Here is a 54670-nt window from a genome sequence, read left to right on the forward strand (position 1 = left end):
CGGACCCGGCGCGTTCGGTGAGGTAGTGGCTGAACGCCGACTGGTAGCGGGCGGTCATCGCCACCTCGCGGTCGCGCAGCCGCGGGTGCGCGCGCACCAGGCGGTACCGGGGCAGGGTGATCTCGGGATCGCGCACGTACCCCTGGAAGACCATGCGCGCGGCCGAACGCACCGCGGTGAGCGGGTCGTCCGGGGACGCGTCGAGGTATCCCACGACCGTCGCGAAGAGCTCGTCGTGCTCGGCGAAGAGGATGTCCTCCTTCGAACCGAACCGGCGGAACAGGCTGCGGCGGCTCACCCCCGTGGCGGCCGCGATGCCGTCCATCGTCGTGCGTTCGAACCCGTACTCGGTGAAGAGGCCGACCGCCGCGAGGACGACCTCCCGTGTGCTCACCCGCGCCTGCGCCACGGCCACCTCCGTTTCCACCGACCGAGGGTAGCTGTGCCCCACCGGTGTACTTCCCCGCACCTACCTTCTATCCTGGCACTGAATGCCAGTGTTGGGCACGCGGTGCCAGACGGAGGAGAACCTGATGAGCGACTTCGATCTGTTCAGGACGACGGAGGAACACGAGGAGCTGCGCGAGGCGGTGCGCGCTGTGGCCGAGGACAAGATCGCTCCGCACGCCGCCGAGGTCGACGACAAGAGCCGCTTCCCGCAGGAGGCCCTCGAGGCGCTCGTGGCCACCGACTTCCACGCGCCCCACATCGGGGAGCAGTACGACGGTGTGGGCGCCGACGCGCTGGCCACCTGCATCGTCATCGAGGAGGTCGCCCGGGTCTGCGGTTCCTCCTCGCTCATCCCGGCCGTCAACAAGCTCGGCACCATGCCCGTGATCCTGGGCGGCTCCGAGGACATCAAGCAGCGTTACCTGCCGAAGGTCGCCAGTGGCGAGGCGATGTTCTCCTACGGCCTGTCCGAGCGCGAGGCCGGTTCCGACACCGCGGCGATGCGCACCCAGGCCGTGGCCGACGGCGACGACTGGATCCTCAACGGCCAGAAGTCGTGGATCACCAACGCCGGCGTCAGCGAGTACTACACCGTGCTGGCCGTCACCGACCCCGACGGCAAGCGCGGCAGCAACATCTCCGCGTTCGTGCTGCACGCCGACGACGCCGGCTTCACCCTGGGCGAGCCCGAGCGCAAGCTGGGCATCAAGGGCTCCCCGACCCGTGAGCTGTTCTTCGACGACGTGCGCGTGCCCGGCGACCGCATCGTCGGCGCCCCCGGCGAGGGCCTCAAGATCGCACTGCGCACCCTCGACCACACCCGCGTCACCATCGGTGCGCAGGCCGTCGGCATCGCCCAGGGCGCGCTCGACCACGCCGTGGAGTACGTCAAGGAGCGCAAGCAGTTCGGCAAGTCGATCGCCGACTTCCAGGGTGTGCAGTTCATGCTCGCCGACATGGCGATGAAGCTCGAGACCGCCCGGCAGATGGTCTACACGGCCGCCGCGAAGTCCGAGCGCTTCGACGACGACCTGCCCTTCTACGGTGCGGCCGCCAAGTGCTACGCCTCCGACGCGGCCATGGAGATCACCACCGACGCCGTGCAGCTGCTGGGCGGCGCCGGTTACGTGAAGGACTTCCCGGTCGAGCGCATGATGCGCGACGCCAAGATCACGCAGATCTACGAGGGCACCAACCAGATCCAGCGCATGGTCATGGCCCGCCAGCTGCTCAAGTAGGCCGCGGCCCCGCAGCCGCCCCGTTCTCAGGGACATACCGGAGGACCCCCGGGACATCGCCCGCCCGGGGGTCCTTCCGTGTGCTCAGGGGGTCAGGCGGTCTCCTCGCGCACGAACTTGGCGACCGGGATCGGGTCCCGGCCCAGCGCGCTGCGCACGTCCTCGGTCACCTCGGCCGCGCGTCCGGCCACGGCGGCGGAGAAGCGTTCGTTGAGGGTGTCGATGTAGCGGTCGCCCCAACCGCGGTTGCGGCCCCGGAAGTAGAACCCGGCCTCGTCGACCTTCTTGAAGCGCCACACGGGGCTGTCGGTTCCCTTGGTCATACGCACGAACTGCTTGAACGTGACGGGTTCGGGGCCGGTGAGGGTGTACTCGCGCCCGGCGTGGTCGCCGACGAGCGCGGCCACGGCGGTGTTCGCGACGTCCCGGGCGTCGACGAAGCTCACGGCGGTGTGTTTCTTGACCGGCAGTTCGAGGCGTCCGTTGCGCGAGCGCGCCAGGGCGGCGAAGGTGCCCTCGGTGAAGTCCTGGTTCAGCCAGTTGGGGCGCAGGACGGTCCACTTGTCGAAGACCTTGCGAGCGCGTTCCTCGGCCACACGCTGGTCGGAGTCGGAAGGGGCGTGCTCGCTGCCCATCGACGACATCACGACGGCCTTCTCGACGCCCCTCTCCGCGGCCTTCTCGAGGAAACCGGCGACCCGGTTGCCGAGGGAACGCCCGATGGGGGTGACCACGAAGACGCTCTCGACACCTTCGAGAAGCTGGTCCCAGTCGGAGGTGTCGGTCCAGTCCAGGCGCACCTCGGACGTACGTGAGGCGCCCGCGGCGGTGATGCCGCGCCGGCGCAGTTCGGTCAGGACGCGTCGCCCGACCATTCCCGTGGGTCCGGTGACCAAGACACTCATGGGACTCACGGTACCGACGCCGCGGCACGGCCCGGCCGTGAACCGCCCACACGGGGCCGGTTCTCAGCGCCGCAGCGCCACCGTCGCGGTGGTGAACACGGCGGCGCCGAGGGCGGCCAGGCCCAGGTTGGCCGCCACGGCGTTCTCGGCGAGCACCTCCACGTGCGGGACCAGGGCCTGCTTGGCGGACACCCGTTACCTGCTGCGCGACGCCCCAGCGGCACTCTCGCTGCGTTCTCATCAGTCAACGGCACATCCAGGCCGACTCCTTCTTCGGCCTTGCGATAGCACCACTGGATACGCCCACCCGTCGCCCGCCACCAACCCTCAACGGACGCCTTCGGCGCAGTAGTTGGTCGAAGCGACGGAAGGCGCCCACCAAACAGGCCCTGACCGGTTGAACCAGTTGAGGAACAGGCCGAGCACGGGTTGGGTCCACAGGTGGTCGACGGCGCCGCTGACGCCCGCGACGGCGAGGTAGGCGCCCAGTCCCTGGAGTACGTTGCGCATCCCCCCAGAGTCACGTCGCCACCCGGGTGTGCGCATCGGCCCCCGGGACGTCGCGCGGGCGACCTCCGGCGGTGCGCGCGGGGCTCGGGGGCGACCGAAGTAGGGAGCGTCCCGACTTCGGTATCGGGTCCGTGCGCAGGGGCTTTCCCGGGCCAGGCGCGCACCTAGACTCCGGGGCGATGGACGAGACACCCGGCCCCCGGCGGCGCAGCGTACGCGACTGGATCGTGGACGTCGCGATGGTCGTGCTCGCCTTCCTCTTCGGCCTGACCGCCCTCGTGGATCCCCCGCACGAACCGACCCCGCCGCCGAACTCGACCGTCGCGGTGACCGTGGAGCTGGCCGTGCTCGTGGCCGGGTGCGCCGCCCTCTGGTGGCGCCGCCGGTGGCCCCTGCAGGTCGCGGGTGTGCTGATGGCGGCGTCGGCGGTCTTCGTCATGGTGGGCGGGGCCATGCTGGTGGCGCTGTTCTCCCTCGCCGTGCACCGGCCGCCGCGGACCAGCCTCCCGGTCTTCGGGGTGGGCGTGCTCGCGGCCTGGGCCAACATCAGCATCCACCCGGACCAGAACGCGCCCGACCTGGTGATGTTCCTGCTGAGCGTGGCGATGATGGCCGCGCTCACCGGGTGGGGCATATCCGTCCGGCACCGGCGCGAGCTCGTCGACTCCCTGCGCGAGCGCGCCGTGCACGCCGAGGGCGAGGCCCGGTTGCGCGCCGAACGTGTCCAGCACCAGGTCAGGGAGTCCATCGCCAGGGAGATCCACGACGTGCTCGGCCACCGGCTGTCGATGCTCAGCGTGCACGCCGGGGCGCTGGAGTACCGCCCGGACGCCTCCGAGGACGAGGTGCGCCGCTCCGCCCAGGTGATCCGGGAGAGCGCACACCAGGCCCTGCAGGACCTGCGCGAGGTCATCGGCGTGCTGCGCGCCCCGGTCGGCGAGCTGCCCCAGCCCACCATGGCCGACCTGCGCCAGCTCGTCGCGGAGGCCGACCACGTCGGGGCGAGCGTGGAGCTGTCGGAGGACTACGAGGGTTCCGTGCCCGAACGCACGGGCCGCGCCGCGTACCGCATCGTGCAGGAGGCGCTGACCAACGTGCGCAAGCACGCTCCGGGCTCCGACACCAGGGTGCGGGTCTCCGGTGAGCCCGGCGGTGAGCTGCGGGTCGAAGTGGCCAACGGCCCCTCCCCCGACCCCGGCGCCGAGGAGAGCCACCCGGCCGGCTCGGGCCAGGGGCTCGTGGGACTGGCCGAACGGGTCTCCCTCGCCTCCGGCCGCCTGGAGCACGGCCCGACCGCGGACGGTGGCTGGCGCCTGCGCGCGTGGCTACCGTGGCCGACATGAGCGAGACCGAGCGCGGGGACGCGCGGATCGGCGTGATGATCGTCGACGACGACGCCCTGGTCCGGGTGGGCCTGGTGATGATGATGGGCGGCGCCCCCGACGTACGGGTGGCCGCCGAGGCCGAGGACGGCGGGCAGGTCGTTGACCTGGTGCGCGAGCACGCCCCGGACGTGGTGCTGATGGACATCCGCATGCCCGGGGTCGACGGGCTCACCGCGACCGAACGCCTGCGGGCCCTGCCGGATCCCCCGGAGGTGCTCGTGCTGACCACCTTCGACGCCGACGAGCACGTCCTGCGCGCCCTGCGTGCGGGCGCGGCCGGGTTCCTGCTCAAGGACACCCCGCCCGAGGAGATCGTGGAGTCGGTGCGCCGGGTCGCCCGCGGCATGCCGGTGCTGTCGCCCGAGGTCACTCGCCGGCTCATGGACCGGGTCGCGCACGCGGGCCACGACGAGCGCGCCGAGCGGGCCAAGCGCCGTCTGGAAGGGCTCAACGAGCGGGAGCTGGAGGTCGCCGTCGCGGTGGGCGAGGGACGTTCCAACGCCGACATCGCCGACCGGCTGTTCCTGAGCGTGCCGACGGTCAAGACGCACGTCTCGAGCATCCTCACGAAGCTGCAGCTCAACAACCGGGTGCAGGTGGCGCTGCTGGTGCACGACGCCCAGCTGCTCGACGGCGACTCCCCCTGACCCGGGGCCGGGCCTGCCCCCGGGTCAGGCCGGTTCGAACGACTCCGAGATGCGGTCGAGGAGCCGGTGGTTGACCTCGGGGTCCTCCGGGCTCACCAGGAACAGCGCGTACCCCTTCTCCGACGTGTGGAAGCCGCGGTTGATGGCGTGCCGGTCGCCGCTGTCCCCAGAGAAGGTGAACTCCCAGTCGGCGGCGCTGTCGTAGTCGTCGGTCCAATCGGCGTCGACGTCCTCGATCCCGATGAGCGAGTACCCGGGGAAGTTGCCGCTCGCGGCGGGTTCGAGGTCGCGCCAGTCGTCGCCGGCGTCGTCGTTGGGGTCGTCGGTCTGGTCGACCATGAGGTATCCGCCGTCGGGGTTCTCGAAGCGCACCATGTGGCCGTCGCGTTCGATGTCCCAGTCCTCGGGCACGTCGACGGAGAAGCCGCTCTCGTCCTCGTGGCGCTCGAGGAAGTCCCACTCCTCGTCGTCGGAGTCGTCGTCCTCGTCCTCGCGGCCCCCGTCGTCCCCGTCGGACGCCTCGTCGGGTTCGGAGGCCTCGTCCTCGGGCTCCTCCTGGGGTTCGGACGGTTCCTCGGAGGCCTCCTCCGCCACACCGGCCTGCTCGCTGTCGCCGACGAGCTGGCTGTTGTCGTCGCGGTTCATGCTCACCAGCGCCGAGGTCGTGGCGCCGGCGGCGAGCACCACGAAGGCGACCGCGGCGATGACGAGGTTGCGGGTGCGGTTGGAACGCCGTCCGCCGCCCCCGGCCGGGGCCGCGGCGTGCTGTGCGGCGGGCGCGGCCGGTGCCGGTTCCTGGGCCGCCGGGGTGGGTTCGGGGGCCGGAACCGGGGCCGGTGCCACGGCGGTCGCGGTCGTCGAGGCGGACCCGGCGCTCTCGCGGATCTCCCGCAGGCGGGCGCGCACGCGGTCGACGGACGGGCGGTCCCCGGGCTCCTTGGCGCACAGGTCGGCCAGCAGCGGCGCGAGCGCGCCGGCGCGCGTGGGCTCGGGGAGGTCCTGCGTGACGATCGCCGTGAGCGTCGACATCGGGGTGGGCCGCTCGAAGGGGAGCGTGCCCTCGACCGCCTGGTACAGGGTCACACCGAGCGCCCACACGTCGGAGGCGGCGGTGGCCGAGCGGCCGTGGGCGACCTCCGGTGCCAGGTAGCTCGGCGAACCGATGAGCAGGCCCGTACTGGTCAGGTGCGTGGAACCGTCCAGGTGGGCGATGCCGAAGTCGGTGAGCACGGCGCGGTGGTCGCCGGCGATGAGCACGTTCCCCGGCTTGATGTCGCGGTGCACGATGCCGCGACGGTGCGCCTCGGCGAGCCCGGCGGCCATCTGCTCGCCGATCTCGGCGGCCCGGAGCACGGACAGGGTTCCCTCGTCCTGAAGCAGCGTGCCGAGCGACGGGCCCTCCACCAGCTCCATGACGATCCACGGGCGGCCGTCCTCGTCGGCCACGTCGAAGACCGTGATGATCGCGGGGTGGCTGAGCTGCGCGGCGCTGCGGGCCTCCCGGATCATCCGGGTGCGCAGGACCTCCACCTCGTGGTCGGGCAGGCCCGGGGGCGTGGTGAGTTCCTTGATCGCGACGGGGCGGTCCAGGAGGGTGTCGGTCCCCCGCCAGACACGGCCCATTCCACCGGTGCCGATGACGTCGTCGAGACGGTAGCGGTTGACCAGGACACGGCCGGGGTCGGCTTCCGAACTGTTCATGCTCGCGTGAGATCCTCTGCGGGGGGAGGGGCGGGAACGGGGTCGAGGGGGCACCACTCCGGCCGGACCGGGCCCGGACGGAGAACACTCACAGACTAGGGCGCCCGCACGGGGCTCGGGGTTGCCACGAGTCGGCCGGTTTCTCGTCACACGACGGACGGATCCCGACAATCCCCCCGTGACGTGCGAGAGCCCCGCCGGGCCCGTCCTGGGGACGGACCTCGCGGCGGGGCCCCGCGTCCGGGCGTGTCACCGCCCGTCGCACACGTCAGTCCACGCGCACCGGGAGCTCCTTCACCCCGGAGACGATGATCGACGGCATCGGCTCGAGGTCGGCGTCGTCCACCGCGATCCGGATCTTCGGGAAACGCTCGAAGAGGCGGGGCACGAGCTCGTTGACCTCCATGCGCGCCAGGTTCGCGCCGATGCAGTAGTGGCGCCCGTGGGAGAAGCTCAGGTGCGAGGAGTCCTCCCGCTTGATGTCGAAGACCGTCGCGTCCGGGCCGTGGCGGTCCTCGTCGTGGCCGCTGGACCCGTAACCCATGAGCAGCGCCTCGCCCTTGGGGATCGACACCCCCGCCAGCTCCATGTCCTCGGTGGTGTAACGCATCGGGACGTACTCCGCCGGCGGGTCCCAGCGCAGCACCTCCTCGGTGGCCTTGCCCCACTCGACCTCGCCGTCCAGCAGCAGCTGCAGCTGGTCCGGGTGCTGGATGAGCGCGCGCACCACGTTGGGGATGAGGTTCATCGTGGTCTCGTAACCGGCGCTGATGAAGAGCACCAGGGTCCAGATCAGCTCGCTCTCGGTGAGCCGGTCCTGGTCGTCGCGGGAGGCGATGAGGTCGCTGGTGAGGTCGTCGCCGGGGTTCTCGCGCTTCTCGGCGACCAGCTCGGTCAGGACCTCCCACAGGCGGCTGAAGGAGTTCATCGCCTGCTCGGGGCTGGTCGACTGGTCGAAGAACATGCTGACGAGGTCGTGCATCTCGCCGCGCAGCTCGGGCTTGAGGCCGAACAGCTCGCTGATCACGGTCAGCGGCAGCGGCATCGCGACGAGCTCCTTGAAGTCGACGACCCCGTCCTTGCTCTTCGCGGCCTCGCTCTGGAGCTCGTTCAGGAGGCGGTCGACGATGGCGACGATGTCCCCGCGCATGTGCTCCACACGCCGGGGGGTGAACGCCTTGGAGATCAGCTTGCGCAGCCGGGTGTGGGTGTCGCCGTCCTGCGAGAGCATGTTCTCGTTGACGATCCACGACATCATCGGCCAGTCCGCCGGGATCTCACCGGCGTTGAAGGCCCGCCAGTGCTTGCGGTTCTTCTGGATCCGGGTGTCGCCGATGGCCTCGGTGACACCCGCGTGCGTGGTCACGACCCACGCAGCAACTTCCCCAGGAAGGACGACAGGGACGACAGGGGCGATCTCCCGGAGGTGGGCCGATTGGGCTCGGAGGTTTCCCGGGGCGATGCGGACGGGCTCCAATGGTTTCCTTCCACTGTTGCGCGGGGCAGCGGGTTCTGTGGGGTGAACGACGTGGGGAGGGCGACCGGAACCCAGGACAGACCGGTCAGGTTCCACCGCAGCTCCTCCTGGGGGACGGCGAGCCGAAGGTCGGAGAGCCGGCTGAGCACGGCCCGGACCGCCGCGGTGGTGATGGTGACGGCCTGGTCGCGGGCGGGGCAGCGGTGCGGGCCGGCACCCCAGGCGACGTGGGCACGGTTGGCGGACTCGGCGATGCGGTCCGCGTTCTCCCGGGCGAAGAAGTGGTTGGCGGCGGCGAAACCGAGCAGCACGGGCGTACCGGCCTCGATCGTGCGGCCTCCGCCGACGGGGATGTCCACCCGGGGGTACATGGCGGGGTAGTTGGTGATCGGCGGGTCCTGCCACAGCACGCGGTCGACGAGCTGGCCGAGCTCGGCGTCGGTGCGGTAGAGGTCCGGTCCGTGTCCCTCCTCGGAGAGGGCGGCCCGCAGCGTGGAGTTGATGAGGTTCGCGGTGGGTTCGTTGGCCGCGGTGACCATGAGGAGCATCTGGTGGATGACCTCCTCGTCGGTCAGGGCCGCCCGGTGCTGCACGAGCCGGGTGGTGACGTCGTCCCCCGGGTTGCGGTGCTTCTCGCTCACCGTCTCGGACAGTGCGCGTTCGGCCTCGGCGTTGGCCCGTTCGGCGTCAACGCCCGTCCACAGGTCGCGGCTGGCCTTGGCGAAGGCGAGGGCGCGCTGCTCGTCCATGCCGAAGACGACGTTCATGACCAGCAGCGGCAGCAGGCGCGCGAACTCGTTGAGGAGATCGGCCTGGCCCCGCTCGCAGAAGGTGTCGATGAGGGAGTCGGCGACCTCGCGGGTGACCGACGCCAGGCGCTGCTCGCTCACCGTCCCGAAACTGTCCACGATCGCCCGGCGGTAGCGCTGGTGCTCGGCCCCGTCGTTGAAGAGCGCGTTGGGACGCGGCGCCATCATGGGGACCACGGCCGCCGATTCGTCGATCAGGCCCCGCGTGTAGTCCTTCCACAGATGGGGGTCGTGGCTGAACGTGTTCGTGTCACGGCACCAGCTCAGGAACGTGCTGTAGTCGGTGATGAGCCAGCCCCGGACCCCCGGCTCGATCTCCACGGGGACGACGGGCCCGTGCTCCGCGCGCATCTTGTCGTAGAGCGCGTACGGATCGGGGTGCGGCTCGTCCTGGTACAGCTTCGCGTACGGGCATCCAGATGACACGGGCGCCTTAAAGGGGTGGGGGGCAGAGGTCGGTCGCGGGTCCGTCCGTCGCCGGGCGGGGTGTGATCCGCGAATACCCTAGCGGTCCTCCGCATCGCCGCAACAGCAAGGGTTCCGCCTTCTTGCGTCGGCGCAGCTCATGCCCGCGTACACATGTGCGCCCGGGTGCGCGTGAGGCACACCCGGGCGCGTTCGGCCGGTCGGCGGGGCCGGTCGGGCGCCGCAGACCGGGCGGGTCAGGCGGTGTCGTCGGCCATCGGGCGGAACCGGCGCAGCCGCTGGCTGTTGGTCACCACGAACACGCTCGAGAGCGCCATCGCCGCACCGGCGAGCATCGGGTTGAGCAGGCCGGCGGCGGCGAGCGGGATCGCCGAGGTGTTGTAGGCGAAGGCCCAGAACAGGTTGCCCTTGATCGTGGACAGCGTCCGGCGCGAGAGCCGCACGGCGTCGGCGGCGGCGCGCAGGTCGCCGCGGACCAGGGTCAGGTCACTGGCCTCGATCGCCACGTCCGTTCCGGTGCCCATGGACAGCCCGAGGTCGGCCTGGGCGAGGGCGGCGGCGTCGTTGACCCCGTCGCCGACCATGGCCACGGCGCGGCCCTCGTCCTGCAGGCGGCGGACCACGTCGACCTTGTCCTTGGGCAGGACCTCGGCGATCACCTCCTCGATCCCGACCTCGGCGGCGACGGTGCGGGCGACCGTCGTGTTGTCGCCGGTGAGCAGGATCGGGGTGAGGCCGAGCTCGCGGAACCGGCGCACGGCCTCGGCGCTGGTCGGCTTGACCGCGTCGGCGACCACGAGCACCCCGCGGGCCCGGCCGTCCCAACCGACGGCCACGGCGGTGCGGCCCTCGTTCTCGGCCCGGGCCATCGCGGACTCGAGCTCGGGCGGCAGCGGCTGCGACCACTCCTCCAGCAGCGCGCGGCGCCCGACGAGGACCGCGCGGCCCTCGACGGTCCCCTGCACACCGAGGCCCTCGACGTTGGCGAAGCCCTCCGGGGTGGGCAGGTCGCCGGTGCGTACCAGGGCGCCGGAGGCGATGGCGCGGGCGATGGGGTGCTCGGAGGCGTTCTCCAGGGCACCGGCCAGGCGCAGGAGCTCCTCCTCGTCGGTGCCCTCGGCCGCGACGACCCCGTCCAGGGCCATCTTGCCGGTGGTGACGGTGCCGGTCTTGTCGAGCACGACGGTGTCCACGCGCCGGGTGGACTCCAGCACCTCGGGGCCCTTGATGAGGATGCCGAGCTGGGCGCCGCGGCCGGTCCCGATCATGAGCGCCATCGGGGTGGCCAGCCCGAGCGCGCAGGGGCAGGCGATGATGAGCACGGCGACGGCGGCGGTGAACGCGGCGGTCACGGGGTCGCCGGTGCCGAGCCAGAAACCGAGCGCGCCGACGGCGACCATGATCGCCACGGGCACGAAGACCCCGGAGATGCGGTCGGCGAGGCGCTGCACGGCGGCCTTGCCGTTCTGGGCCTCCTCGACCAGGCGGGCCATCTGCGCGAGCTGGGTGTCCGAACCGACGCGGGTGGCGCGCACGACCAGGCGTCCGCCGGCGTTGACGGTCGCACCGACCACGGCGCTGCCGGGTTCGACCTCGACCGGCGCCGACTCGCCGGTGAGCATGCTCATGTCGACGGCGGAGCTGCCCTCCTCGACGGTGCCGTCGGTGGCGACCTTCTCGCCGGGCCGGACCACGAACAGGTCGCCGGCGGCGAGCTCGCCCACGGGGACGAGGACCTCGCGGCCGTCGCGCAGGGCGGTGACCTCCTTGGCGCCGAGTTCCATGAGGGAACGCAGCGCCGCCCCGGCCTGCCGCTTGGAGCGCGCCTCGAAGAACTTGCCGAGGAGGATGAACGCGGTGACACCCGCGGCCACCTCCAGGTAGATGTTGGCGCTGCCGTCGGAGCGGGCGATGGTGAGCTCGAAGGGGTGCGTCATCCCCGGTTCCCCGGCGGTGCCGAGGAAGAGGGCGTAGAGCGACCACAGGAACGCCGCGCTCACGCCGAGCGAGACGAGCGTGTCCATGGTCGCGGTGCCGAGCTTGAGGTTCTTCCACGCGGCGACGTGGAAGGGCAGCGCCCCCCACACCACCACGGGTGCGGTGAGCGTGAGCGAGGCCCACTGCCAGTAGGTGAACTGCAGGGCCGGGACCATCGCCATGGCGATGACGGGCGCGGCGAGCAGGAGGGAGACGACCGCACGGGTGCGCAGCGCGCGCACGGGGTCGTCGGCCGCGGGTGCCTCCGCGGTGTCCTCGGGTTCGGGCGCGGGCGGGGCGGCGGAGTAACCGGCCTTCTCGATCTGGGCGACGAGGTCCTCGACGGCGGCGGCCCCGTCCTCGACGGACACCCGTGCCTTCTCGGTCGCGAAGTTGACGGTGGCGGTGACGCCGTCCATCTTGTTGAGCCGCTTCTCGACACGGTTGGCGCACGCGGCGCAGGTCATCCCGCCGATGTCGAGTTCGACGGACGCGGGGGCGCCGTGCAGGGGCTGGGTGCTCACCGTGTCCCCCCTTCGTGGCCGTCGCCGTCGGTGTCGTCGTGGCCCGTGTCGGCCGGGTCGTCGTGGCCCTGTTCCACCGAGTGCTCCGGAGCGTTCTCCGGGAGCACGGGGCCGACCAGTGAGCCGACCCCGAACATCGCACCGAACACGGCCACGAGGCCCAGGGCGTAGAGCCCGAGCTTCGTGGTCACACGCATGTCAGTCCCGTACCTCGTATCCGGCCTCGTCGATGGCGGCGCGCACGGCGGCGTCGTCGACGGTGCCCTCGCTGGTGACCGTGACCTTCTTGGCCTCCAGGTCGACGGCGACGTCGGTGACCCCGGCGACCTCGGTGACCTCCTCGGTCACGGAGTTGACGCAGTGCCCGCAGCTCATCCCGTCGACGGTGTAGACAGCGGTGGTCGTGGTGGCCATGTCGCCTCCTGTGGGTGGTGTGCGAAGGGTTTCCTCCAACACCCGGAACTATACCCCCCTAGGGTATCTACGAGTCAAGCCCCCGCACCCCGTGTTCGAACGCCGACGGCCACGTCAGACTACCCCAGGGGGGTAAAGAAGCCCCACACCGCACCCCATGCGCAGGCCATACGCACGCGGGCCCCGCAGCCAGGCCCCGGACACACGAACGGGGTCGCGGACCGCTCGATGCGGCCCGCGACCCCTTCCGACAGATACCCTCCCCCCGTTCCCACGAGGGGTGTGGGTCCAGGCCACCCGGCGACGCCGGCCCCGGCTCCCCGGGACCGACTCGCGTGTCAGCCCTCCTTGAGCTCCAGCCTGGCCACCGTGCGCTCGCTCGCGTGGTGCTGGGCCAGGCTGAAGCCGGCGCGGCGGAACATCTCCACCGTGCCCGTGTAGACCTCGGCACTGGGCGCCCGCCCGCCCGCGGTGTCGACGGGATAGGCCTCCAGGACCCGGGCGCCCTCGGCCCGCGCGTACTCGATGGCCCCGTCCAGCAGTCGGGTTCCGGCACCCCGGCGCCGGCGGCGAGGCGGCAGCCAGAAGCACACGAGCGACCACACCCCGGGTTCGGCCGGGTCGGCCGGGCGCAGGGAACGCGAGCGCGACAGCCGGATGTAGTCCTCGCGCGGGGCGACCGACACCCAGCCGCAGGGGCCCTCCTCGTCGTAGGCGAGCAGCCCGGGCACCCGGCCCTCGAGGGTGAGCCGGCGCAACTCGGCCTTGTTGTCCACCCCGCGCACCGACCGGTCGCAGTTGGTACTGGCCGTGTGGTCCTTGGCCCGCCTCCGGAAGAACGTGCACCAGCAGTGCCCGTAGGCTCCGGTCGGTCCGAACAGGTCCTCGAGGTCCTGCCACCGCTCGGCGGTGGCGGGCTCGATCGAGACGATGGACATCTGGCTCCTCACCGAGACGCACGACTGGCCGCCACAACTGTGACCCAGAACACTAGCGCTGTTCAGTCGTGACCGAAAGAACACGCATGCCCGAAACATGACCTCGCGTTGGCCTTTTTCGCTTTTGGGGTCAGAGTGATCCGGTGAAAATGCCGCCCGAACGCCGTGGGGCCGGCCCCGAACGGGACCGGCCCCACGTGTGCGAGCTGTACGGATCGGGTCAGGCCGACGACCGCTCGCTCTCGCTCCGGCTGGGTTCCTTCGGCTCCCAGCACTCGATCCCGCGCACGTCGGGCAGGCGGTCCCGCGTGAAGACCGGGTCGAGCCCCTGACGCCGCTGGTCGTTGTAGTCCTTGAGCAGACGGCAGGCGATCACCGTCAGTGGTGTGATCGCGATGAGGTTGACCAGCGCCATCATGCCCATCGTCGTGTCGGCCAGGGACCAGATCAGCGCGATCTCGCCCAGCGATCCGAGGAAGGTCGCCGCGAGGAACACGCACTTGTACACGAACAGCACACGCTCGTTCGTGGACAGGTACTCGATGTTGGACTCGCCGTAGTAGTAGTTGCCCAACACCGAGGTGAAGGCCACCAGGGCGATGATGAACGTCATCAGGTGCAGCGCCCACGGGCCCAGCTGCGCGGTGAGCGCGAACTGTGTCAGGTCGCCCTGCAGCTCGCCGTCCCCGATGGCGTCGCGCTGGCCGAGCAGGATGATGAAGGCCGTGATCGAGCAGATGACCAGGGTGTCCAGGTAGACGCCCAGGGTCTGCACCAGGCCCTGCTTTGCGGGGTGCGTCACCGAGGCGCTCGCGGCGGCGTTGGGCGCCGAACCCAGGCCGGCCTCGTTGGAGAACATGCCGCGGCGCACACCCTGGATGATGACCACACCGAGCGCGGCACCGGCGAACTCCTGGAACCCGAAGGCGTGCTCGATGATGAGGGCGAACATGCCCGGCACCTCGCGCCAGTTCATCACCATCAGCAGCAGGCCGATGACCACGTACAGGCCGGCGAAGAACGGGATGAGCGCCTGGGCCGTGTGCGCGATCCGGCGCACACCGCCGAAGATCACCAGGCCCGTGAGAATCACGAGCCCCACACCCACCACGGCCGCGAAGACCGTGTTGCCGCTCGCGTCGAGGCCCGCGTGGTCGGCTGAGTTGGCGATGGCGCCGCTGATGGTGTTGCTCTGCACCGCGTTGAAGACCATCGGGAACGTGATGATCAGGATGACCGCGAAGACCACCGCCAACCAGCGCTGCCCGAGCCCCTTCTCGATGTAGTACGCGGGACCGCCCCGGTAACCCATGGGATGGCGGACCTTGTAGAGCTGGGCCAGCGTGGACTCAACGAAACTGGCGCCGCACACCACGACGGCCATGACCCACATCCAGAAGACGGCGCCCGGCCCGCCCAGGGAGATCGCGATCGAGACACCGATGATGTTTCCGGTGCCGATCCGCGCGGCCGCCGAGATCATGAACGCCTGCAGCGAGGAGACGGCCTTCTTGCCGTCCGGCGCGATCTCGGGCTTGCTCTTCAGGACGCGGAACATCTCCGGGATCATCCGGAACTGCACGCCGCCCGTGCGGATCGTGATGTAGAGGCTGACGACCGCCAGAAGGGGGATGATCAGCCACAGCCAGAAGTAGTCGTCGTTGAAGACACCGACGGCCTCGGTCAGGCTGTCGACGGTGGCTTCCTCTGCCAGTAGCACTTGTGGCGCTCCTCGGTTCTGATGGACAACCGCCACCCCTTACCCGCGGGGAGGCGCAAAACACACCCGAGGGGTGAACGTGCCCCGACCCGTGTGCACCTCGCGCCCGAACCGTTACCTCCGCCCCACCTGCGACGACCCAACGCAACGGCCCGGGCGCCGACGGTGCTCCGCCGGGGCCCGGGCCTTGTGCCGCAGCAGGGATCAGTTCCGGTGCACGAGGTCGGCGTAGCCGGGGTTGCGTTCGAGGAAGGCCTGCGCGAAGGGGCAGATCGGAACGACCTTCAACCCGCGCCTCCGGATGTCGTCCAGGGACTCGCGCATGAGCGCGGAGGCCACCCCCTGCCCCTCGAAGGCGGGGTCGACCTCCACGTGCGGCAGCGCAAGGACCCCGTCCTCGATCAGGTGGTAGGCGGAGAACCCCACGGTCTTGCCGTCCGCACTGACCTCGTACCTCGAACGCTCCGGCGCGTCCTCGACCGTCAGATCCATGTCTCTCCCAGTCACTGGTGTGCGCGGGGCGGGTCCTGGACACCGCCTGCCGACACACACCAGTATCCCCGTTCCGGGCACGGCCCCCAAGGGGTCCCCGTCAGCTCACCGGCCGGCCTTGTAGGGGTCGGTGACACCGCCCGGGCAGGCCAGGCCGTCGATGTCCCACCCGGCGAGCCCGGCCCCGGCCACGTAGGCGCTCTCGAAGAAGTCCAGGACCGTGGCGCGCGGGTCCGAGGCGCGGCGGGCGTCGGCGTAGCGCAGCAATGCCAGGTGCCCGTGCCCACTGGCCGCCCACTCGGCGGAGGACGGCGTGAGCGGGCGTTCGGCGAGCCCGTCCGGTTCCGGGGCCGCGTACGCGTAGAAGCAGGGTTCGGGAACGTTGTCGTCGCCGAACCAGAAACCGAAGCTCACCACCTCCCGCGAGTACGCCTCGCGCACCAGCTCGCCCGCCTCGCGCGGCTGGGCGACCGGGTGCGGGGAGAACCGGGTGACGGCGATGTCGAACGTGTGCCAGAAGTGGTGCACGGGGCTGGTCTTGCCGGAGAACCCCGCCGCGAACTCCTCCAGCACCAGGTTGACCTGGCTCAGCACCTGCCAGTAGCGGTTGGCGTGCTCCGGGACGTAGGTGGCGTGCTCGTGGTCGTCGACGAACGGGCGGTCGGCGTCGGGCAGGTCGAACGGGGTCGCGTGGGGGATGCTGCCGTCCACGCCGAGGCTGTCCAGCGCCGACTGGAAACGCAGGTAGAACGAGCCCACGCTGTGCCCCTGCAGCGGGAAGGACACCTCCTCCCCCTCCAGGTTGGAGGCCACCAGCCGGTGGCGCACGAAGTCGAAGTCGACGCTGAAGACCGGGTTGCCGTCCACGATGCCCATCGGCCGGGTCGTGATGCCGGTGCCCGTCAGGTGGAAGGGCACGTTCCACCAGTGGTTGCGGCGCGGGCTGTGGTGCAGGCGGACCTTGCCGACGATCTGCTCGAACCGGTGGATCGTCTGTTTGGTGTCGGCCCAGCTCTTCAGCGGAAAGTCCGGGAACAGCTCCATCGGGGTCTACTCCTTGTTCGGCGGGACGGTACGCGCGGCCGGTGCCGGCTCACCAGCCCCGGCGGGTGGTGCGTTCGGCGTGCCCGGCACCGGCGGGGTGCGGGTCACGGGAGCGGTAGACGATGTAGGGACGCACGAGGTACCCGAGCGGCGCGCTGAACGCGTGCACGAGCCGGGTGAACGGGAACAGCGCGAACAGCGCCAGCCCCATCAGTGCGTGCAGTTTGTAGGGGCCCTCGGCCGCGGCCATGGCCGACACGTCGGGGTTGAGGATCCAGATCGACCGGAACCACGGCGAGACGGTGTGCCGGTAGTCCTGTGTCTCGCCCCCGACCACTTCGGTGCCCGCGAAGTAGGCGGTCATGCCCAGACCGGTGACCAGGGCCAGCACCAGGACCGCGTACATGAGCTTGTCGTTCTTGGTCGTGGCGCTGAAGACCGGGCCCTTGGTGCGGCGCCGCCAGATCAGCAGGACGATCCCGGCGAGCGTGCACACACCCGCGACCAGCCCGAGTGACAGGGCGGTCACGTGGTAGATCGAGTCGGAGACGCCGAGCGCGCGCGTCCAGCTCTCCGGGATCAGCAGGCCCACGACGTGGCCGGCGATGACGAAGAGCAGTCCGACGTGGAAGAGCGGGCTGCCGATGCGCAGCAGCCGCGACTCGTAGAGCTCGGACGAGCGGGTGGTCCACCCGAACCGGTCGTAGCGGTGGCGCCAGACCAGGCCTCCCACGAACACCACGAGCACCGCGTAGGGCAGCACGCCCCACAGCAGGAGGTCGACGGGGCCGAACCCGTTCATCGTGCACCCCCGCCGTGCTCCACACCGGAGCCGCGCGGCGGCGGGACGCGGCCCTCGTTCACACCGACCACCGGCAGCGCCGTGCGTCCGCCGTAGGCCTCCAGCCCGACGTTCTCGGCGGGCGGGCCCTGCGCGGCCAGGCGCTGGACGGCCTCGCGGTCGGCGGTGCTCTGGACCGGAAGGGTCTGTGCGACGGCGTCCACGACCTGCGTGTACGGGGTTCCATGGTCCCGGAGGGCCTCCGCGAGCAACTCCAAACCCGGCCGGAACCGCAGCAAAAGGTCCTGCCCGGAGTCGTTGTCGCCGCGGGCCGCGAACTCGAGGATCACCGCGAGGTGGTCGGGCAGCTCGCGCGTGGAGACCTCCCAGCCCGCCTCGGCGTAGACCCGCTTGACCTCGGCCAGGGCGTGGCCGCGGCGCCGGGTGTCGCCGTCGGTGTAGTAGGTCATGTGCAGGGCGCGGCGCCGGCGCATGTCGAAGACCTCGACGTAGTGCCGGCACAGCTCGAGCTCGGGCGTGCTCGCGGCGTGGTCGCAGAACTCCATGAGCGCCGCGCGCACGGTCCCCCGCGGGAGTTCGGCGACGGCCCGGGTGACCAGCGGAAGCCGCTCGAAGAAACCCTCGTCCGGGTATCCGAGCAGGACCGACGCGGCCTGGTGGGTGACCGCCCTGCGGTGGGCACGGCGGGCGGCCCGGCCGGCGCCGAGCCAGCCGGGCCGTCCCCCGGAGTCGGTGGTGGTACTCACGTGGAACCCCCCTCACGCGGTGTGCGGGGCTGGTCCCCGCCACCGTGGTCCTCGGTGCTCCCGCTCTGGTTCGGCGGGAAGAGTCCGTCTGGGCGGCCGTTGCCGTCCCAGTTGAGCAGGTTGACGCGGCCTTCACCGGTCGGAACCTGGGCGTCGGAGGTCTGTCGTCCCTGCAGGGCGTGGAAGTTCTCCACCGTGGCCGCCTGCGGTTGCCCCGAGGCCTCGCCGAAGGGCACCTGGCCCGCACCGCCCATGCCGGGGCCGCCCTCGAAGTCGAGGTCGCAGCCGATCTCCTCGATCGCGCCCCGGTCGGCCTCGTCGACCCCGTAGGCGGTGGGGATGACGTACCGGTCGTCGTACTTGGCCAGCGCCAGGAGCCTGTACATCTCCTCGATCTGGTCACCGGTCATGCCGACGTCGGAGGCGATGGACTCGTCGCGTTCCCGCCCCAGGTTGATCTCGCGCATGTAGGAGCGCATCGCCGCCAGGCGGCGCAGAACCCTGCGGACCGGTCCGGTGTCGCCCGCTGTGAACAGCTCCGCCAGGTACTCGATCGGGATCCGCAGGGTGTCGATGGCGCCGAACAGGTTCGGTGCGCTCTCCCCGTCGTGACCGGTGCTGGTGAGCGTGTCCACGACCGGCGACAGCGGCGGGATGTACCAGACCATCGGCATCGTGCGGTACTCCGGGTGCAACGGCAGAGCGACCCGGAACCGCTTGGCGAGGGTGTAGATCGGCGAACGGGCAGCCGAGTCCACCCAGCGGTCCGGGATGCCGTCGCGGCGGGCGGCGGCGCGCACGGCCGGGTCGCTCGGGTCGAGGAACACGTCGAGCTGGGACTCGTACAGGTCGTGCTCGTCCTCGACGGAGGCCGCCTCCTCCACCCGGTCGGCGTCGTAGAGGATGACGCCCAGGTAGCGCAGGCGGCCCACGCAGGTCTCCGAGCAGATGGTGGGCATGCCCACCTCGACCCTCGGATAACAGAGCGTGCACTTCTCGGCCTTGCCCGTCTTGTGGTTGAAGTAGATCTTCTTGTACGGGCAGCCGGTGACACACATGCGCCAGCCCCGGCAGCGGTCCTGGTCGACGAGGACGATGCCGTCCTCGCTGCGCTTGTACAGGGCGCCGCTGGGGCAGGTGGCCACACACGCGGGGTTGAGGCAGTGCTCGCAGATCCGCGGCAGGTAGAACATGAAGGTCTCCTCGAAGGAGAACCTCACCTGGTCGCCGAGGGTCTGCACGATCGGGTCCTGGCGGGCCAGCTCGGGGCCGCCGCCCAGGTCGTCGTCCCAGTTGGCGCTCCACTCCACCTTCATCGGTTCGCCGGTCAGGGCCGAACGCGGCGTCGCCACCGGGATGTCGTCACCCAGCGGCGCGTTGATGAGGGTGTCGTAGTCGTAGGTCCAGGGTTCGTAGTAGTCCTGCAGCGAGGGCATGACCGGGTTCGCGAAGATCGTCGCGAGCCGCTTGAGGCGCCCTCCCGCGCGCGGCACGAGCTTACCGTTGGGCTTGCGTACCCAGCCGCCCTTCCACTTCTCCTGGTCCTGATAGGTGCGCGGGTACCCCTGGCCGGGCCGGGTCTCGACGTTGTTGAACCACGCGTACTCGACACCCGGACGGTTGGTCCAGGCCTGCTTGCAGGTGACCGAGCAGGTATGGCACCCGATGCATTTGTCGAGGTTCATGACCATGGCGACCTGCGCCATGACCCTGCCGATGGGGCGTCCTCCGGCGTCGGCGGTCTGTTCTGACATCAGTAGCGCACCTCCGTCGTCCGCTTGCGCACGACCGTGACCTCGTCGCGCTGGTTGCCGGTGGGGCCGAGGTAGTTGAAGGCGTAGGTGAACTGCGCGTATCCGCCGATGAGGTGGGTGGGTTTGACCAGGAGCCGGGTCAGGGAGTTGTGGATTCCGCCCCGGGTGCCCGTCGTCTCCGTCTTCGGGACGTCGATCGTGCGTTCCTGCGCGTGGTACATGTACACGGTCCCGGTGGGCATGCGGTGCGAGACGACGAGGCGGGCGGCGACCACACCGTTGCGGTTGACGGCCTCCACCCAGTCGTTGTCTGCGGCCCCGATGGAACGGGCGTCGTCCACGCTCATCCAGATCGTCGGGCCACCGCGCGAGAGCGTCTGCATCAGGAGGTTGTCCTGGTACTCGGAGTGGATCGACCACTTCGAGTGCGGGGTCAGGTACCGGACGACGACCTCGCGCTGCCCCTTCGGCCCGATGCGTGGCTCACCGAACAGGCGGTTGATGTCCAGCGGGGGCCGGTAGACCGGCAGCGCCTCACCGAACTCGTGCATCCAGTCGTGGTCGAGGTAGAAGTGCTGGCGCCCGGTGAGGGTGTGCCAGGGTTTGTCGTGCTCGAGGTTGATGGTGAAGGGCGAGTAGCGGCGGTCCGGTGCCTCCTTGCCCGACCACTCGGGGCTGGTGCCCACCGGGGTGGGCCCGCGCCGGGCGTTGTCGAAGACGACCCGGCGCTCCTCCGACTGCACGGCGAGCACCTCCATGTCGGTGCCGGTGCGCTCGGCCAGGCGGCGGAAGCCCTGCGCGGCGAGGCGGCCGTTGCTGGTGCCCGACAGCGCCAGGATCGTCTCGCAGGCCTTGATGTCGGTGTCCAGCGACGGCCGCCCGTCCGCCACACCCCCGCGCACGGTGCCGTTGGCCTTGCGCAGCCACTCGATCTCCTCGTCGGGGGTGAAGGACACACCTTTGACCGCCAGCCCCTTGGACTCCACGAGCGGGCCCAGCGCCGCCATCTTCTGCGCGATCGCGGAGTAGTTGCGGCGCACGGCGACGATGCCCGGCATGTTCTGGCCCGGCACCGGACGGGTGCCGTCGGCCTTCCAGTCCGAGGGCACCCCGTGCGGCTGCGCGAGCTCGCCCGGGGTGTCGTGCTGGTGCGGAACGGCGACCAGGTCGGTGACCTCGCCAAGGTGGTCGGCGGCCATCTCGCTGAAGGCCCGGGCCAGCCCCTGGAAGATGTCGAAGTCGGTGCGCGACTCCCACGGCGGGTCGATCGCCGGGTTGAAGGCGTGCACGAAGGGGTGCATGTCCGTCGTGGACAGGTCGTGCTTCTCGTACCAGGTCGCGGCCGGCAGCACGAGGTCCGACAGCAGCGTGGAGCTGGTCATCCGGAAGTCCAGCGACATGAGCAGGTCGAGCTTGCCCTCGGGCACGTTCTCCCGCCACTCGACCTCGCCGGGGCGGTCCTCCGGCCCGGCCGGTTCCGACTGCAGGTTCGAGCGGGTGCCGAGCAGGTGGCGCAGGAAGTACTCGTTGCCCTTGGCCGAGGAACCGAACAGGTTCGACCGCCACAGGGTGAGCGTGCGCGGCCAGTTGGCCGGGTCGTCGGGGTCCTCGACCGCGAACCGCAGCGAACCGGAGGCCAGCTGGTCGGCGACGTAGTTGGCCGGGTCCACACCGCGTTCCTCCGCCTCCCGGCCCAGCGCGACCGGGTTCCGGTTGAAGGTCGGGAACGACGGCATCCACCCCATGCGCGCCGAGGCGGCGACCAGGTCGGCGGTGTGTTTGCCGCGCACCTTGCCCGGGCCCAGCGGTGAGGCCAGGGCGTCGGCCCGGTAGGTGTCGTACCGCCACTGGTCGGTGTGCGTGTACCAGTAGGAGGTCCCGGCCATGAAACGCGGCGGCCTCGACCAGTCGGCCGCCGACGCGTAGGCCGCCCACCCGGAGCTGGTGCGGCACTTCTCCTGGCCGACGTAGTGCGCCCACCCGCCGCCGTTGACGCCCTGGCAGCCGGTGAGCAGCAGCAGCGACAGGAACGCACGGTAGTGGTTCTCGCCGTGGAACCACTGGTTGGTGCCGGCGCCGAGCACGATCATGGCCCGGCCGCCGCTCTCGTCCGCGGTCGCCGCGAACTCCCGCGCGATCCGGACCGCCTTGTCCGCCGAGACCCCCGTCAGCTCCGCCTGCCAGGCCGGCGTGCACGCGCCGTCCGGGTCGTCGTACCCGGACGGCCACTCCCCCGGGAGCCCGTCGCGCCCCACCCCGTACTGGGCGAGCAGCAGGTCGAAGACGGTCGTGACCAGGCGCCCGCCCACGCGGCGCACCGGAACCCCGCGGGTCTGGACCTCGCCCTCGCCGCCGGGGTTGTCGAACCGGGTCAGGGCGACCTCGGCGGCCTCCCCGCCCTCCTCGTAGAAGGTCAGCTCCGGGGTACGGCCCTCCAGGTCGAGGTTCCAGCGGCCGCCCTCCTCACCCCACCGGTGGCCGACGGAGCCGTTCGGGGCGACCGGGGCCGACTCCCCCTGCGGCCAGAACACCGGCTTCCACTCGGCGTTCGCGGTGTCGGCGCCCTCCGCCAGGTCCTCGGCGGTGACGAACTTGCCCGGGACCAGGCGGCCGTCGCGCTCCTCCAACCCCACCAGGAACGGCAGGTCGGTGTAGGAGCGCACGTAGGAGTCGAACGAGGCCGTGGAGCGCTCGACGAAGTACTCCTTGAGGATCACGTGCCCCATCGCCATCGCCAGGGCCCCGTCGGTGCCGGGCTGGGCGGCCAACCACTCGTCGGCGAACTTCGTGGCGTCGTTGTAGTCCGGGGAGACCACGACGACCTTCTGTCCCCGGTAACGGGCCTCGGCCATCCAGTGCGCGTCGGGGGTACGGGTCACCGGGACGTTGGAGCCCCACAGCATCAGATAGGCGGCGTCCCACCAGTCACCGGACTCCGGGACGTCGGTCTGGTCGCCGAACACCTGCGGGGAGGCCACCGGGAGGTCGGCGTACCAGTCGTAGAAGGACAGCATCGAGCCGCCCAGCAGATTCACGAAACGGGCCCCGACACCGTGGGAGACCATCGACATCGCCGGGATCGGGGAGAATCCGGCGATGCGGTCGGGGCCGTACTTCTTGATGGTGAGCACGTGAGCGGCGGCGGCGATCTCGAGCGCCTCCTGCCACGACACCCGCACCAGGCCGCCCTTGCCGCGGGCGCTCTGGTACCGGCTGCGTTTGTCGGCGTCGGTGGTGATCTCCTCCCACGCCAGCACCGGATCGCCCAGCCGCCGCCGCGCCTCGCGGTACATCTCGATCAGCACACCGCGCGCGTACGGATAACGCACGCGCGCGGGAGAATAGGTGTACCAGGAAAAGGCGGCGCCGCGCGGGCACCCGCGCGGTTCGTACTCGGGGCGGTCGGGGCCCACCGAGGGATAATCGGTCGCCTGTGTTTCCCAGGTAATGATTCCGTCTTTGACGTAGACGTCCCAGGAACAAGAACCTGTGCAGTTCACCCCGTGGGTGGAACGCACCACCCGGTCATGGCTCCAGCGGTCGCGGTAGAACACATCACCTTCACGGCCACCGCTCCTGACCTGGGCACGGGTTCCGTCCAAGGGTTCCGATCGGGTCAGGTGGTTCCCCACCCTGAGCAGTGCGTCGGCGGCCCCGCCGCGTTTACCCCGATCCGCCATGACGAATACACCCCGTTTGTTCGCGCATTGCCCGTGCAGTACCGGCCAAAGTTCATCAGTGGCCACATTCCGTTAATGAATATGCCTTGTGCGGAGCAGAAGTCACGTACCCCACACCGCATTCGGGCACAATCGGCGCAGATCGTCGAATGGAAGGGGGCGCCATGCGATCGGAAACCGCCGAACGCGGGAGCCGGACCACCGGAACGGCCGGGGCCAACCTCGCACTGGCGACAGCGGCCTTCGCGCTCACCTTTTGGGCGTGGAACCTCATCGGGCCGTTGTCCCGGACCTACTCCGAGAACCTGAACCTCACCCCGACACAGACGTCGATCCTCGTGGCGTTCCCCGTGCTGGTGGGCTCGCTCGGCCGGATCCCCATCGGTGTGCTCACCGACCGCTACGGCGGCCGGCTCATGTTCACGATCGTGTGTTTCGTGAGCATCGTCCCGACCTTCCTGGTCGGCATCTCCGAGCACTCCTACACGATGCTGCTGGTGTGGGGCTTCTTCCTCGGTATCGCCGGTACCTCGTTCGCGATCGGGATCCCGTTCGTCAACGCCTGGTACTCGGCCGGGCGGCGCGGGTTCGCGACCGGTGTGTTCGGCGCGGGCATGGGCGGTACGGCGCTGTCGGCGTTCCTGACACCCCGCATGGTCGAGGCCATGGGGGTGTTCGTCTCCCACTTGATCATGTGCGTGGTGCTGGCCGTCATGGGCGTGGTCATGTGGCTGTTCGCACGCAACGCCCCGTCGTGGAGCCCCCAGACCGAACCGGCGCTGCCGCGCATGCGCGAGGCCATGGGGCTCAAGGCGACCTGGCAGGCGTCGGCGCTGTACGCGCTCGTCTTCGGCGGTTTCGTCGCGTTCTCGACCTACCTGCCGACCCTGCTGACCTCGGTGTACCAGTTCGCGCAGACCGACGCGGGCCTGCGTACGGCCGGCTTCGCCGTCGCCGCGGTGGCCGCGCGCCCGGTCGGCGGGATCCTGTCGGACCGGATCGGTCCGGTGAAGGTCTGCCTGATCTCGTTCTTCGGCACGACGGTGATGGCCGTCGTGCTGGCGCTGCACCCGCCGGCGGAGTTCCCGGCGGGTGTGGCGTTCGTGTTCATGGCGATCGTGCTCGGCCTGGGAACCGGCGGTGTGTTCGCGCTGGTGGCCGAGGTGGTCGAACCCAAGCGGGTCGGTACGGTGACCGGTCTCGTCGGCGCGGCCGGTGGCCTCGGCGGGTACTTCCCGCCGCTGGTCATGGGCGTGATCTACCAGGCGACCGGGGCGTACACGATCGGGTTCGTGCTGTTGGCGGCGGTCGCGCTGGCGGTGGCGGTCTACACCGCGAGGGCGTTCCGCAAGACGTCCTGACGCGCGGGTGGCCAGAGCCGGTGGCGGGGCCGCCGGGCACAAGGGGTCGGTGGGACAGCCGGCCCCTCACGTGTGTCCCGGTGCTTCAGGGGGCGACGTCGCGGGCGCGCACGAGGGCGCCCGCTCGGGTCCCGACCTTGACGCGTTCCAGGGCGCGCACACCCTCGGGCAGGGCGATGCGGCGGGTCTTGGCGGTGATGACCACGACCGCGTGGCGGGGCAGGACCCCGCCCAGGGAACGCAGCATCGCGCCCACACGGTCCTCCTCGGGGGCGGATCCTCCCCAGGAGGTCATCTCCCCGTACGGGATGTCGGTGACCACGACGTCGGCGTCGACCGGGTCGGTCAGGGTGAACACGTCGGCGGTGCGGACCTCGTGGGGCAGGTCGCCGCCCTGCGAGGCCAGGCCGGCGGCGAGGTCCCGGGCGGCCTCGGCGCGTTCCACGAACTCCACGCGTCCGAAGTCGCGGGCGGAGCGGCGCAGCTCCTCCTCCCGCGCGGCCAGGCCGTCGGCGGTGAGGAGTTCGAGGTTGCGGGCGGCCAGGGCCACGGCGTCCTCGTCGATGTCGGAGACGCGCACGTGGGCGAGGCGGTCGCGGTGAAGCAGGCCCAGCACGGTCGCGAGGTAGCCGCTGCCGCCGCAGGGGTCCCAGAGCCGGACCGGGCTCTCACCCTGGTCGGTGGTGTGTGCGAGCGCGCGTTGGAGGAGTTCGCTGGCGAGCCGGACCGGGAAACCCGGGAACCCTGGCGCCGAACGCAGCACTTGTCCGCTCGCCAGTGCAGAGTGGTCGGTCCGCTCGGTGGCGTACCGGTATGCCACGACCAGTCCCCTCGTCCGATCCCCAGGAAAAGCCGAAGGCCCGGTGCCTCTCGCGGACACCGGGCCTTCGCTGTGCGGTCCTGACGGGATTTGAACCCGCGGCCTCCACCTTGACAGGGTGGCGAGCACTCCTAACTGCTCCACAGGACCTCGCTTGCTGCGGTTACTACTCTAGCGCGACTTCGGAGTACTTCGTACCGCCGCCGACCTAGAGTGGGGTCCGAGGCACCGAAACACGAGGAGGACGCGGGCGTGAGCGAGTCCCAGCCGGCCCTGCCGAGCGGCCCCGACAGCACCCGGATCGACCGTTGGCTGTGGGCCGTGCGCCTCACCAAGACACGCTCCGACGCCGCTCAGGCCTGCCGTGGCGGGCATGTGCGCGTCAACGGGCGTCCCGCGAAACCGGCCACCGGGGTCAAGGCCGGCGACGAGGTGAGGGTGCGGCTGCACGGACGGACCCGGCTCGTCGATGTGAGTCACGTCATCGTGAAAAGGGTCGGGGCTCCCGTCGCGACGCGGTGCTACGTGGACCGCAGCCCCACGCCGCCCGCACCGGAGGCGCGGGGTCCGGTGCTCAAGCGCGACCGCGGCGCGGGACGTCCGACCAAGAAGGACCGCCGCCAGCTGGAGAAGCTGCGTTCGGAGCTGCCAACGGAGCTGTGACCCCGGGGCCCGCTCGGCGTCGGCCGGGTGTCAGGCCCCGATCGGGTGGCGGGCGAGGAAGTCCAGCACGGCCTCGGTCGCCTTCGGGGCCCCCTCGTGCACGTACCCGTGGCGCAGCCCCGGGAGCACGAGCAGCTCGGCGCCGGGGATCCGCACGGCCAGGAGCTCCGCGTTGCCGACCGGCGTGAGCGCGTCGTCCTCGCCGTGCACGACGAGGGTGGGCGACACGATCTCCGGGAGCAGGTCCCAGCCGTCGTAGGACGTGCTGGCGGCGAAGTGCAGGCGCAGGGCGCGCATGGGGCCACGCGGCAGGATGCGGTCCACCGTGTCGGGGTGGTCGGCCGCCCAACCGGGTGTGTAGAAGAGCTCCGCGATGAGGCCGCGGCCCTCCTCGGTGGCGGCCTTGCGCAGGGCGACCGTCGACGAGTGCGCACGCGGGACCTCGTTCTGCCCGCCCGGGGCGGTCGCACCCAGGACGAGCGCGCCGACACGCTCCGGTGCGGCGTGCGCGAGCGCCTGCGCGACCTTCCCGCCCATCGAGAACCCGTGCACGTGCGCGCGTTCGATGCCGAGGTCGTCCAGGACCGCGAGGGCGTCGCGGGCGAACAGGTCGAGGGAGTAGGGCTCGTCGAGCGGGGCGTCGCTGCCGCCGGTCCCCCGGAAGTCCATGCGCACGACGCGGTGTGAGCGGGCGAGCTCCTCGCGTACGCCGTCCCACATCTCGAGGTCGAGGGCCTGCCCGTTGAGCAGCAGCAGGGGTTCGCCCTCACCGAGGACGTCGTAGTGGATCCGGGTGCCGTCGGCGGCGGTCGCTTGGTTCACGGGTCCGGACAATACCGGAGCAACCTCGCACGCGCCGTGGTGTGCTGCACACTGCGGGGACGCGGGGTCCGGGTCAGTCCCACGCGCCGGGGTGGTCCTGGTTCATGGACTCCGCCTTCAACCCGGCCGCCGCGAGGAGCACCACGCCGGCCATCGCGCACCAGGGCCCCGGCCCGGCCTCCATGTGGGTCTCCACGTCGGTCTGGGCCGCCGCCCAACCGAACATCCACAGCAGGGGGAACGCCGCGGCCGTGCCCAGAACCGCGCGGAAGGCCCAGATGCGCTGGGCCACGAGGGCGGTGACCACCGCCCCGCACAGAGCGAGCACCGCCAGGCCCGCGGGGAGGGTGCCGACGACCTTGTCGGTGAAGAGCGTCTCCCACCCGGAGAGGTCACGGCTGTCGGTCCACACGAGGTACAGGGACATGAACAGCACGGCGCCGCCCGCGGCCAGGCCGGCCGTGACCGCCCGTGCCGCGCGTCCGGCCTCGTGGTCGAGGGCGATGCGCGCTTCGATCCGGTTGATGCGCTTGCGGATGCGGTCGAGGTCGTGGATCGGTTCGGGGGTGCCGGGCACGGCTGGGCTCCAAGGGTCGGGGCAGGGGGAGGAGGCGGGGACGGGTTGTTCAGGCCGGGTGGGCGGGGACGTCGGCCCCGGCGCTCACGGGCTCTTCTTACGAGCGGGGTGGGGCTCCGAGTCCGCCTTCGGGAACTTCGCCACCCGTGCGGCGGAGACCGGGGCCGCGATGGCCGAAGCGAAGGCCACGAGCACACCCGCGGAGACGTGGTCCTCGAAGGGCACGAAGAATGACTGCAGGAGGAGCGCCCCCGACGCGAGGGCGATCAGCACAGCGAACCCCGTCAGCGTTGCAGAGGCCCCGGGCCGCGACAGGAACGGCAGGGCCACGCAGCCGGCGACGAGCATCGCGCAGGTTGCTGCAGCCGTGATGGCCGCGAACGACTCCTCCTCATCTGTTTCCGAGAGGATCGACAGCAGATACACGCCGGTCTCCTCCGTCCAAGGCAGGAACAGCGAGATCAACAGGCCACCGAGAGCGAGCAACAGGCCGGACAGGGCCCGGCGGCGCTCCTGGAACCTGATGTCGAGGACGTGGGCCTCCATGGCCTCGGCGTGAGCCTCGACCCGCGCGAGGCGGGTCCGCAGGTCCTCGGTCTCGGTCGTGGGCTCGGGGTCGGTGCTCATGGACGCTCCGGGGTCGGGGGAAGGGCGCGGGTTCCGCCGGGGGAGACGCGTCCGGGGCGCCGAAGGTTCGCCGGGAACCGAAAGTGCCGCGGCTGTCGGGGCTGCGCGGTACCGTGCCAACGAGAGTCCGACCCCCGGACGATCCGTCCGGGGCCCCAGGTCGGAGCGGCCGAGCAGAAAGAACCGCATGAGCGCCTCCTGGTACACCCGTCCCCTCGCCGCCTTCGATGTCGAGACCACCGGCCTGGACGTCACGTCCGACCGCATCGTCACCGCCGCACTGTGGCGCATCGACCCCACGAGCGGCACCAAGGAGCCACTGACCTGGATCATCGACCCGGGCGTCCCGGTCCCGCCCGAGGCGGCGGCGATCCACGGCTACACCGACGAGCGGGTACGCGCCGAGGGCACCCCCGCGGCCGAGGCGGTGCCCGCGATCGGCGCTGCGCTGGAGAAGGTCGCGGCGGACGGGCTTCCGCTGGTCGTCTACAACGCCCCCTACGACCTCGGCATCCTGCACCACGAGCTCGTACGGAACACGGTCCGCCCCGAGCCGCTGTCCACGCTGCACGTGGTCGACCCGCTGGTGCTGGACAAACAGATGGACCCCTACCGCAAGGGCGGGCGCAAGCTCACGGACGTGTGCGCGCACCACGGGGTCCCGCTGGCCGCCGACGAGGCGCACGGGGCGGCCGCCGACGCGCTCGCGGCCGGACGCCTGGCCTGGCGTCTGGGGTCGAGCCACCCCGAGCTCGGGGCCCTCTCCCCCGCCGAACTGCACGACTCTCAGGTGCGGTGGAAGGCCGACCAGGCGGCCTCGTTCCAGGCCTACCTGCGCCGGTCCCGCGACCCCGAGGCGGTCATCGACGGCACCTGGCCCTACGTGGGCGCCTGACCCGGGCCGGCCGGCGGCCGTGGCCGCCCACGACCGTCCAGGGACACAAAAAGGCCCCGGCGCCTGTTCCCAGGTGTCGGGGCTTCTTCTGTGGCTGGGGGCGGGGTCGAACCGCCGACCTTCCGCTTTTCAGGCGGACGCTCGTACCAACTGAGCTACCCAGCCGGGCAACCGGTATCCGGTGCCTGCGCGGTCCTGACGGGATTTGAACCCGCGGCCTCCACCTTGACAGGGTGGCGAGCACTCCTAACTGCTCCACAGGACCTTGTTCACTTGTTGGCCCGGACCTTCGGCCCGGTGCCTTGCTGCGGTTCCCATTCTGCCAGATCCCCGGCAGTGGTCTGACCGCTTCGTACCCCCGACGGGATTCGAACCCGCGCTACCGCCTTGAAAGGGCGGCGTCCTAGGCCGCTAGACGACAGGGGCCCGCTCAGACAGACCAAGCATAGGGGAGATACGCACCGATCGCCAAAGCGATTCCGGAAGACGCCGCGCACCGGCCTGACCTGCACCCTCGCGGGGCACCCCGGGGTCAGCCCGGAGAGCCCTCCTCCGTGGGGTCGTCGGTGGCGTCGTCGTCGGGCTCGCCGACGGGGGCGTCGGGGTCCGCCTCGATGTGCCGCTCGACCTGCGCGGACGTCAGTCCGATACCGCCCAGGTCGATGTCGTCGCGGGCCTGGAGGCGGCCGGTCTCGCGATCGAAGTAGAGCACGGACGCCTGGTACGGGATCGGGCGGTCGGAGTCGTGATCCAGCCCACTCAGACCGGCGCCCCCGGTCGAACCCTGCACGAGGAACCGGGTTCCGAGTTCGGTGAGTTCGGTGTCGCGCAGGTGTTCGTCGCCGTTGAGCACGAGCGGGACCACACCGTCGAAGGCCTCGGCCTGGGTGCGGGTGTGCATGACCGCCACGTCGACCTCCTCGGCCCCGTCGGCGACCCGCTCCGCCTCGGCCTCGCCCTGGGCCGCGAGCTCCTCCTCGTCCGGGTCCACGCGGGTCTCGTCCGGCGTGAAACGGGGGTCGCCCGAACCGTAGAAGGTCAGCCCCTCGACCTCGGTGGTCTCACCGTCGAGCACGACCGCGTTGGACTGGGACTCCACCGCGCGCTGGGTCCCCATCGAGTCGTGCTGCCCCTTCACCCACACGTAGGGCACGTCGAGGCCGGCGATCTCGTCGGCGAAGGTGTCCTCGGCGGCGCTGCCCCGGTCGGTGAGGTCGCCGGAGTCCACGACCGCGTCCACCCCGTACTGGTCCTGGAGGCTGGAGATGATGCTCCACGAGGCGGGGTTGAGTTGGATGTCGGACACGTGCAGCACCCGCACGACCGACTCGTCGTCCTCGTACACCGGCAGTTCGGAGGTCGCCTCGTAGATCATCGAGACGTTGCCGACCAGCCCGGCGAGCTGCTCCTGGTACTCGCTGAACCGGCCCACGACCTCCTCGGCGCTGCCCACGACCTGCGGGGCGCCCGCGATGAGCCCGGTGTAGCGCGGTTCGGCGATGGCGCTGGGGTTGAAGGAGGCGGCGGCGACCGCGCCGGAGACGACGAGGGCGCCCAGGGAGACGGCGCCCCCGGCCAGGGCGCGGCGCAGGTTCCGGAACAGCAGCAGGGCCATGAGGAAGGCCCCGAGGGTCGCTGTCACCAGCGACCGGACCACCAGGGCGATGACGCCGTCGCGCAGGTCGTCGCCGATGCCGGCGGCCATGCGGTCGATCGCCTCGGGGTCGGTGAACATCTCCTGAGCGGCGGAGAGCCGGATGTCGGTGATGGCCGCCTCCACACGCAGGGGCGCCGCGTGGGTCTCGAAGGCGAGCTGGCCGAGCGGGGCGACGTCGACGACGGTCTCGCCGTTGAGCTGGGGACTCAGGGAGAAGGTGACGTCCGCGGGGCCGATGGGGGTGACGACCTGCCCGGCCAGGGCCAGGCCCAGCCAACCGCCGAGCAGCCCGGCGACCACGACACAGGCCCACCTCCACGCGCGCCCCTCACGGACGCGGGCGAAGGCGGCACGCGCGCGGTCGAGGGTCTCGCGGTGATCGTGGCGTCGGATCGCTTCCCATGAGAACACTCCCCCATCATGCCGCCGCCCGGACGTGTGCCCAATGCTTTACGCCCGCTCCCGAGTGTTATGTCTCTCTTCCCACACCGTGCGCGGCCCACGGGGCGGAGAAGGTCCGCCGTTCCCCTCCCGCGGAGCCCCGGAAGACGACACAATGGCGGGCGTGGTGGAACTGACACGCCGTGAATTCGAGGAACTGGTCGCCGACGCCCTGGACACGATCCCCGAACACCTGGCCCAGCTGATGGACAACGTGGTGATCACCGTCGAGGAGGAGTCCCCCGACGGTCTTCTGGGTGTGTACGAGGGGGTGCCGCTCACCGAACGCGGGGACACGTACTTCGGCGTCCTGCCGGACGTGATCCACATCTACAAGCGCAACATCTGCGCGATCTGCGAGACGCAGGAGCAGGTGGTCGAGGAGGTCGGCATCACCGTCGTGCACGAGATCGCGCACCACTTCGGGATCGACGACGACCGCCTCATCGAGCTCGGCTGGGGCTGAGCCCGCGGACGAACCGCGTCACACCGGACAACCGCCGCCTCGCGGACGTTTGCTGCCTACTACCCACAGCAACGAATCAGCCACGAAATCTCCCGAACCGCTTGCGGGCCCTACCGCACTCCGGAACCGTTGGTCATTGGGACACGACACAGCGTGATTACAACCCAGTAACAGACAAGGGAGTGCCGGGTGAGCAATCCGCGCCTCGACAACGAAGCAGACGACGAGGGCCACGAACCCTCCGACACCCGGGACCACGCACAGGGCACCACCTGGAAGAGCGGCTACCGCGACGCGATGCGGATCCGGGAGTTCCGGTTCCTCTGGTTCGCCCACGCCCTGTCCATCGTCGGGACCAACCTCCTCAACATCGCCGTGAGCGTGCTCGTCTACCGGGCGACCGACTCGGCCTTCGCCGCCGGCATCACGCTCGCGGTCACGTTCCTTCCCCCCATCATCGCCGGCCCCCTGCTCTCCGGGCTCGCTGACGTCTTCCCCCGCAAGCAGGCGCTCATCGTCTGCGACCTGGCACGCGCGGTCTTCATCCTGGCCGTGGGGATCCCCGGCATCCCCGTGTGGGCGATCTGGACCCTGCTGTTCCTCTCGGTCGTGCCCGCCGTGCCCTTCACCGCCGCACGGGCCGCGCTCCTCGCCGAGATCGTCCAGGGCGAGCGCTACGTCGCCGGGACCGCGATCATCCACCTGACCACGCAGCTGGCCATGCTCATCGGGCTCATCGCCGGAGGTGTGGTGGTCTCGGTGATCGGCCCCAACACCGCGGTCATGGTCAACGCCGCGATCTTCGTGCTGTCGGCCCTGCTGGTGACGGCGGGGGTGCGCGCCCGGCCGGCCCCGAACGCGGACGCCGACGGCAACCGCTCCCGGCCCGGGCTCGGTGCCCTGATCACCCGCGGCACCCGCCTGGTGCTCACCGACCCGCGCCTGCGCACGCTGGCCCTCATGGCCTGGGTGGCGGGGCTGTACATGATCCCCTACGGGATCGCCAACCCCATGGCCGACGAACTGGGGGCGGGCGCCGGAGCGGCGGGCATCATCATGGCCGGGCCCTCGATCGGCGCGCTCATCGGCGGGTTCCTGCTCACCCGCTTCGTCCCGCCGCCCACACGCATGCGCTGGCTGGGACCGCTGACGGTGCTCGCGTCGGTGCCGCTGCTGCTGTGGGTCCTGCCCCTGCCACTGTGGCTCATGGTCGGGTTGCTCGCGATCAGCGGCGCGGCCGCCTCGTACCAGATCGTCGCCAACGCCACCTTCGTGCTGTGCACACCGGAGGACGGGCGCGGTCTGGCGTTCGGGCTGGTCGCGGCCGGCCTGCAGGCCTCACAGGGCATCGGGATCCTGCTCGGATCGCTCCTGGTGGAACTGTTCGGCACCGCGGCGGTCATCACCGGGGCAGGGGCCGTCGGGGTGGTGCTGGGGGTCGCGCTCGCAGCGACGTGGTCGCGCATGGCCGAACCCACGATCGAGAAGATGAACGAGGCGGAACAGCCCGCCTGAGCACCGCTGAAAAGGCGGAAGGCCCGGGCCGCCGACAGGGATGTCAGGCGGGCCGGGCCTCGGCCGCGGTGTCGGAGGAGGGCTCCCGTGCCTCCTCCGACTCGTGGTCCTCCCCGAGTGTGCGGAGCTCGCGCCGCTGCCACCCGGGGTGGGCTCGAAGGGTCCACTGCATGGTCACTCGCTCGACTTTCCTTGGAAGTTGCGGATGATCTGCTCCAGCAGGGAACGCCGCTCACCCGCGGCCGGCATGATCAGCCAGGCCAGGATGTAGACGAAGATCCCGCTGAAACCCAGGACCGTGAGCACGATGAAGACGATGCGCACGATCGTGGGTTCCCAGCCGAAGTACTCGGCGATGCCGCCGCACACACCGGCCAGGAGCCGCTTGTCACTGCTGCGTTGGAAGCGCTTGTTGCTCATGACTACAGATTGCCCGCTCACGGAGACGATTCCCATCGGGGAGGCCCCTGGCCCTTCCCTGACATCTCCCCCGGGGGCTTCCGGGAGTGTGCGGGGCGGGCCCTGTGGCCTCCTACGACACCTCCGACGCAGGGGTGGCCGGGGACGTTCCCGAGAAATGGGACACAGGTCCGTGCGGGCCTGTGTCAGGGGCGCGGCGCGAATGTGTGGCCGAGGCGGTCGAACGCGTCGCGCATGTGCGTGCGGATCTCCTCGACGGTCTCCTCGGACCGTGCGGCCCCGGCCTCGCCCAGGACGTGGCGGACCACCGCGGCTGCCACACCCGCGATGAGTTTCGGGCTCTGGTCGCCGCCGTCGGCCCCCGTGCGTCCGGCCACTGCCTCGGCGATCTGCACCTCGACGTCGTGCATGCGGGCGAGCATCCCCGACATGAGTTGGGGTTCGCGTTCGGTGAGCTCCCAGTTGATGCGCGCCTCCTCACGCCAGGAGGCCAGGTCCTCACCCTGGTCGAGGGAGTCGGTGAGCAGGTGGACCAGGTCGTCGGTGAAGTCACCGGAGGGACCGCCCGCCACGAACACGGACACACACTCGTCGTCCGGGCCGAACGGCAGATCGCCCAGGAGCGCGTCCTCCTTGCTCCCGAAGTAGTTGAAGAAGGTCCGGGTGGAGACCTCGCCCGCGGCCGCGATCTCGTCCACGGTCACGTTCTCCAGGCCGTGCTCCAGCACCAGGCGCACGGCGGCGTCCTTGAGCGCGCGGCGCGTGGCCAGCTTCTTGCGTTCCCGAAGCCCCATCGGTCCTCTCCGTCACTGCGTGGGCGGCCCGCCTCCGGGTGTCGGGCCCGGGAGGGCGGTGCAGGACCGCCGTGGTCGGCGGCCGTGCACCCGTACATGATCCCGCCCGGTCAGCGTCCGACGAACCGGTCGGGCCGCACGTACACGATGACGCGTGTCTCGTCGGGGCTGTGCCACGGGTAGTCGGTGCCGAGGTACTTCTGGGCCATGGCGTCGATGAAGGCCTTGTCGGTGTCCTCCTCGACGCGGTCGACCTCGCCCCTGACCTCGACGTACATGTAGGGGTCGTCGGGGTCGGTGGCCGAGACGGAGATCCGGTTGTCGCGTTCGAGGTTCTTGAGCTTCTGGCGCGTGCTGGTCTGGCTGAACTTGAGGAATTCGCCGTCCCAGTCGATCCACACGGGGCTGTTGTGGGGCGCGCCGTCGGGGCCGAGGGTGGCGATGTGTCCGAAGGCGGGCTTGCGGAGGACGTTCTGCTGCTTCTCGGAGAAGGCCATCATGCTCCTTGGTGTGTCGGTTGCCCCCGAGTACACCAACTCCGCGGGTGCGGTTCCGACACGGCGCGCCCGGGAGCGGGGTGTGGCGGCGGTGTGCGGCCCGGCGTTCCCCGGCGGATCCGTGGCGCGGTGGTAGCTTCCGGCACGTCCGGGACACGGAACCACGCGGGAGGGGACCACGGTGGACGGGCACGAACGGGACGGCGGGGACACGGACGCGGGCGACGGGCGGCCGAGCGGTGAGCACCGCTCGCAGGCGTCCGGACCCACGCGCGGGTACGGGGGCCGGAGCCGGGCCGAGCTGGAGGCGGCTCGGGACCGGACCCTGCCGCACCTGATGGCCGACGGGCTCGGCGTGGTCTTCTGCGGCATGAACCCGGGGCTGACCACGGCGCTGGTCGGGCACCACTTCGCGTCCCCGGGGAACCGGTTCTGGCCCGCGCTGGCCCACGCCGGGTTCACGCCCGAGACCTTCACACCCGACCGGGAGCGCGAGCTGCTGCCGCTGGGCATGGGCCTGACCAACCTCGTGGAACGCGCGACCCGCGACATCTCCGAGCTCTCCCGCGAGGACCTCGAGGCCGGCGGCGAACGCCTGCGCGCGGAGATGGAGCGGTACCGGCCCGCGTGGCTGGCGTTCCTGGGCCTCACCGGGTTCCGGACGGCCTTCGGCGTGAAGGGGGCGTCGGTCGGGCCGCGGGCGGAGCGTATCGGGCCGACCCGGGTGTGGCTCCTGCCCAACCCCAGCGGACGCAACGCGCACTGGAAACCCCCGGAGCTCGCCCAGGAGTACGCGCGCCTGCGCGAGGCGGCCGGGCTGCCCGACCGTTCGGCCTGACCGGCGCCCGCACCCGGACACCCGGGTCTCAGATGGTGCAGACGCAGGGCGGTGAACCGGCGACGGTGAGCACGGCCGCGCCCAGCACCGCCGCGGGTGGCACGGCCAGCAGGATCGCGGCCGACAGCGCGGTGACCGCACGGGTGGAGCGCCCGTTCCCGGCGCTCTGCCCCGGGAGCAGGCGGCGGGCGCGTTCCACGGGGCAGGCACCGGACGCGGCCAGGGACCGCCCCGACGGGTCCGGTTCCGGCGGCGCCACCATCACCCCGATGGCGTGCAGCAGGGGCGCGTGGCCCACCGTCCGCGCCGCGTGGTCGTCGGCGGCCCACTCGACCAGGACCGGCACCTCGGTGACTGCGGCCCGCAGGAGCGGCACACCGGGGAAAGCGGTGTCGAGCAGGCGGGAGGCGGCCACGAGCACGTGGTGGTGTCCGCGCAGGTGGGCGTCCTCGTGGGCGAGCACGGCCCGCAGTTCCTTGGGCGACAGGACGTCGAGGGCGCCCTGGGTGAGCACGACCCCGGACCGGCGGCCGGGAACGCAGTAGGCGTGGGGGCGCCGGGCCTGCAGCAGCCACACGTCGTGCCCGTCGAGGCAACGCTGCCGTGCCCCTGCGGTGAGTTCGCGGTGGTGCTCGCGCCGCCAACGCACCGATCCGGCGTACCGGCGCGCGAGCACCCAGCAGAGTCGGCCGGCGGCGAGCGCGGCGACCGGGGCGAGCACGGCCACCACCGTTCCCGCTCCGCTGCTGCTCACCGCTTGGAACAGAGTGATGCAGGCGGTCACGAACCCTTTCAGCCCGGGGCCCATGACCTCGGCGACCACGGTGAACACCAGGGTCGCCCAGCTGACGGCCCAGGCCAGGAGCGCGACCGTCCACAGAGCGAGCAGGTGCCGCGGCGGCAGGTCGCCCGCGCGGGCGCACCACCGCACGAAGGCGGGTCCGGCGAGGCTGAGCAGGGCGGCCGAACCGGCGGCGATCGCGATCAGGGTCACGGTTCCTCCTCGCGCGGCACGTCCGAGAGCAGGTCGCGCAGGACCTCGACCTGGTCGGGCGGCATGTCGTCGACGAACCGCAGGAGCGTGGCCCGGGCGTCGCCGCTCTCGGCCAGAACCCCGGACATGCGCTGCGCGGCGTAGGTGGGGCGGTCGCGCACGGGGCGGTAGAACCACAGCCGGCCCACCCGGTCCCGTTCCACCCAGCCCTTGCGGCGCAGGTTCTCCAGGACCGTGGAGATGGTGGTGTAGGCGGGCGTGCGGCCCGGGAGGGAGTCCACGACCGTGCGGACGCTCATCGGTTCCCCGGCTCCCCACAGGAGGTCGAGGACGGCCGATTCCAGCGGTCCCAGCCCCGGCAGAGGTTCGTCCATCGTCCCCACGCTCTCGTCCACTCCGTTCGCCTCCACATTATTGGCGTTGGCCCTCCAGTTCGGTGGTCGGGCCTGCCACCCGTTCATGAACTGGGGCCGAAGGCGGCGAAGGCGTCACCGAGCCCGTCCGACCCGACCGGGACCAGGGCCGTGCCGTCCTCGGCCGCGGCCACGGGGACGGCCCAGGGACCTTCCTCCGTGGCCGCGCCCGATGCGAGGTCCACGAGCCGTGTGGCGTCGCCGTCGGTCAGGTACGCATGGTCACCGACGACCGCATCGAGCTTCGGGCCGTCCGGGAGGCGGGTGCGCCACAGCTGCTCGGCCGGGTCGCTGTGCAGGCCGACGAGGAGCTGTCCGCCGTCCGGGTGGGGGCCGCCGACCACGGTCAGGCCGTCCTTGTCCCCGACGACGCGCGGCTCCTCCGGGCCGGGGAACGAGGCGAGCCGCTCCCCCGTGCGCAGGTCGTGTGCGGTGTGGGCGGCCGGTTCCCCGTCGGCGCCGGCCCAGGACAGCACCACGGCGGCCGCCTGGCCGTTCTCGGGGGCCGGGCCCGGTCCGGGGGCGGCCGTGTCCGGGTCGGTCCCCGCGTGCTCGGGCAGGTCGAGGTCGTCGGCGGCCCAGAGCGGGTCGCCGCTGCCGGCCTCCGCGGCCCTCAGCTCGCCGCCGTCCCTCACGAGCAGGGTGCCCTGGTACTCGTGCAGGAGCTCCGTGCCGTCCTCCGCCTCGTCGGCCGCGACCGTGCCGGTCCCCGGGTCCAGCGCCACCTTCGGCCCGGTGGAGTTACTCATGACCGAGCCCTCGATCGCACCGAGCAGCAGGCCGGGGCCGACCAGCGTCCCCGGGACCTCGGTGGGACCCCAGACCAGCGACCCGTCGACGGGGTCGAGCGCGGCGGCCGTGGTCGTGGTCGCGAGCACGCCGCCCGAGGGGTCGGCGTCGCTGTCCAGGAGCACCAGGAGGTCTTCGCCGTCGGCGCCCTCGGTCACCGCGAACGCCGTGCAACTCGGGTTGCGTTCCGTGGACCACCGGGTCGCCCCCTCGGCGTCGACCCCGAGGAAGGTGAGGTCGCCCCCGCCGCGCTCGGGCATGGCCATACCGACGAACCCGTCCGCGGCCGCCTGCGGGGGCGACGAGTACGGCGCCGCCCACGACGGAGCGCCCTCCAGGACGGGCGGCGGTTCGTCCTCCGGCGCGGCCGTGGCCGGCGCGGGGGGATCGTCGCGGGGTTCGGCGTCCTCGGGTGCCGAGACCTCGCGGGAGGAGCAGGCCGCCAGGATCAGGACGAGGGCGGTGCCGGCGGCGAGCGCCGGGAGGGGACGGGGGCGCGCGTGCGGGGTCACGGGGCCCGGTCCCCCTCGTGTTCGGCCGGCGCTGCCTCGTCGGCGGCCCGGCCCTTGCGCAGGCGGTACAGGCCCACGCCCAGGAGCACCAGCGCCGCCGCGGCGACGAGCAGCAGGTCGGCCGCCCCGCCGAGCCGGGAGAGCTGCAGCTGGAGCTGGTGCGCGACCTCCTCACCGGAACCGACGAGGGTGGGCAGGGTCGCGGTCCCGTCGTAGAGCAGGAACAGCACGCCGATGCCGACGAACAGCACCCCGGAGATCAGCGACGTCGTGTGCAGGTTCAGCGGGCCCACGGTGAACGCACGCCCGCGCAGCCAGGGGCGCCGTCCCAGGTCGAAGCGGTCCCACAGCAGGGCGAGGAAGAACAGCGGGAGCGCCATGCCCAGGGCGTAGAAGGCCAGCAGGAGCCCGCCGCGCACGGTTCCGCCCGTCGCGGCGACGGTCAGGACGGCCCCCAGGATCGGGCCGGAACAGAACCCGGCGAGCCCGTAGACCGCGCCGAGGCCGAACACGGGCAGGGCCCCGGTGCGTCCGGCCAGGTGCCCCTGGATCCGGGCGAGGGGCCCGGTGTTCACACCCAGGCCGAGGATGAGCGCGATGCCGAAGGCGATCACGAGCCACCCCGCGACCGCGATGAGCACGTCCCGGTTGCCGTGGAAGAAGCCGCTCACCATCGCCGACCCGGCGCCCAGGGGCACGAGGGTCGCGCACATGCCCGCGTAGAACACGGCGGTGCGGGCGAGGAGTCCGGCGGTGTCGCGGAAGGCGTAGGCGAAGAAGGAGGGGAGCAGGAGCGCGCTGCAGGGGCTCAACAGGGCGAGCAGGCCGCCGAGCAGGGCGGCCACGTAACCGACGTCCACGGGTCAGGCCTCCATTTCCAGGGCGGTGTCGATCGCGTCGGTGAAGACGTCGAGGGGCTGGGCGCCGAAGACGGGGGTGCCGTTGATGATGAAGGCCGGGGTTCCGCTGACGCCGACCTGCTGTCCCTCGGCGAAGTCCCCGTCGACGGCCGAGATCAGGTCGTCGTCGGTCAGGTCCTCGGCGAAACGTTCGGGGTCCAGGCCCTGCTCCTCGGCGACCTCGGTCAGCTGTTCGGTGAGGGTGTCGGGGTCCTGGTCCTTGAAGGTCTCCTGGTCGCCGTAGACCGCGTCGTGGTAGTCCCAGTAGGCGCCCTGTTCCCCGGCGGCGTGGGCACCGACGGAGAGCAGGTGGGAGCTCTCGCCCATGTAGGGGAACTCGCGCCACTCGATGCGCAGGTCGCCGCTCTCGACGTAGCGTTCGACCAGTTCGGGCTGGACGTCCTGGACCCATGTCGCGCAGTAGGGGCACTGGTAGTCGGAGTAGCCGATGAGCACCACGGGGGCGTCCTCCTCGCCGAGCGCGGCCGGGTCCTCGCCGTCGCGCCGGGCGATCATCTCGCCGAAGTTCCGGGCCTCCTCGTAGGCCTGGTCGTCCTGCTGGGCGCCGGTCGGAGGGGCGGCCGAACCGTCGCCGGTGGTGGTGTCCCGGTCGGCCGCCCACGCGGCCAGGCCGATGACCACGACCACGACGAGGACGGCGCTCGCCAACAGGGGCCACAGGGCTCCGGAGCTCTGTGCCGTGCCCTGCTTCTTCTGCTGGGCCATGCGTCGGACCTTCCGTGACGGGACTGGGCATCCTTCTTCTATCCTCGATAGAACTTCCTCTATGCTACATAGAAGAACGGGGCCCCGGGCACCGGGACACACAGGTGTCCGGGTCGGGCGAAACGAGGAGAGGACCGGGCGACGATGCGGATGTGGACGGTGCGGCAGTGGACGGCCGCTGCGCTGGGGACGGCGGGCGCCCTACTCCTGCTGGGGATCCCGTCGGTGCTGCTGCCCAACGAACTGTTCGTCCGGGAGATCGAGGCGGCCTGGTGGACCTACCCGGTGTGGGTGGCCACCGCCGTCCTCTGCGGCCTGCTCCTGGCCACCTACACGCGCCCCGGCGGCGGCCGGGACGAAGGCGGCACGGAGGCGGACGAGGACCGCTCGACACCGCGGCGGAGCCTGGCCGGGGGCCTGCTCACCTGGTTCGCGATCGGCTGCCCCACCTGCAACACGCTCGTACTGATGGCCCTGGGGACCTCCGGGGCGCTGAGCTGGTTCGCGCCCGTGCAGCCCGTGCTCGCGGTGGCCGGCCTCGCGTTCCTGGCGTTCGCACTGCGCGCCCGCCTGCGGGCAGCCGCCGTGTGTCGCGCCGACACCGCCCCCGCGGCCTGACGGCGCCCCCGCGCGTGCCCCCGGGATGCGCGCGTGGCGCCGCTGCGTTGGCACGGGGGACGGGCCGAGCGGACGGAGGAGAGCACATGGGCACCGGGGGGCGCGGGGCGGTCACCGACGTCGACGTGGCGGTCGTGGGCGGCGGACAGGCGGGGATCGCCACGGGGTACTTCCTGCGGCGGGCCGGCGCCGACTTCGTGGTCCTCGACGACCGTGCCACCCCCGGCGGGGCCTGGACCGAGTACTGGGACTCCCTGCGCCTGTTCTCCCCCGCCGGGCACAGCATGCTCCCGGGGTGGTGGATGCCGCCCGAGGAGGGACACGAGTACCCGAGCGCGCACCACGTCGTGTGGTACCTGACCGAGTACGAGCGCCGGTACCGGCTCCCGGTGCACCGGCCGGTCACCGTGGAACGCGTCGAGCGGGAGAACGGGCACGACCTCCCCGGAGGACGCCTGCGGGTGGTCACCGACCGGGGCACCTGGCGGGCGCGGCACGTGATCAGCGCGACCGGCAACTGGTCCGCACCGCACCTGCCGAGCATCCCCGGGCGGGAGGTCTTCGCCGGGCGGGAGCTGCACACGGTCGACTACCGGGGCCCGGACGACTTCGCGGGACAGAGGGTGGTGGTCGTCGGCGGCGGCAACTCCGCCGCGCAGATCATCGCCGAGCTCTCCCTGGTCGCCGACACCACCTGGGTCGCCGCCCGCCCGCCGCGTTTCATGCCCGACGACGTGGACGCCCGCGCCCTGTTCGACCTGGCGACCCGGCGCGGCCGCGGCGAGGAGGGCCCCGGTGTGGGCGACCTCGGCGACATCGTCGTGGTGCCGAGCGTGCGGGAGGCGCGCGAGCGGGGAGCGCTCAAGGCCGAGCCGATGATCGAACGCCTCACCCCCGGCGGGGTGGCGTGGCCCGACGGGAGCACCCTGGAGGCCGACGCCGTTCTGTGGTGCACCGGGTTCCGTCCCGCGCTCGGCCACCTCGTCCCGCTCGGGGTCGACGACGGACACGGGCGGGTCCGGGTCGGCGCGGACAACCGTGCAGTGGCCGAACCGCGACTGTCCATGGTCGGCTACGGGGACTGGACCGGCTTCGCCTCCGCCACGATCATCGGCGCCGGACGCACCGCCAAGAGCACCGTCGCCGCCGTCACCGAGGCGCTCGAACGGGAGGGCCGGGTGTGAAGGCAGGGAGCGCCCCGCTGTTCCCGGTCGGCGGCTCAGCAGACGGTGTGGCGCTGGGGTAGAGTTGTCCCGGCTGACACACGACGGCCCGGTTCGTCGTGCGCCTGCAGCACGGGGCCTTAGCTCAATTGGCAGAGCAGCGGACTTTTAATCCGCGGGTTCGGGGTTCGATCCCCCGGGGCCCTACCACCATCCACCTGGCGTTTCTCCCACGGGAGGGGCGCCAGTGCGTGTTTCGGACACCTCTTGACCGGTTGCGGTCAGGCGCGGCCACACCCGGCCAGGCCCCCTGTACTCCGGGGTCCCCTCGCTTAACGTCACCGTTGGACCGCTGGGGCCGGCGACGGGGGGAAACATGGCTCAGTACGCTCCGTATCCACACCAACCACAGCCATCCGTCCGACCGCGCCGCGCCTGGTACTGGGTGGGTGCGGCCCTCATCGCGCTCGGGGTGCTCGGCGGGGCCGGCAGTTGCGGCGTGGGCATGATGAGCGCGCTCGGCCTGCCCGAGTTCACCGAGGAGTTCTCCGCGGGCGAGCGGGTCGAGTGGGAGGTTCCGGAGGTCGACGACGAGGACCGCGCCTGGGTCGTCTACGTCGACCGGGAACAGGTTCCCGCGTCCGCCGTCGACTGCGAGGTCGAGGGCCCGGGCAGCTCCCCCGCGCTGGGGCAGTCCACCTTCGAGCACTACTACGGGGTCGGCGACGTGTACTGGGAGCGCCACGGCGTGGTCCGCACGAGCGAACCCGGCACGTACGCCATCACCTGCGACAGCGACCCCGATCTCACGTTCGCGCTCGCCCACGGCGACAGCGACGCGGGCGCGACCAAGGGGCTGCTGGGGATGATGGGCACCACCTTCGCGGTCTTCGCCGTCGGGGTCCTCGGCGGGATGGTCGTCCTGATCGTGACGCTCGTGCGCCGGAGGCAGGCGCTGAGCAGGTTCCAGCCGCCGGCCGGGCCGCCACCCGGGCCGCCCGGGGCACCTCCCGGACCACCGCCCGGTGGAACTTCCGGCCCGCCGCCCTGGGGCCCGCCAGGACCGCCGCCCGGGCCGCCACCCGGGGGTCCGCCGCGCTGAGTTCCCGGTGGCCGCACGCTCGCAGACACGGCACGAAGCACGCACTCCCGGCGTGTCGCTCTTCTCCGGAGCGTCCGGAACAGAGCGAACAAACCAGGCGACCACCCGGCTCCGACCTCCTACGATGCTGCATGGCCGTGTCTTGCGCGGCCGACCGTCCCCGGCCGGGGGCGGGGCACCCCTGCGAGGAGGAACCCATGGTCCCGGACGAGGTCACCACCGCGATCGGCGAGCACTACGAGCTGCAGGGGCTGGAGCTCACCCCCATCGACGGCGGCGCGGACCTGGCGGCCTCCCTGTGGAAAGCGGTGGACGCCCGGGGCCGGCGGTTCGCGGTCAAGTGGAGCAGCAGCGGCTCCCCCGCGGGGATGGTGCTGCCCGCCGCCCTCGACGCGATCCGGGCCGGCAGTGCCCCCGCGCCCGTGCCCACCCGCGGCCGGTCGCTGTGGGTCGACGTCGGCGACGCACGCCTGTCGGTCACACGCTGGGTCGACGGCGGCAGCGGCTGGGACACACCCCTGGGACGCCCGGGGTGGTACGCGTTCGGGCAGCTGCTGTCGGCGCTGCACTCGCTTCCCGTTGTGGGCCAGGTGAGCAAGCAGGTACCGCGGGAGGACTTCGACCCGAGCCGCTGGGCCGACTACTTCGAGAAGATCGACGCCGAACTCGACGGGGCCCCCGACTCGGGCATCACCGCGCGCCTGGCCGAACAGTGGCACGCCCGCCGCCCCGCGCTCCGTGAGGTGCACCGGCGCACGCTCGACCTCGGCGCCCGGCTGCGCACCCGAGCCGACCTGCCCCGTTCCGTGCCGTGCCACGCGGACCCGCACCTCGGCAACATCGTGGTGTCCGAGGACGGTCGCCCGGTGCTGCTGGACTTCGACGACGCCGTGCTCGCGCCGGCCGAGCGCGACCTCATGTTCGTGCTCGGCGGCGGGGTGCTGGCGGACGTGCCCGTGACCGGGCGGCAGCAAGCCTGGTTCCTGGAGGGATACGGGGCGTACTCGATCGGCCCGGACCTCCTGACCTACTACCGGGGTCTGCGGGTCCTGGAGGACGCCTCGGAGCTGGCCGGGGTGGTGCTCGACCCGGCGCTCTCGGACCGCGAGCGGCGTGAGGCGCTGGGGCACGTCGAGGGGCTGTTCTCCGAGACCGGGCTGTTGGCGCAGGCCCGGTCGGGCGGGCGCGGACACCGACCATGATGTGATGCAGGCCACATCAAGCCCGTCTTGAGTGTGCCGTAACGGCACGGTCTTTCCTGGTTCCCGAGACACCGAAGCGGACCAGGAAAGGACGGCCATGGCACTCCCACCACTGCTCCCCGTCGAGGAGATCTACGGCTCACCCGAACGGGCCGGCGCCTCCATCTCCCCCGACGGCACCCGGATCGCCTTCCTGGCACCGTGGAAGAACCGGCTCAACGTCTGGGTCGAGAACCTCGACGGCCCCGCCGACACCCGGTGCGTGACCGCGGACGAGACCCGCAGCGTCACGCTCTTCGAATGGACCGACGATCCGCGCCGGCTGCTCTACCTGCAGGACGACGGCGGCGACGAGAACTGGCACCTGTTCCGGGTCGACCTGGACGACCCCGGGTCCGAGCCGGTCGACCTCACCCCGTTCCCCGGCGCCCGCGTCCTCGGCCTCGACCAGCCGGGGCGGCGCCCGGGAACGGCGCTCCTGCACCTCAACGCCCGCGACGCCGCCGAGTTCGACCTCCACGAGCTCGACCTGGCCACCGGAGAGCTCACCCTCCTGGCCCGCAACCCCGGCGACAGCACGTGCGGCTTCCTCCTCGGCGCGGACGGTGTGTACACGAACACCACCACCCGCGAGGGCGTCATCGAGCTGTCGCGCCTGGACCCGTCCACGGGCCGCCGGACGCCGATCACCACCATCGACGGGGCCGACCACCCCGTGGGTGTGCACCCGTTCGAGAGCACCCCGGACGGCACCGGCGCCCTGATCGGCTCCCACCACGGCAGCGACCGCCTCCGACTGGCCCGCGTCGACCTGGCCACCGGCGAGGAGACCGAGGTCGACAGCCACCCGACCCTCGACCTCGACTCCAGGTCCCTGGTCTTCCCCTCCCTGCCCCCGACCCTGATCCGGGACCGGAACAAGAAGCTGCTCGGGGTGCGCTACCTGGGCGAACGCCAGGTGATCCACGCCCTCGACCCGCACTTCGCCGAGGTCCTGGGACGCCTCGAAGGGCTGTCCGACGGTGACCTCGCCTCGGTCTCGACCGACAGCCACGGCAGGCGCTGGGTGGTCTCCTTCACCCACGACCGCGACCCGGGTGCCACGTGGTTCTACGACCACTCGACCGGCGAGAGCCGCCTGCTGTTCCGGCCCTACCCGCACCTGGACCCCGACGCGCTGGCCCCGATGCGGCCGGTCACCATCACCGCGCGCGACGGGCTGAAGCTGCCGTCGTACCTGACCCTGCCGGTGGGCATCGAGCCCTCGGACCTGCCGCTGGTGCTGACGGTGCACGGCGGACCCTGGACCCGGGACTCCTGGGGCTTCAACAAGAACGCACAGTTGATGGCCAACCGCGGTTACGCCGTGCTGCAGGTCAACTTCCGCGGGTCCACCGGCTTCGGCAAGGCCCACATGAAGGCCGCGATCGGGGAGTACGCCGGGGCGATGCACGACGACCTGATCGACGCCGTCGACTGGGCCGTGTCCCGGGGGTACGCCGATCCGGACCGGGTGGCGATCGTCGGCGGTTCCTACGGGGGTTACGCCGCGCTGGTCGGCGCGGCCTTCACCCCGGACCGCTTCGCCGCCGCGGTCGACGTCGTCGGCATCTCCGACCTGGCCCGTTACATGCGGGAACAACCGTCCTTCGTGCGGCCGGGGCTGGCCAACAACTGGTTCCGCTACGTCGGCGACCCGGACGACCCCGCGCAGGAGGCCGACATCCGCGCCCGGTCCCCGATCCACCGCATCGACCGGATCCGCACCCCTCTGCTGGTGGTGCAGGGCGCCAACGACTCCCGCGTCCCCCGAGCCGAGTCCGACCGGATCGTCCAGGGCCTGCGGGACCGCGGCGTCACCACCGAGTACCTGGTCTTCGACGACGAGGGCCACGACATCGTCAACCCCGAGAACCTGCTCGCCACCTTCGGGGCCACCGAACGGTTCCTCGCCGAACACCTGGGAGGACGCAGTGACAACCACTGAGCGCCGACACCCGGATCACCTCACCGCGCACGACCCCCAGGAGGAGAACATGACCGTGCAGGACCGTGCAGAGACCCCGGATCACGACGGCCCCCGGACCGAGGAGCCAGTCGACCTCAAGCAGGCCATGATCGACGGCGCCGGCGGCCCGCGCGGGATGGTGTACTCCACGATCCCCGTCGTGGGCTTCGCGGCCGCCGTGCCCTTCGTCGCCCTGTCGGTGGCGATCGGTGTCGCGATCGCGGCCGCCCTGGCGCTGGGGGTCTTCCGCATGTGGCGCGGGGAGCAGTTCATGTCCGCGATGGGAGGCGTGTTCGGTGTCGCTGTCGCCGGGGGCGTCTCGGCGTGGACCGGATCGGCCAACGACTTCTTCCTCATCGGGATCTGGGCCTCGTTCGTCGGCGCCGTCGTCACGCTGGTGTCGCTGGTCGTGCGCAGGCCGCTGACCGGGATGATCTGGAACTCGGTGCACGGCGGCAACCGTCCCTGGCGCGAGGACCGGCCTTCTCTGACCGGGCACGACCTCGCCACGTTCGCCCTCCTGGTGATGTTCGCCGGCAGGTTCGTCGTGCGGCAGTGGCTGTACCTGGCCGACTCCACCACCGGACTGGCGATCGCCGACACCGTGACCGGTTTCCCGCTGACGGCGCTGGCCGCGGTCGTGGTGGTCTGGGCGTTCCGGCGCTCCACCAAGCGCCTGATCAAGGACCCCGGGGCCCCGCAGGAAGGGGCCTGATCCCCGGTGGGGTTTACTCCGGTACGGGACGGGCACCGCTCGACGGATCGAGCCGAGGAGGAGCGCACATGGGCTGGAGCACGCGGCAGCTGGCCGAGCTGGCGGGGACGAGCCTCAGAACGGTGCGGCACTACCACGACGTGGGGCTGCTCGCCGAACCCGAGCGCCGTCCGAACGGCTACAAGGACTACGGCGTGGACCACCTGGTCCGGGTGATGCGGATCAAGCGCCTGTCCGGCCTCGGTTTCTCCCTCGCGCAGATCGCGGAGATGGGTGAGGCGGAGGAGTACCCCGAGAACGAGCTGCGTGCCCTGGACGCCGAGCTCGCCGCGACCATCGAGCGCCTCCAGCACGTACGCACGGAGTTGGCACTGGTCATGCGCAAGGCCCCCACCACCGAGCTTCCCCCGGACATGGCCCTGGCCGCGGCCGACACCGATCTGTCAGAGGCCGACCGGGGGCTCATGGTGGTCTGGAGCCGGCTGAGCGGGGAGGAAGGGCAGGCCTCGTTCGCCGAGGCGCTGCAGGGCTACCGGACCGGCGAGGCCGACCGCGAGTTCGACCGGCTCCCGGCCGACGCCGGGGAGGAGGAGCGGCAGGGCCTGGCCGAGCGGTTGCTCCCCGGGACCCGGGAGTTCTTGACCGCCAACCCCCGGCTGAACGATCCGCGGACGCTGGCGCCCGGCGGGGCGGGCCGTGCCTCCGGCGCCCTCGAATCCGCGCTCCGGGACCTGTACAACCCGGCCCAGCTCGACGTGTTGCGACGGATCGGGCAGCTGCTGGAGGCCGCCCCCGGGGACGGCGGACCCACCTGACCCGGGCCGAGGCGGTGTGCCCGTGAACGTGCCCGGCCCGGGTGGTGTCCGCCCGTAGAGCGCGGGGCCCACTGCGAGACTGAACGGCATGAACGCACACCTCCACTCCGTGGTCCTCGACTGCCCCGACCCCGACGCCCTCGCGCGGTTCTACGCCGGCCTGCTCGGCAAGGAGATCTCCCACCGTTCCGACGACTGGGTGTACGTGCTCCTGGGCGAGGGCTGGGGCCTGGCCTTCCAACGCGCGCCGGACCACCGGCCCCCGGAGTGGCTCGACCCGGAACGCCCGCAGCAGATCCACCTCGACGTGGAGGTCGACGACATCGAGGAGGCCGAGCGCAAGGCGCTGGAGCTGGGCGCGCACCCGCTGCGCAAGGTCGAGGAGGACGCCGACAACCGGTTCCGTGTGTACACCGACCCGGCCGGTCACCCGTTCTGCCTGGAGTACTGAGCGCGATGGACCTGACCTACGACGCCGAGGCCGACGCCGCGTACATGACCCTTGGCGGGCCGATCGCGCCGGGACAGGCCGCACAGCAGATCCACTCGCTCGCGACCCCGGGCAACCGGGGCGAGGTCACCCTCGACTTCGACGCCGAGGGGCGCCTGCTTGGGGTCGAGGTCCTCAACGCCTCCGCCGTGCTCGCGCCGGATCTGCTCGACGGCGCCGGGCCGCCCGGTCCGGGGTGAGGCCACCGGAGTGTGTCAGGCGGGCAGGGCCGTGACGGTGAAGAGCGCGGAGACCCCGAGACCGCCGGCGACCGCCATCATGGTGAGCGCGGTCGCGCCCGGCCGGGGCTCGACCGCCCGCAGGAGCTGCGCGTAGGCGCGCGTGACCAGCACCGCCCCGCTCGCCCCGTACGGGTGGCCGAGGGCGAGCGCTCCCCCGTCGGCGTTGGTGTGCGCGGGGTCGATGCCGAGCTCGTCCAGGCACGCCAGGGTCTGCGAAGCGAAGGCCTCGTTGAACTCGACCACGTCCGCGGCGGCCGGGTCCAGGTCCGGGTTCCGGCGCCGGAGCCTGCGCGTGGAGGCCACCGCGCCCACACCCAGGAGGTTAGGGTCCACGCCCGCGGCGGCCGCGTCGGTGAAGGCGAGCGCGTGCCGGTACCCGAGGGCGCGGGCGCGGGCGGCGGTCGTGACCAGGAGCATGCTCGCGCCGTCGTTGAGGGGGCAGGAGTTGCCCGCGGTGACGGTGCCGCCCTCGACGAAGGCGGGGCGCAGGCGGGCGAAGCGTTGCGCGGAGGCACGCGGGCGCGGGCACTCGTCGCGGTCGGTGTCGGGGCCGAACCGTCCGAGCCGGGCGATCTCGTCGCCGAACGCGCCCCGTTCGCGGGCGGCGACGGCACGCTGGTGGCTGCGGGCGGCGAAGGCGTCCTGGCGTTCCCGGGTGATGCCGTGGGCGCGCGCGACGTTCTCGGCGGCCACACCCATCTCGGGGTCGCCCACGCTGTCGGGGGAGAAACGGGCGCGGTCGTGGAAGACGGGCGCGGACACCCGGTCGGCGGGGCGGGCGACCCGCCACGGTGCGGTGCTGACGCTCTCCACTCCCCCGGCGAGCACGGCGTCGGCGGCCCCGGAGGCGATCATCCGGCAGGCCTGGACGACGGCTTCGAGGCCCGCGCCGCACTGGCGGTCCACGGTCACGCCGGGCACGTGGAAGGGGAGCCCGGCGGTGAGCGCGCCGAGGCGGGCGGGGTTGCCGCCGGGGCCCGCGGCGTTGCCGGCCACGACCTCGTCCACGTCGTCGGCGGGGAGGCCGCTCTCGTCGAGGACGGCGGTGATGGTTCCGGCGAGGAGGGACTCGGCGGGGGTCTCGCGGAAGACCCCGCCTGCACGGCCGATCGCGGTGCGGCGGGCGGCCACGATCACCGGGGTGCGGGGACCGGGGTCAGGCGAGGCGGCGGACGCTGCCATCGTCGGCCTCCATCCGGTCGAGGATCTGCTTGGCGTCGACCTTGCCGCTGGTGGTGAGCGGCCAGTCCGCGACGGTACGGAACCCGCGCGGGAGCCGGTGGGGCGGCAGCCGGTCGGCCAGGTGCGCGCGCAGGTCAGCGGCGGTGAGCCCGGCGGCCTCGGTGCGGTGCACGAACGCGACCGGGCGGGAACCCAGGCGCGGGTCGGGCAGGCCGAGCACGTGCGCGGCGGTCAGGGCGGGGTGTTCGAGGAGCGCACTCTCGACCTCGGCGGGGTGGATGTTGTGGCCGCCGCTGACGATCATGTCGCCCTCGCGTCCGAGGAGGTGGAGCGTGCCGTCGCGGAGGAAGCCCTGGTCGCCGACGGTGAACCAGGCCCCGTCGCCGCGCAGCCCGGTTCCGTCGGTGGGACGCAGGTATCCGGCGCAGACGAGGGGGCTGCGCAGGTGCACGGTCCCGGGTTCGCCCTCGGCCGCCTCCTTCCCGTCGGGGCGCCGGACGCTGAGCTCCACCCCGGGGAAGGGGCGGCCGACGGGGGTGGCTGCGCCGGTGCGTGGCTCGAGCGGGGCGCACAGGTCGGTCTCGGCGAGGGTCACGAAGCTGAGTTCGGAGGCGCCGTAGTACTCGGCCACACGCGCGTCCGGGCAGGAAGCCGCGAGGGTGTCGAGCACGGCGTGGTCGAGGCGGGCGCCGCTGCTGACGAGGGTGCGCAGGGACTTGAGCGTTCCGGGCTCGGCGGTGGTGGCGAGCGAGCGGAGCATGGTCGGAACGCCGATGAACCGGGTGGCGCCGCGTTCGGCGACGGTCTCGGCGCACGCACGCGGCTGGAACCCGGGCGCGGAGACGAAGGTGCCGCCGGCGTACAGGGACTCGGTGAGGCCGTAGAGGCTGAGTCCGTGGGAGAGCGGACCGGGGGCGACCGTGGTCTCTCCGGGCTCCAGCCGCAGGAGTCGGGCGCTCGTGGGCAGGCTCACACGCCACGAGCGGCGGGTGCGCACGAAGGCCTTGGGGGCGCTGGTGGTGCCGGAGGTGAAGCCGATGAGGAAGAGCTGGTCGTCGTGGCGGTTGCCGAGCACGGAGGCTGCGGTGGCCTCCCGGGGCCCCGGAACCGGCGCGGTCCACCCCGCGAGCGGTTCGTACTCCGTGTCGAGGGCGGGGCCGGTGACCAGCACCGCGCCACAGCCGCGGGCCTCGGCCAGACGGGCCACGTGCGGGGAGTCCGTCACCAGCACCGCCGGCCGCAGCTGCGCGAGTGCGTCCGCGGCACGGCGCTCCGGCCACGTGGGGTCCAGCACCGCCGTGGCCAGGGGCGACGCCGTCGCGCCCGCGTAGGCGCGCACGAAGTCCGCCGAGTTGTGCACCGACAGCGCCACCACGTGCTGCGGCCCGTACCCCGGAACCAGGGCCCGCCCTCCCCCGGCGAACGCACCGAGCCGGTGCGCGAACGCCAGGGCAGCGTCGGCCAGCTCGGCGTAGGTCGGCGACTCCCCCGCGCACACGAACGCGGTGCGCCCCGGGTGGGCGGAGGCGTGGTCGGCGAGGGCCTCGGTGATCGGCACGGCGTCCCCGGTCAGGGCTTCCGGGCGACGATCACGTCCCGCATGATCGCCTGGTCCACGCGGTGTTCGAAGTCGAGGTAGGGCCCCGAGTCGCAGACCTCCAGGCCGGCGCCGGCAAGCGCCTCGGCCAGCTCGTCCCGCCCCGCGACGAGGTTGTTCCAGGAGACCCCGACGGCGCCGCCGGACCGCAGCAGCCCGGTCCACACGGGCGCGGCGGTGCGGATCAGCTCCTGGGGCCCGCGCTTGAGCCCCTCCTTGTCGGTGCGGCTCCCGTGCTGCACCCCGTAGGGCGCGTCGGCGACCACGAGGTCGAAGCTCCCCGGCGCGTAGACGGCCCGCGCGTCGGTGGTGTCCACGTTGGCGTACTCCAGGTGCTGGGCGCGCCCGGCCTTGAAGTCCTCCTTCGTCGGCGCGAGCGTCGCCTCCAGCCGTTTGCCGAGCACCCTCTTGTTGCGGCGCACCTGCGTGACGTCGGCCTGGTGCTTGAGGCGCTTGCGCTTGAGGTAGGTGCGCACGAACCCGGAGTAGGCCTCGAAGTCGCGCTTGTCGATGTCGACCCCGGTGGCGTCGTACCCGTACATGAGCGCCTGGTTGAGCGTAGTGCCGCGCCCGCACAGGGGGTCGAGGACGTGGAAGCGCCGGTCGAGCATCTCGGCGCCGCGCGCGGAGCTCCACAGGGTGACGTTGAGCAGGAGCTTGGTGAACTGCTCGTTGGTCTTGCCCTGGTACTTCTGGATCGTCAGGAGGTCGTCGTCGTAGCGGTCGAGCCGGTGGAGTTCGACCGGCGCGAGCAGGTCCCCCTCGATCCGGAAGAGGCCGTAGATCGAGGAGAGGTTGGCGACCAGCCCCGTCTCGGCCTCCGTGAGCGGGTCGGACTCGAAGGTCAGGTAAGGGATCCCGCCGATCGTGGTCTGCGTGAGCCCGCTGATGCGGCCACCGAGGACGGTCCGGTCGAGCACCCCCAGTTCCGCCGTCATCAGGCGGGCGGCGGCGTCGGTGTAGACCCGGTTCGCCGCGGGGTGCAGGAGGATCGCGTAGGTGGTCATCGAAGCCCTTCGGTGTGCTCGGGGAGACCTCCCATGATCACCGACCGGGGAGACCGGAGCGAACAGGGGCCGGTCGCCGGAACCGGCCGCGGACCCCGGGGTCAGCGTGCTCGGTCGGCGAAGGTCCGCAGCACCCCGCCGACCCGGTGGAGCCAGTCGGCGATGGTCTCCAGCTCCGCCTCGCTGTAACGCTCGTGCAGGTCCATCATGGGCTCCCGGAACCCGGGCAGGATCCCCGGACCGCCCGGACCCTCGGGACCGTCGGCGTCCCCGTCCCCGGCCGGCGGGTCGACCGGCCGCACCACGACCCGCCTCCGGTCGTCCGGGTGCCGGTCGCGCTGTACCAGCCCCTGGCGTTCGAGCCGGTCGACGACGCTGGTGACGGTCCCGGTGGCGAGCTTGAGCCGGGCGGCGATCTCCCCCGGGCTGAGGGGCTCGCCCAACCGCAGCAGCACCAGGCACTGGAAATCGGTGGGGTTCAGGTGCGAGGTCTCGGCCGCCGCGTGCAGCAACTGGATGAGGGACGCGGCGAGCTCCTGCCCGTCGTCGCGGATGGCGTCGTAGAGTTCGGCCCGCCTCCCGCCGTGCCCGTGCCGGGCGGTGCCCTCCGCGTCGTCCATGGGTCCCGATGGTATCGGCGCGGCCCCGTGGCTCACCCGCCCGGGTTGAGCTGCCACATGGCGAAGGTGAGCGCCGACGCGAACGCCACCCACACCCAGTACGGCAGCAGGAGAGCGGCGGCCGTGCGGGACACACGCGCGAAGGCGGGGATCATCGCGGTGATCACGGCGAGCAGCAGGACGATGTCGACGAGCGCGGCCAACCGCATCTCCGCGCCGAAGAACAGCGGTGTCCAGGCGGCGTTGAGCACGAGCTGCACCGCGAACAGCGTCAGGGCCCCGCGCGCACCGCGCCATCCGGCCCGCCGCCACACGAGCCACCCGGCCACCGCGATGAGCACGTACAGCGCGATCCACACGGGGCTGAACAGCCAGGACGGCGGCGCCCACGCGGGCTGGGCCAGGCGTGCGTAGACCCCGCCGGCGTCGGCCGAGGCCAGGCCGCCGACGACCGCGACGGCCGCGACCGCGAGCACGAAACCGGCCAGGCCGAGGAGCTGACTGCCGTCGGTGCGTGGTTCCTGTTGGGTGCCGGGCATGGTTCCCCCGAGAGCTCGGTCGTGTACTGAACGATGACGAGTATCTTGATTTCCGAAATATTGACCGCTAATCATCAGCGTGGAGGGTGTTCAGATGCGTCGGCTGTTGGCCTGGACCGCCGGGGTGCTCGCGGTGCTGCTGGCGCTGGGGGCGGTGGCGTTCGTGGTGTGGGCCGGCAACCCCTACGAGGCGGCTCCGGGTTCGTTGGAACGCGCCGAGCGGTCGGCCGACGTGGCCGTGGACGAGGACGGCGTCGTGATCACACCCCGCGACGGCGGCGTGGACACCGCCGTCGTCTTCTACCCCGGAGCCCGCGTGGAACCCGAGGCCTACGCGGCCTCCTGGGCCCCGGTCGTCGCCGAGACCGGGGTGAGCGTGGTGATGCCCCGCATGCCGTTCAACCTGGCGGTCCTGGCCCCGGGGCGGGCCGAGGCGGCGATGGAGCGGATCGACGCCGACACCTGGTACCTGGGCGGGCATTCGATGGGCGGGGCCATGGCGGCGTTCGCGGCCGAGGGCGACGCGCTCGCCGACCGTACGGAGGGCCTGGTGCTGTGGGGTTCCTACGTCGCCGGCACCGATCTGGCCGGACGCGAGGACCTGCGCGTGCTGTCGGTCACGGCCTCCGAGGACCTCCTGGCCGACCCCGACACCGTGCGCGAGCGCAGCGGCAACCTTCCCGAGGACACCGTCTCCGTGGAGATCGACGGCATGAACCACGCGCAGTTCGGCGACTACGGCCCCCAGACCGCCGACGGCACACCCCGGATCGGCGACGACGAGGCCCACGCGGAACTGGCCGACACGACCGCGGGGTTCCTGGGGAACGGGTGAGCCCGCGATACGCCCGTGACGCCTGTGCCACCCCCGAGGGCGTGTCTTCTCTGCAGGCGCTCAGTGCATTACTACACTTTGGTGTGTGGATGATGTGGAACTGACAAGCGGAACTTCTCTCCTGACCCACTCCGAACGAGAGGAGGTGGAGAAGCTCGGCCACGTGACCC

The 54670-nt window shown here is 71.7% G+C and carries 57 protein-coding genes and 5 tRNA genes (2 of these 62 running past the window's edge); 21 read left to right on the forward strand and 41 right to left on the reverse strand.

The features are described from left to right. On the reverse strand, positions 1-427 hold the 5' portion of the coding sequence (locus IDM40_RS04715) for a TetR/AcrR family transcriptional regulator (RefSeq protein ID WP_328806938.1). Its footprint begins 278 nt before the window's first position; 427 of the gene's 705 nt are visible here — the first part of the coding sequence; the start codon lies at positions 425-427; the stop codon falls past the left edge of the window. Positions 428-533: 106 nt separating this feature from the next. On the opposite strand from IDM40_RS04715, the gene IDM40_RS04720 reads away from it, so the two are divergent. Continuing rightward, complete coding sequence (locus IDM40_RS04720; protein ID WP_193120649.1) at positions 534-1688, forward strand: acyl-CoA dehydrogenase family protein; 1155 nt, start codon at positions 534-536, stop codon at positions 1686-1688. Positions 1689-1780: 92 nt separating this feature from the next. On the opposite strand, the gene IDM40_RS04725 is transcribed toward IDM40_RS04720, so the two are convergent. The 3 genes from IDM40_RS04725 to IDM40_RS04730 form a co-directional block, all read right to left on the reverse strand. Then, entirely contained in the window at positions 1781-2593 is an 813-nt protein-coding gene (locus IDM40_RS04725; protein ID WP_193120650.1) for an NAD(P)H-binding protein, read from the reverse strand. Positions 2594-2656: 63 nt separating this feature from the next. Further along, the gene (locus tag IDM40_RS28565; protein WP_268959301.1) at positions 2657-2785 is read right to left on the reverse strand and encodes a hypothetical protein; all 129 of its coding nucleotides are present in this window, start codon (positions 2783-2785) and stop codon (positions 2657-2659) included. A 135-nt stretch (positions 2786-2920) separates the two neighbouring features. Next, positions 2921-3103: a hypothetical protein gene (locus tag IDM40_RS04730; protein ID WP_193120750.1), complete on the reverse strand. Its 183-nt coding sequence runs from the start codon at positions 3101-3103 to the stop codon at positions 2921-2923. Between the two features lie 179 nt (positions 3104-3282). Between IDM40_RS04730 and IDM40_RS04735 the strand changes: the two genes are divergently transcribed. Together IDM40_RS04735 and IDM40_RS04740 are read left to right on the forward strand one after the other, a co-directional pair. Further along, positions 3283-4446 carry a sensor histidine kinase gene (locus IDM40_RS04735; protein ID WP_193120651.1) on the forward strand — a complete coding sequence of 388 codons (1164 nt, stop codon included), beginning with the start codon at positions 3283-3285 and terminating at the stop codon, positions 4444-4446. Further along, a complete protein-coding gene (locus IDM40_RS04740) occupies positions 4443-5135 on the forward strand; it encodes a response regulator transcription factor (protein WP_193120652.1) in 693 nt (230 codons plus the stop codon). The genes IDM40_RS04735 and IDM40_RS04740 overlap by 4 nt, the downstream gene beginning before the upstream one ends. 24 nt (positions 5136-5159) lie before the next feature. On the opposite strand, the gene IDM40_RS04745 is transcribed toward IDM40_RS04740, so the two are convergent. From IDM40_RS04745 to IDM40_RS04810, 14 genes are all read right to left on the reverse strand, one after another. Then, complete coding sequence (locus IDM40_RS04745; protein WP_193120653.1) at positions 5160-6836, reverse strand: serine/threonine-protein kinase; 1677 nt, start codon at positions 6834-6836, stop codon at positions 5160-5162. A 268-nt stretch (positions 6837-7104) separates the two neighbouring features. Next, the gene (locus tag IDM40_RS04750) at positions 7105-8202 is read right to left on the reverse strand and encodes a cytochrome P450 family protein (protein WP_193120654.1); all 1098 of its coding nucleotides are present in this window, start codon (positions 8200-8202) and stop codon (positions 7105-7107) included. Continuing rightward, positions 8199-9473, reverse strand: coding sequence for a cytochrome P450 (locus IDM40_RS04755; protein ID WP_193120741.1), 1275 nt, complete (start codon positions 9471-9473; stop codon positions 8199-8201). Before IDM40_RS04755 ends, IDM40_RS04750 begins: the two co-directional genes overlap by 4 nt. Before the next feature lie 311 nt (positions 9474-9784). After that, positions 9785-12049: a heavy metal translocating P-type ATPase gene (locus IDM40_RS04760; RefSeq protein ID WP_328806939.1), complete on the reverse strand. Its 2265-nt coding sequence runs from the start codon at positions 12047-12049 to the stop codon at positions 9785-9787. Further along, on the reverse strand, positions 12046-12246 hold the full coding sequence (locus IDM40_RS04765) for a hypothetical protein (protein WP_193120655.1): 201 nt from the start codon (positions 12244-12246) through the stop codon (positions 12046-12048). Before IDM40_RS04765 ends, IDM40_RS04760 begins: the two co-directional genes overlap by 4 nt. 1 nt (position 12247) lies before the next feature. Further along, entirely contained in the window at positions 12248-12463 is a 216-nt protein-coding gene (locus IDM40_RS04770) for a heavy-metal-associated domain-containing protein (RefSeq protein WP_193120656.1), read from the reverse strand. A 338-nt stretch (positions 12464-12801) separates the two neighbouring features. Next, positions 12802-13401: a GNAT family N-acetyltransferase gene (locus IDM40_RS04775; RefSeq protein WP_193120657.1), complete on the reverse strand. Its 600-nt coding sequence runs from the start codon at positions 13399-13401 to the stop codon at positions 12802-12804. Positions 13402-13621: 220 nt separating this feature from the next. Then, positions 13622-15121 (reverse strand): alanine/glycine:cation symporter family protein, encoded by a 1500-nt coding sequence (locus tag IDM40_RS04780; protein WP_193120658.1) that lies wholly within the window; start codon positions 15119-15121, stop codon positions 13622-13624. Between the two features lie 204 nt (positions 15122-15325). After that, complete coding sequence (locus tag IDM40_RS04785) at positions 15326-15613, reverse strand: GNAT family N-acetyltransferase (protein WP_193120659.1); 288 nt, start codon at positions 15611-15613, stop codon at positions 15326-15328. 105 nt (positions 15614-15718) lie between these two features. Then, entirely contained in the window at positions 15719-16657 is a 939-nt protein-coding gene (locus IDM40_RS04790; protein WP_193120660.1) for a DUF5996 family protein, read from the reverse strand. Positions 16658-16706: 49 nt separating this feature from the next. After that, the gene (narI, locus tag IDM40_RS04795) at positions 16707-17459 is read right to left on the reverse strand and encodes a respiratory nitrate reductase subunit gamma (RefSeq protein WP_193120661.1); all 753 of its coding nucleotides are present in this window, start codon (positions 17457-17459) and stop codon (positions 16707-16709) included. Beyond that, the gene (narJ, locus tag IDM40_RS04800; RefSeq protein WP_193120662.1) at positions 17456-18205 is read right to left on the reverse strand and encodes a nitrate reductase molybdenum cofactor assembly chaperone; all 750 of its coding nucleotides are present in this window, start codon (positions 18203-18205) and stop codon (positions 17456-17458) included. Before narJ ends, narI begins: the two co-directional genes overlap by 4 nt. Beyond that, on the reverse strand, positions 18202-19959 hold the full coding sequence (narH, locus tag IDM40_RS04805; RefSeq protein WP_235997303.1) for a nitrate reductase subunit beta: 1758 nt from the start codon (positions 19957-19959) through the stop codon (positions 18202-18204). The genes narJ and narH overlap by 4 nt, the downstream gene beginning before the upstream one ends. After that, positions 19959-23639, reverse strand: coding sequence for a nitrate reductase subunit alpha (locus tag IDM40_RS04810; protein WP_193120663.1), 3681 nt, complete (start codon positions 23637-23639; stop codon positions 19959-19961). Before IDM40_RS04810 ends, narH begins: the two co-directional genes overlap by 1 nt. Before the next feature lie 164 nt (positions 23640-23803). On the opposite strand from IDM40_RS04810, the gene IDM40_RS04815 reads away from it, so the two are divergent. Continuing rightward, positions 23804-25000: an MFS transporter gene (locus tag IDM40_RS04815; RefSeq protein WP_193120664.1), complete on the forward strand. Its 1197-nt coding sequence runs from the start codon at positions 23804-23806 to the stop codon at positions 24998-25000. A gap of 85 nt (positions 25001-25085) precedes the next feature. On the opposite strand, the gene IDM40_RS04820 is transcribed toward IDM40_RS04815, so the two are convergent. Together IDM40_RS04820 and IDM40_RS04825 are read right to left on the reverse strand one after the other, a co-directional pair. Next, positions 25086-25820 carry an rRNA methyltransferase gene (locus IDM40_RS04820; protein WP_193120665.1) on the reverse strand — a complete coding sequence of 245 codons (735 nt, stop codon included), beginning with the start codon at positions 25818-25820 and terminating at the stop codon, positions 25086-25088. 75 nt (positions 25821-25895) lie between these two features. Continuing rightward, positions 25896-25970: transfer RNA gene (locus tag IDM40_RS04825), tRNA-Asp, on the reverse strand. 102 nt (positions 25971-26072) lie between these two features. Here IDM40_RS04825 and IDM40_RS04830 point away from each other — a divergent pair. Continuing rightward, on the forward strand, positions 26073-26483 hold the full coding sequence (locus IDM40_RS04830; protein WP_193120666.1) for an RNA-binding S4 domain-containing protein: 411 nt from the start codon (positions 26073-26075) through the stop codon (positions 26481-26483). Positions 26484-26513: 30 nt separating this feature from the next. Here the strand turns inward: IDM40_RS04830 and IDM40_RS04835 are convergent, their stop codons facing one another. From IDM40_RS04835 to IDM40_RS04845, 3 genes are all read right to left on the reverse strand, one after another. Beyond that, positions 26514-27305, reverse strand: coding sequence for an alpha/beta fold hydrolase (locus IDM40_RS04835; RefSeq protein ID WP_193120667.1), 792 nt, complete (start codon positions 27303-27305; stop codon positions 26514-26516). Positions 27306-27378: 73 nt separating this feature from the next. Continuing rightward, the gene (locus IDM40_RS04840) at positions 27379-27882 is read right to left on the reverse strand and encodes a hypothetical protein (protein WP_193120668.1); all 504 of its coding nucleotides are present in this window, start codon (positions 27880-27882) and stop codon (positions 27379-27381) included. Positions 27883-27966: 84 nt separating this feature from the next. After that, complete coding sequence (locus IDM40_RS04845) at positions 27967-28509, reverse strand: hypothetical protein (RefSeq protein ID WP_193120669.1); 543 nt, start codon at positions 28507-28509, stop codon at positions 27967-27969. 187 nt (positions 28510-28696) lie between these two features. Between IDM40_RS04845 and IDM40_RS04850 the strand changes: the two genes are divergently transcribed. Then, positions 28697-29404, forward strand: coding sequence for an exonuclease domain-containing protein (locus IDM40_RS04850; RefSeq protein ID WP_193120670.1), 708 nt, complete (start codon positions 28697-28699; stop codon positions 29402-29404). A gap of 91 nt (positions 29405-29495) precedes the next feature. Here IDM40_RS04850 and IDM40_RS04855 read toward each other — a convergent pair. The 4 genes from IDM40_RS04855 to IDM40_RS04870 all read right to left on the reverse strand — a co-directional run bounded on the left by IDM40_RS04855 (position 29496) and on the right by IDM40_RS04870 (position 31472). After that, a tRNA-Phe gene (locus IDM40_RS04855) sits at positions 29496-29569 on the reverse strand. 25 nt (positions 29570-29594) lie between these two features. Further along, positions 29595-29669 (reverse strand) — tRNA-Asp (locus IDM40_RS04860). A gap of 88 nt (positions 29670-29757) precedes the next feature. Continuing rightward, a tRNA-Glu gene (locus IDM40_RS04865) sits at positions 29758-29830 on the reverse strand. A gap of 106 nt (positions 29831-29936) precedes the next feature. Beyond that, positions 29937-31472, reverse strand: coding sequence for a metallophosphoesterase (locus IDM40_RS04870; protein ID WP_193120671.1), 1536 nt, complete (start codon positions 31470-31472; stop codon positions 29937-29939). Between the two features lie 145 nt (positions 31473-31617). Between IDM40_RS04870 and IDM40_RS04875 the strand changes: the two genes are divergently transcribed. Further along, positions 31618-31968 carry a metallopeptidase family protein gene (locus IDM40_RS04875; RefSeq protein WP_193120672.1) on the forward strand — a complete coding sequence of 117 codons (351 nt, stop codon included), beginning with the start codon at positions 31618-31620 and terminating at the stop codon, positions 31966-31968. Positions 31969-32157: 189 nt separating this feature from the next. Beyond that, positions 32158-33483: an MFS transporter gene (locus IDM40_RS04880; RefSeq protein WP_193120673.1), complete on the forward strand. Its 1326-nt coding sequence runs from the start codon at positions 32158-32160 to the stop codon at positions 33481-33483. Positions 33484-33526: 43 nt separating this feature from the next. Here the strand turns inward: IDM40_RS04880 and IDM40_RS28570 are convergent, their stop codons facing one another. From IDM40_RS28570 to IDM40_RS04895, 4 genes are all read right to left on the reverse strand, one after another. Then, positions 33527-33661, reverse strand: coding sequence for a hypothetical protein (locus IDM40_RS28570; protein ID WP_268959308.1), 135 nt, complete (start codon positions 33659-33661; stop codon positions 33527-33529). Then, positions 33658-33903 carry a PspC domain-containing protein gene (locus IDM40_RS04885; RefSeq protein ID WP_193120674.1) on the reverse strand — a complete coding sequence of 82 codons (246 nt, stop codon included), beginning with the start codon at positions 33901-33903 and terminating at the stop codon, positions 33658-33660. The genes IDM40_RS28570 and IDM40_RS04885 overlap by 4 nt, the downstream gene beginning before the upstream one ends. Positions 33904-34088: 185 nt before the next feature. Beyond that, a complete protein-coding gene (locus tag IDM40_RS04890) occupies positions 34089-34697 on the reverse strand; it encodes a TetR/AcrR family transcriptional regulator (protein WP_193120675.1) in 609 nt (202 codons plus the stop codon). Positions 34698-34807: 110 nt separating this feature from the next. Beyond that, the gene (locus tag IDM40_RS04895) at positions 34808-35194 is read right to left on the reverse strand and encodes a PPOX class F420-dependent oxidoreductase (RefSeq protein WP_193120676.1); all 387 of its coding nucleotides are present in this window, start codon (positions 35192-35194) and stop codon (positions 34808-34810) included. Between the two features lie 181 nt (positions 35195-35375). On the opposite strand from IDM40_RS04895, the gene mug reads away from it, so the two are divergent. Further along, positions 35376-36032 carry a G/U mismatch-specific DNA glycosylase gene (mug, locus tag IDM40_RS04900; protein ID WP_328806940.1) on the forward strand — a complete coding sequence of 219 codons (657 nt, stop codon included), beginning with the start codon at positions 35376-35378 and terminating at the stop codon, positions 36030-36032. Positions 36033-36060: 28 nt separating this feature from the next. Here mug and IDM40_RS04905 read toward each other — a convergent pair whose 3' ends face one another. The 5 genes from IDM40_RS04905 to IDM40_RS04925 form a co-directional block, all read right to left on the reverse strand. Beyond that, complete coding sequence (locus IDM40_RS04905; protein ID WP_193120677.1) at positions 36061-37026, reverse strand: M56 family metallopeptidase; 966 nt, start codon at positions 37024-37026, stop codon at positions 36061-36063. Then, on the reverse strand, positions 37023-37400 hold the full coding sequence (locus IDM40_RS04910) for a BlaI/MecI/CopY family transcriptional regulator (protein ID WP_193120678.1): 378 nt from the start codon (positions 37398-37400) through the stop codon (positions 37023-37025). The genes IDM40_RS04905 and IDM40_RS04910 overlap by 4 nt, the downstream gene beginning before the upstream one ends. 83 nt (positions 37401-37483) lie before the next feature. Further along, positions 37484-38740, reverse strand: a complete 1257-nt coding sequence (locus tag IDM40_RS04915) for a hypothetical protein (protein ID WP_193120679.1) — start codon at positions 38738-38740, stop codon at positions 37484-37486. Then, on the reverse strand, positions 38737-39600 hold the full coding sequence (locus IDM40_RS04920) for a cytochrome c biogenesis CcdA family protein (protein ID WP_193120680.1): 864 nt from the start codon (positions 39598-39600) through the stop codon (positions 38737-38739). The genes IDM40_RS04915 and IDM40_RS04920 overlap by 4 nt, the downstream gene beginning before the upstream one ends. Positions 39601-39603: 3 nt before the next feature. Continuing rightward, on the reverse strand, positions 39604-40365 hold the full coding sequence (locus IDM40_RS04925; protein WP_193120681.1) for a DsbA family protein: 762 nt from the start codon (positions 40363-40365) through the stop codon (positions 39604-39606). A 144-nt stretch (positions 40366-40509) separates the two neighbouring features. Between IDM40_RS04925 and IDM40_RS04930 the strand changes: the two genes are divergently transcribed. From IDM40_RS04930 to IDM40_RS04975, 10 genes are all read left to right on the forward strand, one after another. Further along, a complete protein-coding gene (locus tag IDM40_RS04930; RefSeq protein ID WP_193120682.1) occupies positions 40510-40983 on the forward strand; it encodes a hypothetical protein in 474 nt (157 codons plus the stop codon). Between the two features lie 86 nt (positions 40984-41069). Beyond that, on the forward strand, positions 41070-42167 hold the full coding sequence (locus IDM40_RS04935; protein WP_193120683.1) for an ArsO family NAD(P)H-dependent flavin-containing monooxygenase: 1098 nt from the start codon (positions 41070-41072) through the stop codon (positions 42165-42167). 113 nt (positions 42168-42280) lie between these two features. Next, positions 42281-42356: transfer RNA gene (locus IDM40_RS04940), tRNA-Lys, on the forward strand. Positions 42357-42522: 166 nt separating this feature from the next. After that, positions 42523-43248 (forward strand): hypothetical protein, encoded by a 726-nt coding sequence (locus IDM40_RS04945; RefSeq protein WP_193120684.1) that lies wholly within the window; start codon positions 42523-42525, stop codon positions 43246-43248. A gap of 197 nt (positions 43249-43445) precedes the next feature. After that, on the forward strand, positions 43446-44450 hold the full coding sequence (locus IDM40_RS04950) for an aminoglycoside phosphotransferase family protein (RefSeq protein WP_193120685.1): 1005 nt from the start codon (positions 43446-43448) through the stop codon (positions 44448-44450). Positions 44451-44547: 97 nt separating this feature from the next. Continuing rightward, the gene (locus IDM40_RS04955) at positions 44548-46437 is read left to right on the forward strand and encodes a S9 family peptidase (protein ID WP_193120686.1); all 1890 of its coding nucleotides are present in this window, start codon (positions 44548-44550) and stop codon (positions 46435-46437) included. After that, a complete protein-coding gene (locus IDM40_RS04960; RefSeq protein WP_328806941.1) occupies positions 46424-47173 on the forward strand; it encodes a DUF3159 domain-containing protein in 750 nt (249 codons plus the stop codon). Before IDM40_RS04955 ends, IDM40_RS04960 begins: the two co-directional genes overlap by 14 nt. A 68-nt stretch (positions 47174-47241) precedes the next feature. Continuing rightward, on the forward strand, positions 47242-47988 hold the full coding sequence (locus IDM40_RS04965) for a MerR family transcriptional regulator (RefSeq protein WP_193120687.1): 747 nt from the start codon (positions 47242-47244) through the stop codon (positions 47986-47988). A gap of 88 nt (positions 47989-48076) precedes the next feature. Further along, positions 48077-48439 (forward strand): VOC family protein, encoded by a 363-nt coding sequence (locus IDM40_RS04970; RefSeq protein WP_193120688.1) that lies wholly within the window; start codon positions 48077-48079, stop codon positions 48437-48439. Positions 48440-48444: 5 nt separating this feature from the next. Continuing rightward, positions 48445-48678, forward strand: coding sequence for a DUF2283 domain-containing protein (locus IDM40_RS04975; RefSeq protein ID WP_193120689.1), 234 nt, complete (start codon positions 48445-48447; stop codon positions 48676-48678). 15 nt (positions 48679-48693) lie between these two features. On the opposite strand, the gene IDM40_RS04980 is transcribed toward IDM40_RS04975, so the two are convergent. From IDM40_RS04980 to IDM40_RS05000, 5 genes are all read right to left on the reverse strand, one after another. Next, the gene (locus tag IDM40_RS04980; RefSeq protein WP_193120690.1) at positions 48694-49902 is read right to left on the reverse strand and encodes a thiolase family protein; all 1209 of its coding nucleotides are present in this window, start codon (positions 49900-49902) and stop codon (positions 48694-48696) included. After that, positions 49877-51460: a class I adenylate-forming enzyme family protein gene (locus IDM40_RS04985; protein ID WP_193120691.1), complete on the reverse strand. Its 1584-nt coding sequence runs from the start codon at positions 51458-51460 to the stop codon at positions 49877-49879. Before IDM40_RS04985 ends, IDM40_RS04980 begins: the two co-directional genes overlap by 26 nt. A gap of 11 nt (positions 51461-51471) precedes the next feature. Next, entirely contained in the window at positions 51472-52506 is a 1035-nt protein-coding gene (locus IDM40_RS04990) for a TRM11 family SAM-dependent methyltransferase (RefSeq protein ID WP_193120692.1), read from the reverse strand. 101 nt (positions 52507-52607) lie between these two features. Then, positions 52608-53126: a MarR family winged helix-turn-helix transcriptional regulator gene (locus IDM40_RS04995; RefSeq protein WP_193120693.1), complete on the reverse strand. Its 519-nt coding sequence runs from the start codon at positions 53124-53126 to the stop codon at positions 52608-52610. A gap of 32 nt (positions 53127-53158) precedes the next feature. Then, positions 53159-53665, reverse strand: a complete 507-nt coding sequence (locus IDM40_RS05000; RefSeq protein WP_193120694.1) for a TspO/MBR family protein — start codon at positions 53663-53665, stop codon at positions 53159-53161. 94 nt (positions 53666-53759) lie between these two features. On the opposite strand from IDM40_RS05000, the gene IDM40_RS05005 reads away from it, so the two are divergent. Then, positions 53760-54500: an alpha/beta hydrolase gene (locus IDM40_RS05005; protein ID WP_193120695.1), complete on the forward strand. Its 741-nt coding sequence runs from the start codon at positions 53760-53762 to the stop codon at positions 54498-54500. Between the two features lie 85 nt (positions 54501-54585). After that, a protein-coding gene (locus tag IDM40_RS05010; protein WP_328806942.1) for a Crp/Fnr family transcriptional regulator crosses the window boundary here: on the forward strand, positions 54586-54670 show its beginning. Its footprint extends 587 nt past the window's final position; 85 of the gene's 672 nt are visible here — the first part of the coding sequence; it begins with the start codon at positions 54586-54588; its stop codon lies off the right edge, out of view.

It is taken from the genome of Nocardiopsis coralli (assembly GCF_014892575.1).
Taxonomy (GTDB): domain Bacteria; phylum Actinomycetota; class Actinomycetes; order Streptosporangiales; family Streptosporangiaceae; genus Nocardiopsis; species Nocardiopsis coralli.

What these genes read in the sequence shown, in the direction of transcription:
- IDM40_RS04720 (WP_193120649.1), top strand. Translation starts at nt 534, where the DNA reads ATGAGCGACTTCGATCTGTTCAGGACGACGGAGGAACACGAGGAGCTG.
- IDM40_RS04725 (WP_193120650.1), bottom strand. Translation starts at nt 2,593, where the DNA reads ATGAGTGTCTTGGTCACCGGACCCACGGGAATGGTCGGGCGACGCGTC.
- IDM40_RS04730 (WP_193120750.1), bottom strand. Translation starts at nt 3,103, where the DNA reads ATGCGCAACGTACTCCAGGGACTGGGCGCCTACCTCGCCGTCGCGGGC.
- IDM40_RS04735 (WP_193120651.1), top strand. Translation starts at nt 3,283, where the DNA reads ATGGACGAGACACCCGGCCCCCGGCGGCGCAGCGTACGCGACTGGATC.
- IDM40_RS04740 (WP_193120652.1), top strand. Translation starts at nt 4,443, where the DNA reads ATGAGCGAGACCGAGCGCGGGGACGCGCGGATCGGCGTGATGATCGTC.
- IDM40_RS04745 (WP_193120653.1), bottom strand. Translation starts at nt 6,836, where the DNA reads ATGAACAGTTCGGAAGCCGACCCCGGCCGTGTCCTGGTCAACCGCTAC.
- IDM40_RS04755 (WP_193120741.1), bottom strand. Translation starts at nt 9,473, where the DNA reads ATGCGCGCGGAGCACGGGCCCGTCGTCCCCGTGGAGATCGAGCCGGGG.
- IDM40_RS04765 (WP_193120655.1), bottom strand. Translation starts at nt 12,246, where the DNA reads ATGCGTGTGACCACGAAGCTCGGGCTCTACGCCCTGGGCCTCGTGGCC.
- IDM40_RS04770 (WP_193120656.1), bottom strand. Translation starts at nt 12,463, where the DNA reads ATGGCCACCACGACCACCGCTGTCTACACCGTCGACGGGATGAGCTGC.
- IDM40_RS04775 (WP_193120657.1), bottom strand. Translation starts at nt 13,401, where the DNA reads ATGTCCATCGTCTCGATCGAGCCCGCCACCGCCGAGCGGTGGCAGGAC.
- IDM40_RS04785 (WP_193120659.1), bottom strand. Translation starts at nt 15,613, where the DNA reads ATGGATCTGACGGTCGAGGACGCGCCGGAGCGTTCGAGGTACGAGGTC.
- IDM40_RS04790 (WP_193120660.1), bottom strand. Translation starts at nt 16,657, where the DNA reads ATGGAGCTGTTCCCGGACTTTCCGCTGAAGAGCTGGGCCGACACCAAA.
- narI (WP_193120661.1), bottom strand. Translation starts at nt 17,459, where the DNA reads ATGAACGGGTTCGGCCCCGTCGACCTCCTGCTGTGGGGCGTGCTGCCC.
- narH (WP_235997303.1), bottom strand. Translation starts at nt 19,959, where the DNA reads ATGTCAGAACAGACCGCCGACGCCGGAGGACGCCCCATCGGCAGGGTC.
- IDM40_RS04810 (WP_193120663.1), bottom strand. Translation starts at nt 23,639, where the DNA reads ATGGCGGATCGGGGTAAACGCGGCGGGGCCGCCGACGCACTGCTCAGG.
- IDM40_RS04815 (WP_193120664.1), top strand. Translation starts at nt 23,804, where the DNA reads ATGCGATCGGAAACCGCCGAACGCGGGAGCCGGACCACCGGAACGGCC.
- IDM40_RS04845 (WP_193120669.1), bottom strand. Translation starts at nt 28,509, where the DNA reads ATGAGCACCGACCCCGAGCCCACGACCGAGACCGAGGACCTGCGGACC.
- IDM40_RS04850 (WP_193120670.1), top strand. Translation starts at nt 28,697, where the DNA reads ATGAGCGCCTCCTGGTACACCCGTCCCCTCGCCGCCTTCGATGTCGAG.
- IDM40_RS04875 (WP_193120672.1), top strand. Translation starts at nt 31,618, where the DNA reads ATGGCGGGCGTGGTGGAACTGACACGCCGTGAATTCGAGGAACTGGTC.
- IDM40_RS04885 (WP_193120674.1), bottom strand. Translation starts at nt 33,903, where the DNA reads ATGAGCAACAAGCGCTTCCAACGCAGCAGTGACAAGCGGCTCCTGGCC.
- IDM40_RS04890 (WP_193120675.1), bottom strand. Translation starts at nt 34,697, where the DNA reads ATGGGGCTTCGGGAACGCAAGAAGCTGGCCACGCGCCGCGCGCTCAAG.
- IDM40_RS04895 (WP_193120676.1), bottom strand. Translation starts at nt 35,194, where the DNA reads ATGGCCTTCTCCGAGAAGCAGCAGAACGTCCTCCGCAAGCCCGCCTTC.
- IDM40_RS04910 (WP_193120678.1), bottom strand. Translation starts at nt 37,400, where the DNA reads ATGGACGAACCTCTGCCGGGGCTGGGACCGCTGGAATCGGCCGTCCTC.
- IDM40_RS04925 (WP_193120681.1), bottom strand. Translation starts at nt 40,365, where the DNA reads ATGGCCCAGCAGAAGAAGCAGGGCACGGCACAGAGCTCCGGAGCCCTG.
- IDM40_RS04930 (WP_193120682.1), top strand. Translation starts at nt 40,510, where the DNA reads ATGCGGATGTGGACGGTGCGGCAGTGGACGGCCGCTGCGCTGGGGACG.
- IDM40_RS04935 (WP_193120683.1), top strand. Translation starts at nt 41,070, where the DNA reads ATGGGCACCGGGGGGCGCGGGGCGGTCACCGACGTCGACGTGGCGGTC.
- IDM40_RS04945 (WP_193120684.1), top strand. Translation starts at nt 42,523, where the DNA reads ATGGCTCAGTACGCTCCGTATCCACACCAACCACAGCCATCCGTCCGA.
- IDM40_RS04950 (WP_193120685.1), top strand. Translation starts at nt 43,446, where the DNA reads ATGGTCCCGGACGAGGTCACCACCGCGATCGGCGAGCACTACGAGCTG.
- IDM40_RS04955 (WP_193120686.1), top strand. Translation starts at nt 44,548, where the DNA reads ATGGCACTCCCACCACTGCTCCCCGTCGAGGAGATCTACGGCTCACCC.
- IDM40_RS04965 (WP_193120687.1), top strand. Translation starts at nt 47,242, where the DNA reads ATGGGCTGGAGCACGCGGCAGCTGGCCGAGCTGGCGGGGACGAGCCTC.
- IDM40_RS04970 (WP_193120688.1), top strand. Translation starts at nt 48,077, where the DNA reads ATGAACGCACACCTCCACTCCGTGGTCCTCGACTGCCCCGACCCCGAC.
- IDM40_RS04975 (WP_193120689.1), top strand. Translation starts at nt 48,445, where the DNA reads ATGGACCTGACCTACGACGCCGAGGCCGACGCCGCGTACATGACCCTT.
- IDM40_RS04980 (WP_193120690.1), bottom strand. Translation starts at nt 49,902, where the DNA reads ATGGCAGCGTCCGCCGCCTCGCCTGACCCCGGTCCCCGCACCCCGGTG.
- IDM40_RS04990 (WP_193120692.1), bottom strand. Translation starts at nt 52,506, where the DNA reads ATGACCACCTACGCGATCCTCCTGCACCCCGCGGCGAACCGGGTCTAC.
- IDM40_RS04995 (WP_193120693.1), bottom strand. Translation starts at nt 53,126, where the DNA reads ATGGACGACGCGGAGGGCACCGCCCGGCACGGGCACGGCGGGAGGCGG.
- IDM40_RS05000 (WP_193120694.1), bottom strand. Translation starts at nt 53,665, where the DNA reads ATGCCCGGCACCCAACAGGAACCACGCACCGACGGCAGTCAGCTCCTC.
- IDM40_RS05005 (WP_193120695.1), top strand. Translation starts at nt 53,760, where the DNA reads ATGCGTCGGCTGTTGGCCTGGACCGCCGGGGTGCTCGCGGTGCTGCTG.